This window comes from Marinomonas posidonica, assembly GCF_043643765.1.
Lineage (GTDB): Bacteria > Pseudomonadota > Gammaproteobacteria > Pseudomonadales > Marinomonadaceae > Marinomonas > Marinomonas posidonica_A.
This window is the reverse complement of record NZ_JBHZSP010000005.1, coordinates 115343-171085: the sequence shown is the minus strand read 5'-3', so window position 1 is coordinate 171085 and position 55743 is coordinate 115343. Positions and strand designations below refer to the sequence as shown.

The 55743-nt window shown below is 43.2% G+C and carries 46 protein-coding genes and 9 tRNA genes; 25 read left to right on the top strand and 30 right to left on the bottom strand.

Features of this window, described 5'->3' with window-relative positions:
• Positions 1-174 precede the first annotated feature (174 nt).
• The 9 genes from ACHUFM_RS07605 to ACHUFM_RS07565 form a co-directional block, all read right to left on the bottom strand.
• Positions 175-250 (bottom strand) — tRNA-Lys (locus ACHUFM_RS07605).
• Positions 251-276: 26 nt separating this feature from the next.
• Positions 277-353: transfer RNA gene (locus tag ACHUFM_RS07600), tRNA-Pro, on the bottom strand.
• A 1-nt stretch (position 354) separates the two neighbouring features.
• Positions 355-430: transfer RNA gene (locus tag ACHUFM_RS07595), tRNA-Asn, on the bottom strand.
• 39 nt (positions 431-469) lie between these two features.
• A tRNA-Lys gene (locus tag ACHUFM_RS07590) sits at positions 470-545 on the bottom strand.
• A gap of 14 nt (positions 546-559) precedes the next feature.
• Positions 560-635: transfer RNA gene (locus ACHUFM_RS07585), tRNA-His, on the bottom strand.
• A gap of 22 nt (positions 636-657) precedes the next feature.
• A tRNA-Pro gene (locus tag ACHUFM_RS07580) sits at positions 658-734 on the bottom strand.
• A 1-nt stretch (position 735) separates the two neighbouring features.
• Positions 736-811: transfer RNA gene (locus ACHUFM_RS07575), tRNA-Asn, on the bottom strand.
• A gap of 41 nt (positions 812-852) precedes the next feature.
• Positions 853-943: transfer RNA gene (locus ACHUFM_RS07570), tRNA-Ser, on the bottom strand.
• A 62-nt stretch (positions 944-1005) separates the two neighbouring features.
• Complete coding sequence (locus tag ACHUFM_RS07565; protein WP_394181092.1) at positions 1006-2085, bottom strand: polysaccharide deacetylase family protein; 1080 nt, start codon at positions 2083-2085, stop codon at positions 1006-1008.
• Positions 2086-2141: 56 nt separating this feature from the next.
• Here ACHUFM_RS07565 and ACHUFM_RS07560 point away from each other — a divergent pair, with 56 nt between their 5' ends.
• From ACHUFM_RS07560 to glsB, 5 genes are all read left to right on the top strand, one after another.
• Positions 2142-2306, top strand: coding sequence for a hypothetical protein (locus ACHUFM_RS07560; protein ID WP_394181090.1), 165 nt, complete (start codon positions 2142-2144; stop codon positions 2304-2306).
• A complete protein-coding gene (locus tag ACHUFM_RS07555) occupies positions 2293-3504 on the top strand; it encodes a glycine C-acetyltransferase (RefSeq protein ID WP_394181088.1) in 1212 nt (403 codons plus the stop codon). The genes ACHUFM_RS07560 and ACHUFM_RS07555 overlap by 14 nt, the downstream gene beginning before the upstream one ends.
• Positions 3501-4526 carry an L-threonine 3-dehydrogenase gene (gene tdh / locus ACHUFM_RS07550; RefSeq protein WP_394181086.1) on the top strand — a complete coding sequence of 342 codons (1026 nt, stop codon included), beginning with the start codon at positions 3501-3503 and terminating at the stop codon, positions 4524-4526. The genes ACHUFM_RS07555 and tdh overlap by 4 nt, the downstream gene beginning before the upstream one ends.
• Before the next feature lie 71 nt (positions 4527-4597).
• Positions 4598-5404 carry an NAD(+) diphosphatase gene (nudC, locus tag ACHUFM_RS07545; RefSeq protein WP_394181084.1) on the top strand — a complete coding sequence of 269 codons (807 nt, stop codon included), beginning with the start codon at positions 4598-4600 and terminating at the stop codon, positions 5402-5404.
• Positions 5405-5503: 99 nt separating this feature from the next.
• The gene (gene glsB / locus ACHUFM_RS07540) at positions 5504-6415 is read left to right on the top strand and encodes a glutaminase B (protein ID WP_113875420.1); all 912 of its coding nucleotides are present in this window, start codon (positions 5504-5506) and stop codon (positions 6413-6415) included.
• 91 nt (positions 6416-6506) lie between these two features.
• On the opposite strand, the gene ppnN is transcribed toward glsB, so the two are convergent.
• From ppnN to ACHUFM_RS07490, 10 genes are all read right to left on the bottom strand, one after another.
• Positions 6507-7880 (bottom strand): nucleotide 5'-monophosphate nucleosidase PpnN, encoded by a 1374-nt coding sequence (ppnN, locus tag ACHUFM_RS07535; protein ID WP_394181082.1) that lies wholly within the window; start codon positions 7878-7880, stop codon positions 6507-6509.
• Positions 7881-8004: 124 nt separating this feature from the next.
• Positions 8005-9231, bottom strand: coding sequence for an MFS transporter (locus tag ACHUFM_RS07530; protein WP_394181079.1), 1227 nt, complete (start codon positions 9229-9231; stop codon positions 8005-8007).
• A gap of 142 nt (positions 9232-9373) precedes the next feature.
• The gene (locus ACHUFM_RS07525; RefSeq protein ID WP_394181078.1) at positions 9374-12208 is read right to left on the bottom strand and encodes a M16 family metallopeptidase; all 2835 of its coding nucleotides are present in this window, start codon (positions 12206-12208) and stop codon (positions 9374-9376) included.
• 82 nt (positions 12209-12290) lie between these two features.
• Positions 12291-15053: a TonB-dependent receptor gene (locus tag ACHUFM_RS07520; protein ID WP_394181076.1), complete on the bottom strand. Its 2763-nt coding sequence runs from the start codon at positions 15051-15053 to the stop codon at positions 12291-12293.
• 102 nt (positions 15054-15155) lie between these two features.
• Positions 15156-16148 (bottom strand): DUF4880 domain-containing protein, encoded by a 993-nt coding sequence (locus tag ACHUFM_RS07515; protein ID WP_394181074.1) that lies wholly within the window; start codon positions 16146-16148, stop codon positions 15156-15158.
• Positions 16145-16663 (bottom strand): sigma-70 family RNA polymerase sigma factor, encoded by a 519-nt coding sequence (locus ACHUFM_RS07510; protein WP_394181072.1) that lies wholly within the window; start codon positions 16661-16663, stop codon positions 16145-16147. The genes ACHUFM_RS07515 and ACHUFM_RS07510 overlap by 4 nt, the downstream gene beginning before the upstream one ends.
• 78 nt (positions 16664-16741) lie before the next feature.
• Positions 16742-17407, bottom strand: coding sequence for a glutathione S-transferase (locus ACHUFM_RS07505; protein ID WP_394181070.1), 666 nt, complete (start codon positions 17405-17407; stop codon positions 16742-16744).
• 121 nt (positions 17408-17528) lie between these two features.
• Positions 17529-19244, bottom strand: coding sequence for a putative bifunctional diguanylate cyclase/phosphodiesterase (locus ACHUFM_RS07500; protein WP_394181068.1), 1716 nt, complete (start codon positions 19242-19244; stop codon positions 17529-17531).
• An 18-nt stretch (positions 19245-19262) separates the two neighbouring features.
• Complete coding sequence (locus ACHUFM_RS07495) at positions 19263-19679, bottom strand: response regulator (protein WP_394181066.1); 417 nt, start codon at positions 19677-19679, stop codon at positions 19263-19265.
• Entirely contained in the window at positions 19680-21470 is a 1791-nt protein-coding gene (locus ACHUFM_RS07490; RefSeq protein ID WP_394181064.1) for a CHASE domain-containing protein, read from the bottom strand.
• Between the two features lie 936 nt (positions 21471-22406).
• Between ACHUFM_RS07490 and ACHUFM_RS07485 the strand changes: the two genes are divergently transcribed.
• From ACHUFM_RS07485 to ACHUFM_RS07435, 11 genes are all read left to right on the top strand, one after another.
• Entirely contained in the window at positions 22407-23150 is a 744-nt protein-coding gene (locus tag ACHUFM_RS07485) for a DUF6597 domain-containing transcriptional factor (protein ID WP_394181062.1), read from the top strand.
• Between the two features lie 209 nt (positions 23151-23359).
• Positions 23360-25426 (top strand): TonB-dependent siderophore receptor, encoded by a 2067-nt coding sequence (locus ACHUFM_RS07480; RefSeq protein ID WP_394181060.1) that lies wholly within the window; start codon positions 23360-23362, stop codon positions 25424-25426.
• A 612-nt stretch (positions 25427-26038) separates the two neighbouring features.
• Positions 26039-28291: a TonB-dependent receptor gene (locus tag ACHUFM_RS07475; RefSeq protein ID WP_394181058.1), complete on the top strand. Its 2253-nt coding sequence runs from the start codon at positions 26039-26041 to the stop codon at positions 28289-28291.
• 105 nt (positions 28292-28396) lie between these two features.
• On the top strand, positions 28397-29095 hold the full coding sequence (locus ACHUFM_RS07470) for a TetR/AcrR family transcriptional regulator (RefSeq protein ID WP_394181056.1): 699 nt from the start codon (positions 28397-28399) through the stop codon (positions 29093-29095).
• A 3-nt stretch (positions 29096-29098) separates the two neighbouring features.
• Complete coding sequence (locus ACHUFM_RS07465) at positions 29099-30082, top strand: ABC transporter permease (protein WP_394181054.1); 984 nt, start codon at positions 29099-29101, stop codon at positions 30080-30082.
• Positions 30079-31026, top strand: a complete 948-nt coding sequence (locus ACHUFM_RS07460; protein ID WP_394181052.1) for an iron chelate uptake ABC transporter family permease subunit — start codon at positions 30079-30081, stop codon at positions 31024-31026. The genes ACHUFM_RS07465 and ACHUFM_RS07460 overlap by 4 nt, the downstream gene beginning before the upstream one ends.
• Positions 31023-31796, top strand: coding sequence for an iron ABC transporter ATP-binding protein (locus ACHUFM_RS07455; protein WP_063331560.1), 774 nt, complete (start codon positions 31023-31025; stop codon positions 31794-31796). The genes ACHUFM_RS07460 and ACHUFM_RS07455 overlap by 4 nt, the downstream gene beginning before the upstream one ends.
• Entirely contained in the window at positions 31796-32809 is a 1014-nt protein-coding gene (locus tag ACHUFM_RS07450; RefSeq protein ID WP_394181050.1) for a siderophore ABC transporter substrate-binding protein, read from the top strand. The genes ACHUFM_RS07455 and ACHUFM_RS07450 overlap by 1 nt, the downstream gene beginning before the upstream one ends.
• Positions 32799-34571: an ABC transporter ATP-binding protein gene (locus tag ACHUFM_RS07445; RefSeq protein WP_394181048.1), complete on the top strand. Its 1773-nt coding sequence runs from the start codon at positions 32799-32801 to the stop codon at positions 34569-34571. Before ACHUFM_RS07450 ends, ACHUFM_RS07445 begins: the two co-directional genes overlap by 11 nt.
• 2 nt (positions 34572-34573) lie before the next feature.
• Positions 34574-36325, top strand: coding sequence for an ABC transporter ATP-binding protein (locus tag ACHUFM_RS07440; protein ID WP_394181046.1), 1752 nt, complete (start codon positions 34574-34576; stop codon positions 36323-36325).
• A 362-nt stretch (positions 36326-36687) separates the two neighbouring features.
• Complete coding sequence (locus tag ACHUFM_RS07435; protein ID WP_394181044.1) at positions 36688-37194, top strand: tyrosine-type recombinase/integrase; 507 nt, start codon at positions 36688-36690, stop codon at positions 37192-37194.
• Positions 37195-37464: 270 nt separating this feature from the next.
• On the opposite strand, the gene ACHUFM_RS07430 is transcribed toward ACHUFM_RS07435, so the two are convergent.
• Together ACHUFM_RS07430 and ACHUFM_RS07425 are read right to left on the bottom strand one after the other, a co-directional pair.
• Positions 37465-38919: a reverse transcriptase domain-containing protein gene (locus ACHUFM_RS07430; protein ID WP_394181042.1), complete on the bottom strand. Its 1455-nt coding sequence runs from the start codon at positions 38917-38919 to the stop codon at positions 37465-37467.
• Positions 38920-39209: 290 nt separating this feature from the next.
• Positions 39210-39286: transfer RNA gene (locus ACHUFM_RS07425), tRNA-Arg, on the bottom strand.
• 200 nt (positions 39287-39486) lie between these two features.
• On the opposite strand from ACHUFM_RS07425, the gene ACHUFM_RS07420 reads away from it, so the two are divergent.
• Positions 39487-39840: a c-type cytochrome gene (locus ACHUFM_RS07420; RefSeq protein WP_394181040.1), complete on the top strand. Its 354-nt coding sequence runs from the start codon at positions 39487-39489 to the stop codon at positions 39838-39840.
• Here the strand turns inward: ACHUFM_RS07420 and rep are convergent.
• The 4 genes from rep to ACHUFM_RS07400 form a co-directional block, all read right to left on the bottom strand.
• On the bottom strand, positions 39837-41885 hold the full coding sequence (gene rep / locus ACHUFM_RS07415; RefSeq protein WP_394181038.1) for a DNA helicase Rep: 2049 nt from the start codon (positions 41883-41885) through the stop codon (positions 39837-39839). The two genes, ACHUFM_RS07420 and rep, sit on opposite strands and share 4 nt — an antisense overlap.
• Before the next feature lie 266 nt (positions 41886-42151).
• The gene (locus ACHUFM_RS07410; RefSeq protein WP_394181036.1) at positions 42152-43066 is read right to left on the bottom strand and encodes a bile acid:sodium symporter family protein; all 915 of its coding nucleotides are present in this window, start codon (positions 43064-43066) and stop codon (positions 42152-42154) included.
• A 216-nt stretch (positions 43067-43282) separates the two neighbouring features.
• Entirely contained in the window at positions 43283-44053 is a 771-nt protein-coding gene (locus ACHUFM_RS07405; RefSeq protein WP_394181034.1) for a hypothetical protein, read from the bottom strand.
• A 71-nt stretch (positions 44054-44124) separates the two neighbouring features.
• Positions 44125-44256: a hypothetical protein gene (locus ACHUFM_RS07400; RefSeq protein ID WP_394181033.1), complete on the bottom strand. Its 132-nt coding sequence runs from the start codon at positions 44254-44256 to the stop codon at positions 44125-44127.
• A 363-nt stretch (positions 44257-44619) separates the two neighbouring features.
• On the opposite strand from ACHUFM_RS07400, the gene ACHUFM_RS07395 reads away from it, so the two are divergent.
• Genes ACHUFM_RS07395 through ACHUFM_RS07385 form a run of 3 tightly spaced genes read left to right on the top strand, consistent with a single transcriptional unit; the run spans position 44620 to position 45529 of the window.
• On the top strand, positions 44620-44757 hold the full coding sequence (locus tag ACHUFM_RS07395) for a tripartite tricarboxylate transporter permease (RefSeq protein ID WP_394181031.1): 138 nt from the start codon (positions 44620-44622) through the stop codon (positions 44755-44757).
• Complete coding sequence (locus ACHUFM_RS07390) at positions 44720-45061, top strand: tripartite tricarboxylate transporter permease (protein WP_394181029.1); 342 nt, start codon at positions 44720-44722, stop codon at positions 45059-45061. Before ACHUFM_RS07395 ends, ACHUFM_RS07390 begins: the two co-directional genes overlap by 38 nt.
• A gap of 15 nt (positions 45062-45076) precedes the next feature.
• Positions 45077-45529 carry a hypothetical protein gene (locus ACHUFM_RS07385; RefSeq protein WP_394181027.1) on the top strand — a complete coding sequence of 151 codons (453 nt, stop codon included), beginning with the start codon at positions 45077-45079 and terminating at the stop codon, positions 45527-45529.
• A gap of 50 nt (positions 45530-45579) precedes the next feature.
• On the opposite strand, the gene ACHUFM_RS07380 is transcribed toward ACHUFM_RS07385, so the two are convergent.
• Positions 45580-47100, bottom strand: a complete 1521-nt coding sequence (locus tag ACHUFM_RS07380; RefSeq protein ID WP_394181025.1) for a YifB family Mg chelatase-like AAA ATPase — start codon at positions 47098-47100, stop codon at positions 45580-45582.
• 127 nt (positions 47101-47227) lie between these two features.
• Between ACHUFM_RS07380 and ACHUFM_RS07375 the strand changes: the two genes are divergently transcribed.
• Positions 47228-47449 (top strand): TIGR02450 family Trp-rich protein, encoded by a 222-nt coding sequence (locus ACHUFM_RS07375; protein ID WP_113875454.1) that lies wholly within the window; start codon positions 47228-47230, stop codon positions 47447-47449.
• A 2-nt stretch (positions 47450-47451) separates the two neighbouring features.
• Here the strand turns inward: ACHUFM_RS07375 and ACHUFM_RS07370 are convergent, their stop codons facing one another.
• On the bottom strand, positions 47452-47691 hold the full coding sequence (locus ACHUFM_RS07370) for an accessory factor UbiK family protein (protein ID WP_394181023.1): 240 nt from the start codon (positions 47689-47691) through the stop codon (positions 47452-47454).
• Between the two features lie 476 nt (positions 47692-48167).
• Between ACHUFM_RS07370 and glnK the strand changes: the two genes are divergently transcribed.
• The 4 genes from glnK (at position 48168) to radA (ending at position 52979) form a co-directional block, all read left to right on the top strand.
• The gene (gene glnK / locus ACHUFM_RS07365) at positions 48168-48506 is read left to right on the top strand and encodes a P-II family nitrogen regulator (protein ID WP_013795072.1); all 339 of its coding nucleotides are present in this window, start codon (positions 48168-48170) and stop codon (positions 48504-48506) included.
• 37 nt (positions 48507-48543) lie between these two features.
• Complete coding sequence (locus tag ACHUFM_RS07360) at positions 48544-49806, top strand: ammonium transporter (RefSeq protein ID WP_394181021.1); 1263 nt, start codon at positions 48544-48546, stop codon at positions 49804-49806.
• A gap of 176 nt (positions 49807-49982) precedes the next feature.
• Positions 49983-51512, top strand: a complete 1530-nt coding sequence (locus ACHUFM_RS07355) for a GNAT family N-acetyltransferase (RefSeq protein WP_394181019.1) — start codon at positions 49983-49985, stop codon at positions 51510-51512.
• A gap of 81 nt (positions 51513-51593) precedes the next feature.
• Positions 51594-52979, top strand: coding sequence for a DNA repair protein RadA (gene radA, locus ACHUFM_RS07350; protein ID WP_113875458.1), 1386 nt, complete (start codon positions 51594-51596; stop codon positions 52977-52979).
• Positions 52980-53064: 85 nt separating this feature from the next.
• On the opposite strand, the gene ACHUFM_RS07345 is transcribed toward radA, so the two are convergent.
• From ACHUFM_RS07345 to ACHUFM_RS07335, 3 genes are all read right to left on the bottom strand, one after another.
• Positions 53065-53346 carry a DUF1289 domain-containing protein gene (locus ACHUFM_RS07345; protein WP_394181017.1) on the bottom strand — a complete coding sequence of 94 codons (282 nt, stop codon included), beginning with the start codon at positions 53344-53346 and terminating at the stop codon, positions 53065-53067.
• A gap of 24 nt (positions 53347-53370) precedes the next feature.
• Positions 53371-53976, bottom strand: coding sequence for a COG3904 family protein (locus ACHUFM_RS07340; RefSeq protein WP_394181015.1), 606 nt, complete (start codon positions 53974-53976; stop codon positions 53371-53373).
• A 182-nt stretch (positions 53977-54158) separates the two neighbouring features.
• Positions 54159-55649 (bottom strand): CoA-acylating methylmalonate-semialdehyde dehydrogenase, encoded by a 1491-nt coding sequence (locus ACHUFM_RS07335; protein ID WP_394181013.1) that lies wholly within the window; start codon positions 55647-55649, stop codon positions 54159-54161.
• Between the last annotated feature and the right edge of the window lie 94 nt (positions 55650-55743).

Below are 55743 nucleotides of genomic sequence, written 5' to 3'. Positions count from 1 at the left end.
GGAAAGCTGGAAAGCTGGAAAGCTGGAAAGCTGGAAAGCTGGAAAGCTGGAAAGCTGGAAAGCTGGAAAGCTGGAAAGCTGGAAAATAAACCACACCCAACAACTTATCAAGAAAAATATAGATAATGCGAAATTAAGATGAGATAGGATTTAAAATAAAGAGAAGAAAAAGAATGGTGGGTCGTACTGGATTCGAACCAGTGACCAATTGATTAAAAGTCAACTGCTCTACCAACTGAGCTAACGACCCATTCTTAATGATATTCTGTATTCTGATGGTCGGAGTAGAGGGATTCGAACCCCCGACATCCTGCTCCCAAAGCAGGCGCGCTACCAGACTGCGCTATACTCCGATGGCTCCTCGAACTGGACTCGAACCAGTGACCCAATGATTAACAGTCATTTGCTCTACCAACTGAGCTATCGAGGAATTAATCAGATTAGTGCAGAATTTTGCATCAGAGATAGTTGGTGGGTCGTACTGGATTCGAACCAGTGACCAATTGATTAAAAGTCAACTGCTCTACCAACTGAGCTAACGACCCAACTATCATAGCAATGGGGTGGACGATGGGGCTCGAACCCACGACCGATGGAATCACAATCCATAGCTCTACCAACTGAGCTACGCCCACCATTACTAAATGGATGATAAAATGGTCGGAGTAGAGGGATTCGAACCCCCGACATCCTGCTCCCAAAGCAGGCGCGCTACCAGACTGCGCTATACTCCGATGGCTCCTCGAACTGGACTCGAACCAGTGACCCAATGATTAACAGTCATTTGCTCTACCAACTGAGCTATCGAGGAACTAATTTTATCTTTGCTACAACACACACCATCTTTAAAGATGGCGGAGGAGGAGAGATTCGAACTCTCGGTAGGCTACTAACCTACGCCGGTTTTCAAGACCGGTGCATTAAACCACTCTGCCACCCCTCCGTTGCGAGCGAGGTGTATATTACTGATTTGAAATTTCAGTGCAACATTTTTTTGAAAAAAATTTAACTTTTTTCGCTCACATAGTTTTGATCCGCCGCCGCACGAATCCAAACATTGGAATACCAATAGTAACTGCGCCCTGTTCTATCCGGCATAGTACAGTTAATACGACCTCGTCCTGTGCCAAATGCTTTCGGTGCTGTCGCCACTACTTCATGGTCTGAAGCCCATTCTAAAGCAGCTTTGCCCTGGCCAGAAACATAACAAGCCAAATCTTTGAAACGATATTTGCCTTCTTTAAAGGTCAAACGAATCGAAACAGGGTCCGCACCAGCAAAATCCCCTCCAGCTTCTACGTTCAATAGTGGCATAGGCTGTGAATTTAGCTTGGTCTTCAAGGTCGACAACTTAGCATAGGCACCAGACGCAGGAAAACGCGGTAAATTCTCAAAATCGGAATCCGCACTGACCACGCCTGATTGCTGACCAAATGCCATAATGCCCTTTTCAGCCATCATGTCACGAATTGTATGGTCAGACTCACCATATGGGTAAGCCAACATTTTAGGTGAATGACCTAGGTGCTCATTCAACAAGGCTTCGACAGTATCGACTTCGTTTTCCATGCGCTTTAGCCAAGCGACATCCGTTTCACCTTCCAGCTTACGCAACATGTAAGGATGGCTGATAGTATGATTGGCAAACACACCACCAAATTCTTCCATCTCTTTCATTTGTTGCCATGTCAAGAAGCTACGACTGTTACGCTCAACTGGTTCAGTATTAATGAAAACCGTGAAGGGAAAATGGCGCTCTTTTAAAATAGGAAAGCCCGCTTTGTAGATATTACGGTAGGCATCATCAAACGTAATGGCAACGGCTTTCTCTGGTAAAGGTTTATTGGCCTTTAAATCCTCTAATGCTGTTTTAAGGTCAATCACCTTAAATCCTGCCGTTTGAAGATAGTCCATATGCTCAGTGAATTGCTCAGGAGTCACTGAAGTGGATTTCGGTGACGTACTGCTCACATGGTGATACTGCAAAACAGGAATAAAATCCTGCGCTTGCGCCATCACACTCACTCCTAACGCACCAACCAGCAAACCACAACGCATCACTCCGTAGCGAAACTTTGACAACATGTCACTTCTTCCTCTTTGTTTAAAATTTGCCCCATTCTACGCGACCCATGGGCAACATGACCAGCACAGCAGAACGTCTAATGCGAGTAAACTGTTATGGTCGTTTTGCTATGCCACTGCATCTACTTTTATCGTCATTAGAACTCTACACTCAAATGATCTTCCCCTTATTACTTGCCCCTATTGGACGACACTCTGGAGTGCATTATGAAAAAAGCTGATTTTTACCAAAACCTCGCCATCCAACTAGAGCAATTAAAAGATCAAGGTTTATACAAACAAGAGCGCCCCATGATTACGCCACAGGCCAGCCAAATTACCACGGCAGACCAACAACCTATGATCAATCTATGCGCTAACAACTATTTAGGGCTAGCTAATGATTCTGACGTGACACAAGCGGCTCATCAGGCATTAGATGAGTTTGGCTATGGCATGGCTTCAGTACGCTTTATTTGCGGCACTCAAAGCATACATACAGAACTTGAACAAAGTATTAGCCAATTTTTAGGTATGGAAGACACCATCCTTTATTCTTCTTGTTTTGATGCCAATGGCGGTCTATTCGAAACCCTATTAAATCAAGACGACGCCATTATCAGTGATGCACTTAATCATGCCAGCATTATCGATGGAATTCGCCTCTGTAAAGCTCAGCGCTATCGCTATGCTAATAATGATATGGCAGAACTCGAAGCGGCTTTACAAGAGGCGAATAACAATGAGGCTAAAACCAAACTCATTGTCACCGATGGTGTATTCTCGATGGATGGCACCATTGCAGACCTAAAAAGTATCTGTGACCTCGCGGATACATATGATGCGCTGGTAATGGTAGACGACTCCCATGCCGTGGGCTTTCTTGGTGAGCATGGCCGTGGCAGTCACGAATACTGCGATGTGATGGGGCGTATTGATATCATTACAGGCACACTTGGAAAAGCCTTAGGTGGCGCGTCAGGAGGCTATACCAGTGCCTCTAAAGGTATTGTCGAATGGTTGCGCCAACGTTCTCGCCCTTACCTTTTTTCCAACGCTTTGGCGCCTGTGATTACCGCTACTAGCCTAAGCATTCTGACAAAACTAAAAGACAATAGCCAAGCACGACAACAATTAGAGGCCAACAGCCAATATTTCAGAACGGAAATGACGGCACTGGGCTTCGAACTAGTTGCAGGCGACCACCCCATCATTCCTGTCATGTTAGGTGACGCAAAGCTGGCACAAACCATGGCAAATGCGCTATACAAAGAAGGCATTTTCGTTACTGGCTTTGCGTTTCCTGTCGTGCCAATGGGCAAAGCCAGAATTCGAACGCAAATGTCAGCAGCACATACCAAGGAGCAACTCGATCAAGCCATTCATGCCTTCGCAAAAGTGGGTCGAGAAATGGGCATTATTAAAGGAGAAGTGCGATGAAAACATTAGCCAAACTGCATCCAGAGCAAGGCATCTGGTTAACCCATACGGACACACCCGAATGCGGTCACAATGATGTGATTATTAAAATTCGTAAGACGGCGATTTGCGGTACTGACATGCATATTTACCATTGGGATGAATGGTCACAAAAGACCATTCCCGTTCCCATGACAATAGGCCATGAATTTGTTGGTGAAATTGTTGAGGTTGGCCCTGAAGTGAGTGGTTTCAATATAGGGGATCGCGTGTCAGGAGAAGGCCACATCACCTGTGGTCATTGTCGTAACTGTCGCGCAGGTCGTCGTCATCTATGCCGTAAAACCCTCGGTGTCGGGGTTAATCGCACTGGGGCGTTTGCAGAATATCTGGCCATTCCAGCCAGTAACGCGTTTAAAATTCCAGATAACATCAGTGATGATTTGGCGGCCATTTTTGATCCTTTTGGTAATGCCGTTCACACGACTTTATCTTTTGACTTAATTGGTGAAGACGTCCTTATTACCGGTGCAGGCCCCATTGGTGCAATGGCTGCTGCTATTGCTAAGCATGTGGGTGCACGCAATGTAGTGATTACAGACGTCAACGACTTCCGTTTAGACTTAGCCAAAAAACTGGGGGCCACTCGCGCGGTCAATGTGACAAACGAATCACTTACCGGCGTCATGGCAGACTTGGGCATGAGTGAAGGCTTTGATGTGGGTCTGGAAATGTCTGGTAACGATCAAGCGTTTCGCTCTATGCTAGAAAACATGAATCATGGCGGCAAAGTGGCCATGCTCGGCATTCCGGGCAACAACACCTTGATTGACTGGAACCAAGTCATTTTTAAAGGCCTAGTCATCAAAGGCATTTATGGTCGTGAAATGTTTGAAACCTGGTACAAAATGGTAGCCATGCTGCAATCTGGTTTAGACATCAGCCCTATTATCACCCATCAATTTTCAGTCGATGAGTTTCAAAAGGGCTTTGATACCATGGGATCTGGTCAGTCAGGCAAAGTCATCCTAGATTGGCGCTAGGTGATTAAAACTTGCGTCAATAACTTGATCGCGTTAGCGTAATTCTTTTCGACGCAAAACTGAGCGGTAACATGTTAGAAATTGGCACTCAAGCGCATCCGCGTCCACACCAAGATGCGCTCTATATTCTGTTACATCGTCAACAAGTACTGGTCGAAGCTGACCAGCAGTTTTTAATTCCCTTTGACCATTTTCAACCTGACGCGAATATGGGGGCTGTCTACTGTGGTCAATGGCACGGTCAAGACGTGTTTGTTTGCCGTTTTGATACTGTACCAAAAGGCTTTACGGAAATAGGTTTGCGCGAACTCTTGTTCCAGCAGGATCAAGAACACTACATCTTACTCAGTCGCGCTCATCAATTGTCCACCTGGGACAGAGATCATCAGTTTTGTGGTCGCTGTGGTACGAACTTGCAAGAAAAGCACCACAAAGAACATACGAAAATTTGCCCAAAATGCCATCTAAGACATTATCCACGCATTTCGCCTTGCATCATCGTCTCCATTCGATATGACAACCGCATTCTACTCGCTCGTGGTCCACAGGCCCCGAAGGACCGCTACAGTAACATTGCCGGGTTTGTGGAAGCAGGCGAAACTTTAGAGCAGGCTGTCGCCCGAGAAGTGAAAGAAGAAGTGGGCATTGAGATCAACAACATTCGCTACATCAGCAGCCAACCTTGGTCATTTCCCCATCAATTGATGGCGGGTTTTTTCGCGGATTACCAGTCTGGCGAGTTAACACCTGCGCCAGGGGAAATCGAAGAAGCAGACTGGTGGCACATAGACGATTTACCCATGATACCAAACGCTGCCACTATCTCTGGTCAACTGATATTACAACATGTTAACTGGATCAAAACGCGACAGGATTAAAGCGCCGGTTAGCACTGGTATTCCAGTGCTAACCCTCTATACTAGCCTTCCTTTTTAGTCGTATGTTTACCCCCTATTAATAATAAGATTGAGAAAAACGTGGAAGCCTTACTTCAATCCATTGAAAAGAAAGTTCGCCCTTTAATTGGCCAAGGTAACGTGGCTGATTATATCCCTGCCCTAGCAGAAGTTGACCCTAATCAATTTGGTATCGCCATTTACAGTAACGATGGCACCTTGTATCAAGCCGGACAAGCGGACACTGAATTTTCCATACAAAGTATTTCCAAAGTGTTCAGCCTCACACTGGCCATTAAGCACTATGGTGAAAGCATGTGGCAGCGAGTCGGTCGAGAACCATCAGGAAACCCTTTTAACTCTCTAGTACAACTGGAATATGAAGCTGGCGTACCAAGAAACCCCTTCATCAATGCAGGGGCATTAGTCGTCAGTGATATGAACCAATCACGTTTCGCGTCCCCCCATTACGCCATGCGCGAATTCATCCGTCGTTTGGCTGATAACCCTCACATACAATCAGACAAAGTGGTGTCTGATTCCGAATATGAATTTCGTGCTCGCAATGCGTCCATGGCCTATTTAATGAAAGCCTTTGGCAATTTTGATAATGATGTAGAAGACGTACTGCACAGCTACTTTGATAACTGTGCTGTGCGCATGAATTGCATCGATCTCGCCAAAGCCTTCAGTTTTTTAGCGAACAAAGGGTTTTCACAACATTCCAATGAGCAAATTCTAAGTCCGAGAGAAACCACTCAGATCAATGGCTTATTGGCCACCAGTGGTTTATACGACGAAGCGGGTAACTTTGCCTATCGCGTTGGTTTACCTGGAAAAAGTGGCGTTGGCGGGGGCATCATCGCCATTGTGCCAAATCAGTTTTCTGTGTGCGTCTGGTCCCCTGAACTAAACAAGTCAGGTAACTCTCTTGCCGGCATGGCAGCCCTAGAAGCGCTATCCGAAAGCATTGGCTGGTCAGTATTCGGCTAATATTATTAGCTTAATCAAGCACCAAGCATCAAAAAAGGCACTCAACTAGGTTGAGCGCCTTTTTGTTTATTACCTGGCTAGATACAAATAACTAATCAGTGATCACTTTATAACAAGGCACATAAGCCGTACCGGGTAATTTCATGCGCTGTTGATCAACAAAGGCTTGTAACAGCACATCCAATTTGGCCAACAAGGCTTTATCGCCATGAATTTCAAACGGGCCAAACTCTTTAATGTGCGCCACACCTTGCGCTTTCACATTACCCGCCACAATAGACGAAAACGCGCGACGTAGATCGGCAGCAAGCAAATGCACTTCTTGTCCAAAGTGCAGATTTAAGCTGCGGACATTGTCATGAGTGGGTTCAAAAGGATGCTGAAACTCTTCCGGAATGTGTAATTTCCAGTTGTAGTAAAACGCATCTTGATGAGCTTTACGATAAGCACGCACCTCTTCCATTCCCTGTTTCATGATACGCGCAACAGCCACGTCATCATCAATGACAATTTGGTATTTGTTTTGCGCCTCTTCCCCTAGCACATCCCCAATAAAAGCGTGAATTTGTTCAAAATAATCCGCACTTTCTTTTGGTCCAGTGAATACCAATGGAAAAGGAATATTGGCATTATTAGGGTGCAATAAAATTCCCAAAATATAGAGAATTTCTTCCGCAGTGCCAGCGCCACCGGGGAAGACAACAATACCGTGTCCAGCTCGCACGAAGGCCTCAAGACGTTTTTCAATGTCCGGCATAATCACCAATTGATTGACGATTGGATTGGGCGATTCAGCGGCAATAATACCTGGCTCAGTTAACCCCAAATACACGCCATCTTTAATGCGTTGCTTAGCATGTGCAATCGCTGCGCCTTTCATCGGCCCTTTCATTGCGCCAGGCCCACAGCCAGTACAAATATTGAGATCCCGCAGCCCCAATTCATGACCAACACGCTTAGTGTAATCATACTCATGACGGGCAATAGAGTGGCCGCCCCAACACACAATCAAATCTGGGTTCTGAATACGACGAAACACATCAGCATTACGCAACAACTCAAACACCACATTGGTCAATTTGACGGAACTAGCGTGTTTAAGACCATCTTCTAAATCGTACTCGTGATGCGTGAAAATAATATCGCGTAACACGCTAAATAACATTTCACGCACACTGCTAATCATCTTGCCGTCAACAAAAGCGCTACCTGGTGCATTTTTCAGATGTAACTTTACACCTCGCTCTTGCTGAATAATTTGGATATCAAAGTCACGATATTCATCCATAATCGCCTGCGGATCGTCCGAATCACTACCACAGTTCAAAATGGCCAAAGCACAACGATGGAATAAATCATGAAGTGGCCCTGATTCCTCAGACAAACGCGCCATTTCATCTTGTGACAACATTTCCAAAGCGCCTTTTGGCGCCACTAACGCATCTACGCGATCTTCATACTGCATGATCGCCCTCCTCTTTTTTGTCTTACTTTTCATCTGTTTGATCATCTCTTTATATTGGTCGTGATGAACCGCTTTATCAAGCAGACTCAACAAAGTTAACAAAATATCCCTAATTAAAGATCAATTAGTTAGTCGCCATTTGAGTTCGTAAGCGCTCAACAGGGCGCTCATCAATCACAATGTGAATCAAGGCCGTAACCAGAGCAATGATGCAAGCGGCCCACCAAACAACATCATAAGATCCTGTGTGATCGTATAAGTAACCACCTAACCAAACACCACTGAATGAGCCAAGTTGATGACCAAGGAAAACAATACCGTACAACATGCCCATGTATCGCAAACCAAACATTTGCGCGACCAAACCCGAGGTCGGTGGTACGGTGGCCAACCAAAGCAACCCAGTCACAATCGAGAACAGATACACAGACCAATCCGTCATTGGAAACACCATAAAGAGCGCGATGGCGACGGCGCGTAACGCATAGATAATAGTGAGTAACTTTTTCTTCGAATAGATGCCTGCCCAACTGCCCGATAACAAACAACCAAAGATATTAAACAAGCCAATTAGTGACAAACTGGCAACCGCCACTTCGGATGAAAAGCCTTCATCGGACAAGAAAGCTGGCATATGGACGGTAATAAAGGCCAACTGAAAACCGCACACAAAAAAGCCCACCACCAGCAACCAATAATGGGAATATACACCCGCTTCTTTTAATGCTTGCGTCATAGTCTGCGTATTTTCGGAGCTCTCGGTCTGAGTCAGTTTGACTTGTTTCTCATTGCGAAACGGGCTCGACAACAACACCATCATCAAAGCGCCACCCGCTAGCAAAAGCAACGCGGTACTCCAGCCATAAGCTGAAATAAAACCCTGTGCCACAGGGATGACCAAAAGCTGTCCAGCCGATCCCGCAGCACTGCCTAATCCCAATGCAAAAGAACGTTTTTCAGGAGACACCATTCTCGCCATAGCTGGCAAAACAACCCCAAAGCCTGTGGCGGCAATGCCCATTCCCATCAAGACCCCGGCGCCAAGATTAAGGCCAAAAATAGTACTGGCTTCCGCAGTAACATAAAGGCCTAAGGCATATAAAGCCGCACCAATAAATAAGGTTTTCAAGGTACCAAAGCGATCAGAAAAAGCCCCAGCTAAAGGCTGAAATAATCCCCAACACAAGTTCTGCAATGCCAAAGCAAAAGCAAACACTTCACGACCATAACCAAACTCTTGAGAAATAGGCGCCATAAAGAAGCCCATGGACGAACGTAGACCAAAGTTTAATGCCAATAAAATACACACCAAGGCAATGGCTAAACTGAATAATCGAACGGGTTGTGACATGCTAATCCCCTGCATCGTCCATAGATAGGCTCCAAATCATAGAGCTAAGCGCAGATCAAGAGCAAGCCAAAAGAAAAAAAGGCCCAGTGACAATCACTGAGCCTTTCGCCTACAAAGAGCATTTAATATTTAACGACCATGGTCATTCTGATGACTTGGGTCGCAAGTAAGCCAAGACCTTATTATCAAACTGCAGTGAGTGCACCAACTTTTGAAAGTCATCCAGTGTCAAAGAACCAGCCAATTGAGACATGTCGTTTAAATAACGGGCATCGTCAAACTTAACAAAACTCAATTCCAGTCTATGCACTAAGGTTGAATAGAAAGAATTTTTTAAACGGTTATTTTCCACATCAGCAAAAGCGGCCTGAGTTTCCGCCACCCACTGAGGTGTAATAAGCGCTGGCAAATCCGCCAAGACTTGTTCTGTCTGCGCCGCCAAAGCATCGACTCGCTGCGGATCACTAGAAAATTGAACCGAAAGTTCTGCGCGATTTGATTCTCGATTTAGCTCCAATCCCACTCGTACACTATAAACGCCTTGTACCTTATCGCGAAGTTGTCGTTTCAACATCTCTTCCAAACGTTCACCGAGATAGATAAGCTGCAAAGCCAACTGCGGCGACCAGGTCATATCTTGATAAGCATACAGGCGGAACTCCGCTTTTGGCGTTTCACTAATGGACAAATCCAATCTTCTATCACCGGCTTTTTGCAGCACAGGCTGAGTGCGTCGTTGATGAGTAGAAACCTTTGTCGCCGCACGTGGAATGCTCGCTAAATGCTTGGCAACGGACTGGAGAAGCACCTGCTCCTCTAAACTAGAAACAATGAAATATCTCACCGGTTGCGCAATTTGTTGTTCACGAACTTGGGTCAACTTATCAAAACTAAGCTGCTCAAGACCCGCTACACTGGGCACTAATTCTTGCTCATCACCAAAACGCGTTTTGGCAACGGACCTTGCAAAAGCCTCACTCACTCTCACCACATCCACTTTGGCATTGCGCAACAACTCATCCATTATGTCCTGATACACTGGCAGGTTAATGTTTGGCAGGCTTTGTGACTGATGATAATAAGCTAATAAAGTATCGAAATTTTCATCTTCTATGTTGCCTCGGTAAAAAACACTTTGCGCTTTCTGCTTAATAGACAAGTTAACTTTATGCGCCTTTCGCCATTTTGCTAATTCTTCTTCTGTCCAGCCATAAACACCAGTCGCTTCTGAGAGCTGTAATGCAATTTGCTCCGCCCAATGATTACCCTCTAACACCTGATAACCCGCTTTAGAGTAAGCAGAGAAATAACTGATAGACTCTTCAGCAGGCTGATAAACATCTGCATAACGCTCCGCCAAAACCGTCGGATCCAATAAGGTTAATCCATCACCATTTGATAAATGCCACTCAGACAAACCTAATTTCGTATCACGAGACAACAAACGATACTCCCCACGAAAATCACTTTTCGGCAGTACTTTATCTACTACTTGTACGGCTTTTTGCAAGGAATTGTGGGTGGCTTGCAAAGCGTTTGAAAATAGTTTTTCTACTGCTTCAGCGTTGCCAAGCTCTACTTTCTTTCCGCCAACAGCTTGGCTGTAGAGAATGCGATCCGCGGAACTCAACCAGTCTCGCATTCGCTGATTAACATCATCTAAATGAATCGTTGGCAATACTTCAAGCACTTGATTATTAGACATCTCGGGGTCCGCTAAGACTTTATCAGTGGCAACCGCATCTAACATTTTCATGCCCCATAAACTGCCTCGTTGTTGCGCCGCCTGCTTATTCGTTTCAACCGTATCCATAACGTTTTGTCGTACAGCATCGAAATCAGTTTGGTAAAATCCTTGCTGTTGAATGGCCGCCAGTTCTGACGCCAACACAGACAAGCCGAGTGCATGAAAACCCGTATCCACATTCACAGAAAAGCCTAGAATATCCACATTTGGAGACACACTGCCTTTGGTACTTGAAAACGTTCTCACCTGATCGCCTAGCGTGCTGTTTTGACGACGCACTTGTTGCGTTAGTAGACGACGGGCCATGTAATCGATCAAACTATTACGTCGCCCTTGTTGTGAATTATCATAATAATTGGCATAACGCAGTAGATAGGCCACGCGATTAATTTTGCCCGCCGCATCCGTTAATTGACCGATTTTTAGCGCATCATCTAGTTGTGGATCTTTTTCATGACGCGGCGGTAATGGTTTATTTTCAACTTGACCAAACAATTGCTGTATTTGCTTAGCAAGATGTTCAGGATTACTTGGCGTATAAAGGATTAACGCCATGTTATTGGGCTGATACCAATCCTGATAGAAAGCTTGAAGTCTCCCCACTGGCGTATTTTTAATGGATTCTTGAGTACCAATAACAGGACGCTCAGGATACAAAGACCCCACCCGCAATAACGATTTTTTCTCTTCATTAATGCGCGTTCTGGGTGACAACTTTTTACGCCACTCTTCTTCTATTACCAAACGTTCTTTACTTAAAGATTCATCCTTAATCTGCGCATAAAACGCCATTTGTTGATATATTTTCAGCATAGCGGATAAGCTTTTGTCATCCGTCTTTTTTAGATTCATCATATAGCGTGTATTTTCGCTGTTGGTCATCGCATTAAAGCCCCGACCTTGCTTAAGACCAAGTTTAGTTAATGCACTTCTCACGCTCTGCGGGTAATCATCACTTTCGTGGAACACCATGTGCTCAACCATATGTGCCACGCCCAGTTGATCCTGCTCTTCATCCATGGCACCCGCTTTGACGAATAAGGTCGCCATGGTCAACTGCTCTGGGTAGTCACTCTCTTGTCGTGAGTCAAAAATATAATACTGAAAACCATTGTCCAAAGTGCCACGAACAATCCGTTTATCCCAAGACAGCTCCCCCACTTCATTAGCCAACACTGGCTGAACGAGCAAACAAAACAAGACACTCAAAACTCGCTTATAAAACATCATTCACATCCAAAAAAACGAGAAAAGTAGTGACCAAATTGCGTCACTACTGATAAAAGAGATTCAATCCAACCATTAGCATCAATTAGAAACGCATTCCCACTTCGATTGTGCTTGAGCGCCCCTGAGTGTAAGAATAAGTATTGGAGTTCGTAGAAGTATCAATGTAGTCATCAAAGACATTATTGATCTTTAATTTTAGGTAACCATCCACATCATTGAACAGCTCTGGTCGCCACTCAAACGTGGTGTCTAAGGTAACCAATTGATCAAAGTCTAGATCATCGTATATGTCATATGTGCCAGTACTGTCTGTGTAATCCTCGTTCGTGTCTTTCGCTATCGTACCGCCAGCTTTCACATTAATGCGGTTTGACCAAGTCAGGTTCCATTTAGGAATAAACGTCTCAGTAGAAAACTTAACAGTAAAAGGAATATTAAAATCCGTTTTTGGCAATTGAGTTTCGTAGATCACTTGACCGTGGTAGTAGATAGAGTCAGAAGAAATCTCCTCTTCGTATGACACATCACTCAACACGTTGGTTTCGCTTTCTTGATAACTGATGGAAAAAACACCGTAAGTTTGTGTGCCCGCGACTTCAAAAGGTTTCAGTGTTTCAAAACTTAATGAAAGGGTCTCCGTCAAACTCTCTCCTTTATTTGTGTAGTAGTCACCGTTATCGTTTTCAACACGCGTCACCAAGTCTTGAGAATCTCGACTTACCCACTTGAGGGTGGCATTAACATTGCCCAGTTTTTGCGACACTCCCAACACCAATTCATCCGAATAAGGCGTGTCTAAGTCATACTGGTAGAAAGAATCATCGGAATAATTCGTCACACGATTTAAACTACCATCGGAATTGTATCGATACACGGTACGCCATGAGCGTAACTGACTGTTCACCTCGTAACGGAAGAAATCACGGCCATAGTATCGATTGGCGCCAGTAATCAAATAGGTTTGCTGGTTACTGAAAATATCCCAAGTGGCACTAGCGCGGGGAGAAATATCCAAGTTTTCAAGCGAAGTATTGTAGTCGGCTCTCAACCCCAAGTAGTAAGTCCAATCTTTGTGTTTGATGGAGTCCTCAACAAAAGCACCGTAAGCCAAATAGCTTTTTTCTAATTTGTTTGCTGCGATTTCACTTTGAACTAACAGATATTCATCATCGTAATCCACCACACCATCAGAGTTTGCATCGGCACAAAACTTATTAACAGTGCTAATGCACTTATAAGTTTGACTAATAATGTCGTCTTCTACTTCATAAAACTGCTTAATATGTTTTAGCTCTCCACCCAGGTGAAAAGAGTGCTGAAAATCCCCAACAACAAAGGCATTTTGTAACCAGTCCAATGTCAGTGCTGCGGTATTCTGTTGCTGATTCACATCACCAAAACCACCGGAATAAGGCCAGTCACCATTGGCTGCATCCGCTGGGTGGTTGATATAAATCGAGTCATCGGATGCTAAGGTATCTTGCGCCTGGTTATAACTCAAACGGCTAGTCAACAAGCCTTTTTGCGCTTGATAAACCGTATCAAAGGCGATACCTGTCGCTTTGTGGGATTTTACAAAAGCCGACTCATATGAACTACTGGTGAGGCCATCGTGATAACGATTCGAATAAAGGACTGACGCACCAAGGTTTAAATCTGAGGTGGCTTTAAAATCAATGCGCGTTGCGAGATTATCCACAGTATCGTCGTATTCAATTCCCTGACGCCCTAAATCAAGGTTTGATGTCTTCCTCTGATAACTCTGAGCAAAACGAGAGGTTCCGCGTGAAAAGCTATAGGTCATGCCAGCTTTCTCTCCCAACCTTTGAGCACCTGAGAGGGTATAACGCTGCTTTAGATAATCTGGCGTGTACTCACCCGCTATAGAGTCCCCTTCCTCCATTTTTTCTTCCAATGACTCATCAGCGTGCATTTCATCCCATTCATCGCGTGAAATCTGATACCTCCAAGAAAAATAATCTTCACCATCATAACGTTTGATTTCCGAGCTAATCACACCGCCAAGAAAGCCCCCAAACGCCGCCGGCACGTTGGAATCATAAATGGTCACCGATTCCAAAATTGCTGGATCCACATAGAAGCTCTGTGATGAGCTGCCAGACAACATTTTGAGGCTGGCTGGATTAATTGGGTTAGTATATTTGTCCTCTGAATCCCCAGGACTCAAATCATTGTTGGCCGACATGCCATCGATAATATAAGCATTCTGGTAATGGGCTTGGCCATGAATAGAAACTTCATCAGGGCGCATGCTGGCACTACTGGCAGAGTTACTGGAAGATAAACTGAAACGTGCAGCCGCATTACCTTTCAGCAAGTCAGTTAAGTTGGTACTCTCCCCTGCCATACTCTCTATCTCAGAAGAGCGAATGGTTTTCTCACCAATCTTGGTCGTATCTTTGGTGTCGTTAATTAATATGGGAGAGAGTTCAATGCCCTCTGAGGTTTCCGTTACGCTGTTCACATCAACCAAAACAAGGCTGTTACCCGTGCCTTCTTGATAAGATAACCCAGTACCTGACAATAAAAGATCTAACGCTTGTCTGCGCGAGTATTGCCCTTCTAAACCCTTTGTTCGTTTGCCGCGGGTTAATTGAGCATTCCCACCAATAAACCAACCGGATGTTACTGCGAATTGGTTTAACGCTTTCTCTAACGAACCTTCTGCAATACGATAAAATTTATGCTCATTGATAACAGATGCCGCAAGCGCACTATCTGGCACAATAAAAGAAAAGCTTCCCGTTACCAAGCCTATGCTCAAAGCAAGTAACGTGGGGGTTGTTCGCTGCTTGACACAACGAAAAGAATGGCAGGTTAACATGTGATACTCCGATAATAGTAATACTTCTTATTTCTATTACCGAACACAGTTACGAAAAAGGGACATAAGAAAGGTTAACTTTTTAAAGCATTGCTGAAAGTCTTATGCGGCTGAAATATTAATCCACCAAGGCATGATTTTTTCGACCTTAATAGGAAATGCCGTTTCTAACATTGCCCAAACGGTATCAATATCTTGGGTTGGATAGGTTCCAACCACGCGCCAGCTTGCTAAGCTTGGATCGAGATTAATATGACCATACTGATAACGACCAATCTCATTAATAAAATCTCTTAAAGACATGTCATCAACAATTAATTGACCACGAGTCCAAGACTCATACATAGCCAATACTGGCTGAGGTTGCATCGAAGCATTTTTATGTAAATACACCTCTTCTCCAGCATTAATCAGCCTAGACTGTTTCGAGTGCAAAGAAGAAAAAGACAGTTGTCCATAATAGACAGCCAGTACAGCCTGTTGATCAGATAAATGGCGCAAACAAAAACGAGCTTTTGGGGACGTCAGTTTTATTACAGCATGAGGGCAACTCACTAAAAAAGGCCGTTCATCATGAGCTTCATTTAAATCGAAAAATGCCTCCCCTGAAATCAAAGACATGGCTCGCATTTTCTCATTTGACTGATCATTTAAGCCTGTATATGTGTTCAGCCAGACGTCAGAACCATCTGCTAGCGTGAAACGCTTCACCTCACCAATCGAGGTATGAAAATCGGCCTTCCAAACCGCCACCATACTGGACAAGCTGACTTTCTCCCAACCAATCCAACCAAGGCCTAACGCCGCCGTGATGCCGAATAAGCCTTTAGTAAATTGTCGACGTGACACTTGTCTGGCATGACTCTGGTCGAGAACCTGCTTAACGGGAGTGTTAAGCCCCTGTTGTTGAAAGGAGTCAAACATGGCGCCGACTGATTCAACTTTTGACCAAGCACGCTGATGCTCAATATCAGCCTCTAACCATTTTAGCCAAGCTTGTTTATCTTGTTCCGATGCCGCTTCATCCGACAATATGGCAAACCACTCAGATGCCGCTTCTAACTGTTTGAATTGATTCGATTTTGAATTAATCATGGGGAAAGTTCCGACTGCAACATCACACACTGAAGCATCGCTTGAGCCATATAACGTTTTACCATTCGCTCAGAAACAGACAAATGATCAGCGATTTCTCGATACGTTAAACCGTGTAATTGCGATAAAATGAGCGTGTTTGCTACCTTCATTGGCATTTTTGCAATCAAGGCATCAAGCTGGCACAAAACCTCGATCATCTCTGCGGAATGCTCAGCTGACGGTTGAAAATCTTCTTCTAAGTGTGCTAACGACTCTAGCCAAGCCTGCTCAATTTGTTTACGGCGCCAGTGATCAATAAACAAGCCTCGAGCAATGGTGGCAAGCAAGCCTTTTGCTTCCAAACCATTCCATGAGGTATTTGATTTTTTCAGCAGGCGCACAAAAGTGTCTTGAGTTAAGTCTGCCGCCAACTCATTGCAACCCAGTTTTTTACGAATCCATCCTTTTAACCATTGATGATGCTCAATATACATGTCTCCAACCCTTTGAGCATTTTCTTGTTCAGGACTCATCGCTTGGGAGCACCTCGCCTTATATCACTGTATGAAGAGCGAGCAAAATAACAAAAATGAGAATCAATATCAATTATTTTAAAGCGTCGTAAAGGCTCCGCCTTTTGCCAATGCCCGTTGGTAACCCGCTTGTTTTTCCACCTGAGACAAAAATTTGCGGATGTTAGGATAAGAAGATAAGTCCATTCGCGTACTGGAAGCCTGTAATGGGAAACTCATTTGAATGTCCGCCGCCGTTAATTCTTCTCCGGCAAACCAAGTTCGATCCGCAAGCGTCGCTTCAATAAACTCAATTTGCGGCTCTAAACGTGGCTGAATGAATTTTTGTATTACTTTACCTGTCAGCGCTTTGGCAATCGGCTTTATAAAAAATGGCATAGGATTTTTTGGCACTCGAGTCATGACCAGCTTCATAACCAACAAAGGCATTAACGAACCTTCGGCAAAGTGCAACCAATATCGATAGTCCAGTAAAGCTTGCCCTTCGGTTGGTCTAAGGCGGTTGCCTTCATCGTATTGATCCAATAAATACTCAATGATAGCGCCCGACTCAGCGATGGTATTATCACCATCAGTCAAAATCGGCGCTTTCCCTAGAGGATGTATTTTTTTAAGAGACTCAGGTGCTGAAGCGGTGTTCGGGTCACGCTTATACTCAATGAGTTCATACGCTAAATTGAGCTCTTCAAGCAACCATAAAATACGTTGTGAACGGGAATTTTCTAGATGATGAATTTGAATCATAACGGCCTCCTAACATGTCGATATTGCAAACGTAACACAGGTACAAGAAGACCAATAGCCAGAAAGCAGAAATGACAACAACGCTGTCCTTATGTTGTCATTTCAATTTGTCCAACCAGCATTATTGTAAAGCGGGTTTAGGTTGCCACATCCTTTCAATTTCGTGAGCCGGTATTGGCGGGGAAAAGAAATACCCCTGTAAACGCTTAACCCCTAACCTAGCACAAAGATCTCTTTGAAAACTGGTTTCCACACCTTCTGCAACCGTGTCAAAGCCAAGAGAATGGGCAAACGAACTAATGGCTTTTAGCAAATTGGCTTCGTCTTCATGTTCAATAAAACGAACAAAAGACTTATCAATCTTAAGAATATTAAACGGATATTCGTTCAAATGAGACAAAGAAGAATAACCAGTACCAAAATCGTCCAAAGCCAACTTCACCCCCAAGGCTGACATTTTGTTTAGCATATCAAGGGCGATTAGACTGCTCTCCAAACTGCTCTCTGTCAGTTCCAGTTCAATGCGATCTGCAGGAATATGATAGCGCACCAGACACTCTAAAAGAAATTCACTCAAACCCGAATCTTTTAATTGGCGAGCTGATAAGTTCACTGAGATGGTAAAATTCAGCTCTTTCATACTCGGTTTGTTTAACCAAATTTGGAACTGTTTACAGGCTTCATCCATGACCCAGCGCCCCAATTCATTGATAAAATGGCTTTCTTCAGCAATGGGAATAAACTCATCTGGTGGCACCAACCCCATCTCAGGGTGTTGCCACCGTATTAAGGCTTCCACACCAACTAAATCAAAGCTTTGTGAATCGACTTGAGGCTGGTAATAAAGAACAAATTCATCTCGCTCAATGGCTCGCTTCAAATCATGCTCAATTCGAATGCGACTTTCGATTTGCTGATGAAACTGTTTTGAGTAATATTGAGCTTGCTTCCCCCCCAAGCCCTTTGAGCGATACATGGCCACATCTGCACACTTCATTAGATCAATTGCGGTTACAGCGCATTCAGGATAGGTAGCCACCCCAACACTGCCCGATATATCGATAACTCGACCGTTGTAGTGGACAGGTTGAGACAACTCAAACATAACTTCATCAACCAAACAACGAACTTGATTCAAGTGTTTAAAATGGCTAAGTAAAATCGCAAATTCATCGCCACCAAGGCGACATATTTTATCTCCAATCCCCAAAACACTTCGTAATCGAGACGCCACCTTTTTCAACACGTCATCACCAACAGCATGGCCAAGAGAATCATTAATGTGTTTAAATTTATCTAAATCCAATAACAACAAGGCAATCTTGCGACCATCAAGTTGCGCTTGGGTAATCAGGTCTTTTAACGCAGCATCAAAAAAATAACGATTACTTAAACCAGTTAAACTGTCTTGCTCAGCCAAGTTTCTCAGTTGCTCGTGACTTTCTCTAACCTGTCTTTCTAAATTACTCCGTTCTGCCGCAATGAGAATGGCTCGTTTCAGCCTTGAAGCCGTAATCTCACTCTTCATAATGAAATCTTGAGCGCCGGCCTCCACACACTGTAAAGCGAGCTCTTCATCACTACTGTGACTTAACATGACGATGGCGGATGAAAAATTCTCAACGCCTCTGAGCTCTCGCAATACTTCAATACCATTTTGCGATGGTAACTGATAATCCAACAACACAATGTCGTATTGCTTATTATTAGCAAAATGAATTCCCTCATCAGCAGAATGTGCTTGATCGACGCTGCTCAACGGCAAATCTGAGCGCCTTAATGTTCTAACCGCCGCCATTCGATCGACTGCGTCATCATCAATAATCAATAAATCCATACTTCCCTCTGATTCAATTTACCTTGGCAACTCTGCCAATTGCCAATATTTCACTAATAGATCTGACAAAGACTGGAAACCTTGCCCTAAACTCGTTTTACTAAAATAGCCCGCTACATTAAGACGATAGGAAGCGGCCACTTCCTTTGGGCTGTTTGAAGTGGTTAGAACAAACACGGGGAGATCTTGTAACGATTCGTCTTGCCTTACTTTCTCTAGCATTTCCAAACCACCCATTCGAGGCATGTTCAGATCCAACAAAGTAATGAAAGGTCGCTTCGATTTGTTTTCATGGAGCCATTCCAATGCTTCAATGCCATCTTTAACACGCTGCAGTGAGTAGTCACACCCAAGCTGACAAAGCGCTCTTTCAACAACCATGGCATCCACATCATCGTCTTCAATCAATAACACATTAAACGCTGGTTTAGTCATTTATTCCTCTCTCAGCGCCGCTTCAAATGGCCACTCAAACTCAAAACAGGTACCTCGTTCGCCATTCATTGAAATCTGATAATGACATTCGTAACGATCGAGTATTTTCTTCACCATGGACAAACCTAAACCACTACTTTCTACTTCATCTCGAGGCTTCAAGGTTTTGAACAAATCAAACACTTGCTCCTGATACTGTACAGGAATACCGGGGCCATCATCGATGACACAAATTCGATAATGATTGGACTGTTTTTCCGCCTTGAACTGAATCGTTCCTTGGCCCTTGTCATGATGTTTTATTGCATTCGACAATAAGTTTCTTAACACCAACTCAAGTGGTACCGCTAAGGTGTTCATTTCGCCTACGTTATCTTCGCACTCAAAAACAAACGCCTTATTGGCGTTGATCAAAGAAAACAACTCAGTGACCCGTGCTCCCAAATGAAACCGTTCAAAGGTATTCTGTTCACGACCAATTCGAGAGTAACTTAACAAGGCATCAAGTAGCTTTTCTAAGCGCTGAATTCGACCTTGTAATAAATCCATAAACTCACGAGTTTGACTCGTGAAGTTTTCTTTTAGATCCTCCTCAATCCACTGAGCTAATTGGCTAATACCTCGTAATGGCGCTTTTAAATCGTGTGATGCCACAAACGCAAATTGATCTAAATCTTTATTGGCTTCTTCTAGCTCTTGATTGCGCGACTGCAAGTCTTCATGAGCGATTTCCAACGCCTCTTTTTGCAGTTTTAAATCCAGTGTGACTTTATCAGCATAAGACACAGCGCGATGATTTGCGCGAGAAAGCAAGATAAAAATAACCAACAAGAGTGAATCAATCACAATCCCACCAGCCAGAATAATCCAAGGCTGATTCTGGGTGTTTTGCGCTCGAAACAGGCTAGATGATTGCACCGTAAACAACCAATCTCTGCCATACATATTGACTTCTATTTGCTTAGAAAACAGTGGATTGTTATCGTAATTTTCTGAACTTTGATTCAGTTCACTGTATAACGCTTCACCACCATCATGAATGCTAAAGTTGACCTGGCGATTACTGTTCTCCAGCACGCCCCCCATCAATTTTTTCATGATAAAAGGCGAGTAAACCAAGCCGAGAAAGTCACCTTCTCGATCACCGTATAGATCAATGCCCTGGCGATCACCATACCAAGGAGCATAGAATAAAAACCCTGGGGTTTTCTTCTCATCTTGAACAAGAATAATGGGACCAGTAATACTCGCTTGCCCCGTATCTCTGGCTTTTCTAGCGGCACTGTAACGGTTTATTTCATGTGCCATGTCCAGACCGACCGCGGCCTGATTACTCATCTGTGGTTCAATATAGGTAATCGGCCAATATTCGTTTTGGGTATGTGCAGGATGCAAAGCATAATCAGGTGTGGTTTCACGTTGCCAAGCAAGATAGGAATCAAGTTTGTCGGGCTCCAAATAATGAATAACACCAATCCCATTAATACCAGGAAAGCGACTCTCTACTTTCAAACTATTTGCAAAAATTCGCCAGTCTGAACGCCTCATCTGACGAGGCATGGTATGAAGTACTGCGACGCCAGCCCACAAGGCTTCTTCATATTTTTCCATGCGCTCTTGCACCAAACTGACAATTTGCTCCGCTTGAAATTCAAATTGCGCTTTGGTTTTTTGCTCCGCTTGCTGATGACTAAAATACCAAGCGCCTAGTGTCAGCAATAATGACAGACTGATAACAGCCCAATGACTCCAGTGGAACCCGTTAAAGGACATTCCCTTCTGATCTTGCATAATAATGTTTTCATCCTAAAAATTTAATTTCTCCACACTGAGCTTAAACACATTATTGGCTACAACATCTCGACCCAACTCATAAGCTTAGAAATGATAATCTCTCTTAAATAGCATAGCGAAAAGCGATTATATTGAGTGCCTAATCGTGTTTATTTTTGTCACCATTTTCGCTTTAAAAGCGCATTCTAGATACAAATGAAAACAAAGGTTAGCTTCACTGGCCAAACGTTAATCCCAACATATTTCGTAGTTTCAGCTAACAATGGAAGATCAATTTTACCAACGCAAAAAAACATCAAAAAAGTATCACTATCAGTCAAACCAATACATAAAAATAGCTTTCTTTTTTCTTGCACTATTATAAGTATATTTTATCTCAGATCGCGACACCTTTAAAAAATAACAACTCGAGTTTGGCATTGCTTATTTTTAATAAATTTAGATATTAAAAAAGCATAAACTGAAAGTTATTATCTATTTGAATAATACTCATATCGATACTTTTATGCGGTATTGGCTAAGCTCGGTGGTTTAACGGGAAGGAAGGGGACTTGATGCTCTTCAAATTGCTTCTATCAGACTCTTTCTTTGAAACAGAATTACCTTGCCAATATCTCAAGATAGCTTCTTTTTATAGCATCACCTACACCACCATTCTGACAGAATCTGTATGATGTATTTGGCGATTTAGCGAAAGAGCCCTCTTTTACCGCTGTGTATAAACCGATGTGTGAGACCCTATATCAGATGTCTAACATCGCAATACAAATGCAAAACCTCATGACAGAGCATTAAAAAAGACTTAACCAATACCACCACTAATTAGCGCTATAAAGCAAGAGCCATAATATAACGAAAAAGTAACAGTGGCTCTTATCCTCCACAAAAAGTAGAATGAGTCTCATTAATTTATAGAACCATTCTACTCTTACCATGAAAGATAGCATTCAAGTTACCTCATCAACGCCAAATGAAGCCTTATCGCCCTTCATCGAAAGCTATTGGATGATACGCAATCCCAGTGATCAAGATGAAGAACTGGTCACCTTTCCTGATGGCGGTATTGATGTCTATTTTTTCAGTAATGAGGAGTTCCCCTTACACGTTTCTTTAGTCGGGCTGGAAACGCAGAAACAGCAAGGCATCATGCCAAAACAATCCGTATTAATGGGCGTCCGACTCAACCTGCTAGCGGTGGAATATTTATTAAAAAGATCCGTCGCAGACATCCTCAATGACCGCATCAGCTTAACACCAGGTTACGCTGACATAGAGCAAGTAGATCTTGAGGATTTTAATGGTTTTTGTAGCAAGCTGGGGCGCTACTTTACCTCTCAGCTAGACCCAAAAATAGACTCTCGAAAGCGCATCATGTCTGATTTAATCTACCAAACGAATGGCACAATTACCGTTAACGATATTGCTCAATCAGCCAATTGGAGTAGTCGCCAGATAAATCGCTATTTCAATAAATGGTTGGGATTGCCTCTGAAAAACTATTGTGACATCCTTCGCTTTCGACACAGTTTTGACTCATTAAAAGCCGGAGAACTCTTTCCTGATAGAGGCTTTAATGACCAATCTCACTACATTCGATTCACTCGAAAATACGCCAGCCTTACCCCCAAACAACTCGCTCATGATAAAAGTGACCGATTTATACAATTATCTTCTTAGCAAGCCCCCTATCATCTTTTTGCTTGTATCAAACATAACGAGATACGTTCAGATAAAAGATGAAAGCCATGGCCCTACATCCTGTACGCATCTCATAAACCTCCCTTTTTAACGTGTTATGATGTGATAAAGATACATTTTGTTATTAATAATCATTAACACTAGCATTGTGATTCATTGATCAGGGAGAAACGCTACTGGAGAAAACGATGAGAAGAAAACTAACCCCATATACCACCTCCCTATTCTGCTGTTCGGTCATTTTACCCAGTGCGGCTTTAGCCGAAGCAGATGAAGACGTATTCCGTCTTTCGCCTATACTTATCAACAGCCAAGCCGAAGAGGCCGATGATGACAGCGAATCCGTCGTTGCAACAGAACTTTGGGTTGGCGGCAAAGTCGCCACCAGCATTCAAGACACACCGGCGTCGGTCTCCGTCATCACAGAAAAAGAAATCCAGCAACGCGGAGCTTCCACGACAGAAGAAATTCTGCAATATACACCAGGTACCGTAACGGGTTACTACGGCGCCGACGATCGTACCGATTTCTATCAAATTCGAGGTTTTAACGCCTCCACTTACCGTGATGGTTTGTATCTTGGCTCTCTATTCGACATCCGTGAAGAGCCCTTTGCTTACAGACGAGTTGAAGTGATTCGCGGTGCGAATTCGACCTTATTCGGCCCAGCAGAACCTGGCGGTTCCATTAATTTCGTTAGTAAAACACCAAAATTTGATGAATTTTCCAGCGCCTATTTAACCTATGGTTCTCACGACCATAAAGAAATTGGCCTTGATGTGAACAGTACTTTGGACGAGGGTGATACCCTAGCTTATCGCTTAACGGCTAAGGTAAAAGACAGTGACCGAGAGTACGACTACTCAAAAGACGATTCACAGTTTGTTATGGGCGGCTTAACCTGGCAACCAAACAGCAAAACCAGTACAACGCTCCTAGTTGATTACCTAAATACAGATGCCAGCGCCAATAGTAGCGGCGCACCGTTTGATAAAGAATACGATAGAAGTACTTTCTTTGGTGAGCCAGACTTTAACTATCAAGATGTAGAACGCACTAACATTAGTACACAGATCAATCATAGCCTGGATAATGGCTTTAAAATATCTTCCAACCTCAGATACACAGATTCAACAAACCGATATGGCTACACATACATCTCGGATTCCAGTAATCGAGTAAGCGACACAGTCGATCGTGGTTTCATTGCAACAGACACGGCAATAAAGCAATTTAGCGGTAACTTACTAGGACAATACAACATTACCTTTGATCGTCTCGACAGCAGCACAGTATTTGGTATTGAATACCAAGATTCTAGCAAGACGGAGAACAGTGCTTGGGGGACCGCGACCAGTATCGATGTCAATAATATTGTCTATTCTGGCGCACCAAGCGTTCTAACCCCTCTCGCCGATAAAAAAACCGACTATCAAACGCAAGCCGCTCTATTACAGCAGAATTTAGCTTGGGATGATAAATACATTCTTTCCATCGGCGCTCGACACGATGACATTGAGGTTGCAGAAGACAATTATCAGAATAATACTGAAACCCAAAGTGACTTTTCTGAAAACACTTTCCGTTCGGCCTTTACCTACAAATTCAACGACCAAGTGTCGGCTTACATCAGTCAAGTGGAATCTGTTTCTCCACCTTCTGTAGGCACAGAAATTGTGCGTGGAGACCAAACTGAAATCGGCGCAAAATTTTCGCCTAGCGATCTAAATGCCATTTTCTCTGTGGCCATTTACGAGCTTGAAAAAAGCAATGTCAACATCGCTGTCGCACAGAATGATGGTTCAATTGATCGTGAGGTCATCGGCAAAAACCGCGTCAAAGGTGTTGATTTAGAAATGAGAGCAGAACTAACAGAAAGCTTGAGCCTTTCTGGAGGTTATTCTTACATGGATTCTAAAGTCACCGAAGACGACTCTTATGAAGGCAAAGATTTCGCGACCACACCACAACATTCCGCTTCCCTATGGGGACATTACCTCTTACCACGTCAAGATATGTCTGTCGGATTAGGCGCGCGTTATGTAGGCTCATACTACTTTGACGCGGCTAACAGCAAAAAAAGTGAAGCGGCAGTGACTCTTGATGCCTCGTTTAACTACGACATCACTTCAGCAACGCAACTCGCTATAAACGTCAGTAACCTATTAGATGAGCAACACGTTGTTGGATCAGGTACTGCAGATTTTTACAATCGAGGCCGCGACATCACCATGACTTTAAACCACGCTTGGTAAACACAAGCCTTAATAGAAAACTCCCCCCTTTAAGCCAGAACATAGTCTTGTTCTGGCTTTTTCAAGCAAAGCCATCCATATTGAAGATAATATCCATTCATGGTTCATCCATTACAGAAATAATGTTAAATCCGGTTATCTGACGTTTCGACTGACAGTGAATTCATCGAGGACATTGATAACCTTGAAACAAACAGATACTTCCAATCGAAATTCAAGCTCACCGCCTACAGACGCGCTATCGATAAAGCGCATACTGCTTTTTATGTCATTCGCACGACTAATATCTCATGAAAATACTGCGGCCTAATAATATGGCAAAGCGATGCCATCAAAGTTAATCAACATTGGGGGTAAAGCACCATAGCAAGACCAGATCCCCATTAAACCCTTTCTTTTTCACTTACACATTTTGTCCGTAGCCTTTAGACACCGCTTAATTTTATTTAAACATCACACCATTTCAATTTACTTCGCACCTAAAAAAACAATTTATAAACACCATGTTTATAAATCTATTGATAATGATAATAACTTGCATTAGTATCCTTTTAAAAATTTCCACATAATGTTGGAAAATAGATTTTAACCAATAAATGGAAGGCACTTACGATGTACGAGGTTCAGCATTTAGATCACAACCATAAGGTTACAAAAAATACCATTCAGGCAACGCAATACTCTGCACGAAACACTCTGAGCACAAGGAAAAATACCGTTTTATTCAGTATTGTCGTTGGCGCCATGCTGACATGTGGTTCATCGGTTTATGCTGAAGCAACAACCAATATAGAAACGGCTAATACAGCGTCAGAGGTAATGCTATCTACTGTAAAGGTGGAAGGTGATCGTGAGGAAAACCCAGTTTATTCCGGCTCGGGAGGTCAGGTAACCGAGACCAATCATGCTGGTTTTTTGGGAAATAAAGACGCATTAGAGACGCCATTCAGCGCTATCAGCTATACAGATAAGTTTATAAATGATCAACAAGCAACAGATGTCATTGATGTCATTGCGGCGACTGACCCTGCGATTCATACCAGTAATGTCGTTGGTGAAAACCTTGAAAGTTATTCTATCCGAGGCTTTTCCTCAAACAGCAACGATGTCACTTTCAATGGTTTATCCGGTATGGCTCCCTATTACCGTAGTGCCACTGAAATGTTTGAACGCATTGAAGTATTAAAAGGGCCATCAGCGATGCTAAATGGTATGGCTCCAAATGGCTCTATTGGTGGCTCTGTTAATTTAGTAACTAAACGAGCAGATAATGAGTCTCTCACTCGTTTAACAACGAAATACATTTCTGACTCACAAATCGGTACAAGCATAGATATTGGCCGCCGCTTTGGTGAAGACAAAGCGTTTGGTGTGCGAATCAATGGTGCCTATTCAGAGGGTGACACCACGATTAACCGTCAGGAAAAAGAATCCGAGCTGGGGTCGGTCGCTCTGGATTGGCGAGGAGACCGAATTCGTTTATCCGCTGACTTATATCGCACTTCTGAGCATGCTGATGCGCCAATTAGAGGAATCACCATTGCTTCGGGCGTAGATATTCCAAGCGCGCCAGACTCCGACACCATACTTAATCCAAGTTGGGCTTTTTTTGATACAGAAACCGAAGGCGTTATCACTCGTGGGGAATTTGATGTGAATACGCAACTAACGATTTATGCAGCTCTGGGGGCGAATGAAATGTCCTATGAAGGGCTAAGTGCATCAAAAGCAGAAGTCACTAACTCAGATGGTGATATTGATACGACCCTTGGTTACGTAGACGATACGAACGAAAGAATGTCTATGGAAATCGGATTAAATGGTGACTTTAAAACTGGACAAGTAAATCATCAAGTTGCATCTAACATCACGCATTACAATGAAACATACAACCTAAATGGCCTCAGGTTTACAGATGTATATTCTACTAATATTTATAATCCAGTATGGGGCGATCAACCTGATTTAGATTTAAATGCCCCTCTTTTATTGACAACAGAAACGAATTTAACGAGCGTTGGCGTGGCTGACACCTTATCTTTTTCTGAAGATAAATATCAACTCACTTTGGGTGCACGCTACCAAGAAGTCAAAACAGAACAAACAGGTGGATTACTTTCAACTGGCGCTAAATATGATGAAAGCGCAGTGACACCATCCCTTGCCTTTGTTATAAAAATGACAGATCAAGTATCTCTGTATGCCAATTACATTGAGGGTCTAAGTGAAGGCGACACAGTCACTGATACTAGTGCTAGTAATTATGGTGAGATTTTCGCTCCCTACAAAACAAAACAAAAAGAAATAGGAGTGAAATTTGACGGAGGGGAATTCTCTCATACCGTTAGTCTTTATGAAATTAAAAAACCGAACGCATATAAAGACAATGATACTGACGTATATGACTATTATGGTGAGCAACGCAACAGAGGTATAGAGTGGAGTTTCTTCGGTACACCAGTTAATCATCTCCGTTTAATGGGTGGTGTTTCCCACATTGATGCTAAAATAACTTCCGCAAGCGATGAATCTACTGTAGGCAATCAAGCTTCGAAGACACCTAAATGGCAGGCAAAACTTGGTTTAGAATGGGATACACCTCAAATTCAGAACCTAACACTGACGGCCAACACTACCGCAGTCTCTAAACAATACCTTAAGAGCGATAATAAGCAATCTTTACCAAGCTATACTGTTTATGCTTTAGGCGCTCGCTATGTCACTGCGATTAAACAAGCCCCACTGACCATCCGTGCGAATATCGAAAACCTGCTGGATAAAAATTATTGGTCAACCAGTCATTACAATGTTTTAGCGTTAGGCCAAGGTCGCACATTCACACTTTCTGCAAGCATGGATTTCTAATTTAGGCATGGTTTAAACCAATATGAAAAGGGAGAGGCTTGCGCTCATCCCTTTTCATGAGTTTTACTTCACGCCTTTATTACTAATAAACATAGGGACAAATGCATGACAGATTCTTCAACCCCAGTAAAACGTAAGCGTGGACGCCCAAGTAAAATAACTCGTCAAAGTATTGCTCGAGCCGCTTTGGAGATTGGCGTCAATAAAGCCACTATTCCGACACTGGCGTTGCATCTTGGGGTGGATCACTCCTCGCTGTATCACCACGTAAAAAGCCGTGATGAAATCATTGCAATGGCCGCCGAAATTGCCATTGAAGAGCTCGAGTGGCGAGCGCCAGAAACCGTAAACTGGAGAGAAGAACTTATTGTTTTAACTGACTCTATTTGGGCTTTATATGATAAACATCCAGGCCTTGCAGAGGCATTAAATCACGCTGAAATCGCCCCTCAAAATGGCATTTTATCTTTTGCAGAATCCGTCAAATTATTACAAGAAAAAGGCTTTCCATTAGATGAAGCCGTTGTCGCAGTGGATATGTTAGTGGATATGGTAAAGGAATGTTTCATCGGCTGGTGGTCTATTGTAAAAACCGAGCAAGATGGCCGTCTTCGTAAAGAACGCATGATTGAAATATGGGAAACAGAAGCACATAACTCACCAGAACAAGCGGAACAAATAAACGCTATGGTGAATATTATGAAAACAGGCCCTAGAACATGGTGGGAACGTAAACGAGACATTGCCTTAGATGGTATCGCCATAGCTCGTGAACGTCGCTCCCTCCCTATGAAAGAAAGTTGAATAATGTATAAAAACACCATCCATGAGGAAATCTACACACCGATAAATATGCTTTTCATAGGATTACTTTTTTTTATCTTATGTGTGATCTCTCTTTTAGTAGGTGCTAAGCAGCTGTATTTATCACAGATCATGTCCTTCTCCAGCGAGGCTTGGTTAACCTTAACAGCGAGCCGTTTCCCAAGACTTATTTCACTTATTTTAGCCGGTGTTGGGCTGTCGGTTTGTGGCGTTATTCTGCAACAAATTGTCCGTAATAAATTTGTTGAACCCGCAACGTCAGGAGGGTTAGATGCCGCAAAACTTGGCATTCTGATTTCGCTTATTCATTTCCCCACGTTGGGAATCGTAGGAAAAATGCTTTCTACATTGGTTTTCTGCCTCATTTCCAGCGTATTTTTTATCACCATTATTCGCCTTATCCGATTTAAAAATGCCGTGTTAGTTCCCGTTATTGGTTTAATGTATGGCGCTATTTTAAGTGCTATCGCTGAGTTTTACGCTTATCAAAATAACATGTTGCAAAGTATGCAAGGCTGGCTATTAGGCGACTTTTCAAGGGTGGTTCAAGGACATTATGAAATTATCTATTTCATTTTTCCAATTGTAGCTCTTACTTATTTATTTGCTCATCGCTTTACTATTGTCGGCATGGGAGAGACGTTAGCAACTAGCCTTGGTTTAAATTACGTAGGGGTCACTGCTTTAGGTCTTATTTTAGTGGCCATTACGATTTCTTCAGTCGTCATTACAGTAGGCGCCATTCCTTTTGTTGGGCTAATTATCCCCAATTTAGCCGCCATGTTTTATGGCGATAATCTAAAACGAACGTTACCGATTATTGCCTTAGGAGGTGCATCGGTATTACTCATATGTGACATTTTTGGTCGTCTTTTATTGTACCCCTTTGAAATCCCTATTGGCTTGACCGCTAGTTGTGTTGGCGGATTCATGTTTCTTATTGTGATCTGGAAAACAAAAAAATGAGGAATTTTGCACGGTATTTTCTGTGGATACTGGTATGCATACTAGCGGTAACTTTTGTTTTTATGGGTGCCGAATTCGATTATAACTACATCATTCCAAACCGGATAACCCGATTGGCGGCTATCATCATTGGAGGCGTTTGCATTGCGTTTTCTTCGATCACTTTTCAAACGATTACAGAGAATAAAATACTCACTCCAGCGATCATGGGTTATGAAGCCATCTACCTTTTATTCCAATCACTATTGGTCTTGTATATGGGTATGGAAAGTCAAATCGTCATTGATAAAAACAGTAATTTTTTCCTTTCCATTGGCATTATGCTGCTGTATTCATGGGTAATTCACCGCTGGTTACTTGCTGGTGAAAATAACAATATTTACTTGCTTCTGCTTGTTGGGCTTGTATTGACGCTTCTATTAAGTGCTTTTACCCAATTAATTCAATTTAGTATCAGTCCCGGAGAATTCTCTCTATTACTTAGTTATAGCCAAGCGTCTTTTAACCGAGCACAGCTAAGTCAACTGACAATAGCAGCCGTTTTAGTCGGGGCTGTCTGCATCATAATATGGAAGGCACTGCCTACGTTTGATGTACTTTCATTAGGTCGATATCAAGCGACATCGCTTGGTATTGATTACCAAGTGTTTATCAAACGGCATTTTGCTTTGATCGCGTTACTTGTGGCGACATCTACCAGCCTACTTGGTCCAACGGCTTTTATGGGAATTTTTGTAGCCAATACTGCTTATATGATCGCCCGTTCCCCCAAGCATCGCCTGACTTTGCCATCGGGATGCGCAATAGCGATCGCGACCTTCCTGATAGCTCAAATCATGGTGGAACACCTATTTAACTATAAGACAACAGTGGGAATTCTCGTCAATTTAATGTGTGGGACGTATTTTCTCATGTTGATTTTACGCCTAAGGAAAGCCTCATGATTCATGTCAATAACATTCATAAATCCTATGGAACAAAATCCGTGCTAAACAATGTGAGCGCGAGCTTTCCAGCGGGTCAACTTACATCGCTCATTGGCCCTAACGGCGCTGGGAAAACCACACTATTAATGATGATTGGTCGCTTATTAAAAGTGGATTCTGGCGAGATATTTATCAATGAACAGAACATAACCGACATTCGCATTAGTATGTTTGCAAAACAAGTCGCGACATTGCGCCAATCTCAAGATTTTACCATGCGTTTGACTGTCGAAGAGCTCGTCGCCTTTGGCCGTTTCCCTTATAGCCGAGGTTCACTGACCAAGGAAGATCATCAAGCCATTGATAATGCGATTTCGTTCCTATCACTGGAACCATTACGCCAGTCTTATATTGATGAACTGAGTGGAGGCCAGCGACAGATGGCCTTTTTGGCAATGACCATCGCGCAGGAAACTGACTATCTGCTACTAGATGAACCATTGAATAATCTAGACATGAAGCACGCGGTTGAAATAATGCGGGCCCTTCGTCGTCTATGTGATGAGCAGAACCGAACGGTCATTTTGGTTATTCACGACATCAATTTTGCAGCCAATTATTCCAATCACATTGTTGCAATGAAGTCAGGCAATGTCTATGACTCAGGTTCTGTAAAAAACATCGTTACGGAAGAAAACTTAAAAGCATTGTATGAAATAGAATTTGAAATTTTACAAAGTAAACATGGGATCGTATGCAATTACTTTCATCCACAGGAGGAGTTTTAATGGACATTTTCACAAATAGACGACGAGTCAGAAAAAATAGTTTGGTAATGACCTTTCTGTTCATATCAACCGCATTAATTTATGGTTGTGACCAGCAAAAAAATAACATGCATGACACAAACATAACTCAATCATCGAAAAATGACTTTGCGCCAATGACCATTGAGCATAGATTGGGGACAATTACTCTACAACATCGTCCTCATCGAGTCGCTGCGCTTGGTATGAATGATGTTGATTTACTCAATGTCTTGGACATCTCCGTTGCAGGTATGCCTAAAGATTTTGCGCCTGAATACTTATCAGATTACGTAAATGACCCTGAGATAGTGGATCTTGGCGCGATAGTGCAACCAAATATGGATCGAATCTACTCTCTTAAACCAGACCTCATACTTATTTCTCCACTGCATGCTAGTCACTATGAACAGCTATCAAAGTTAGCCCCCACCTTATATTTTGATGTGAATTATAAAGACAGTGGTAGCAACCACTTTGATATCGTAAAAGATCATCTACTAACACTTGGTAAAATTTTTGGCAAAGAAGCCCTTGCAAAACGTAAAGCGTCTGAGCTTGAAGCTAAAGTGGCGAACGCCAAATCCATTATTCAAAACCACTCAGATAAAGCAATGATAGTGATCCATAATAATGGTGCCTATCGCTTCTTAGGTGAAAAGTCGCGTTATGGTTTTGTCTTCGAAGCCTTGGGCGTCCAGCCCGTCTATTCACCCATGGAAGCTGGCTTGCATGGACAGCCTATTTCCAGTGAATTTATCTATGAGAATAATCCCGACATTATTTATGTTCTAGATCGAACCGCCGTGATGGAAAAACACTCAGGGCTCAACCTAGAAAACATGGATAATCCACTACTTCGTCAAACGAATGCCTGGAAAAACAATCGAGTCATTTTTGTAGATTCCGAAGCTTGGTACATCACTGGTGCTGGCGTGACATCTCTGGAAATTATCATTGATGATGTGCTAAAGGGATATCTCAATGACAAATAAGTCCCCTGTTGATCGGTTATTACTGCCCATAAAAGGACCATTACTTTTCGTAATGGTTCTAGCTGGCCTTGGCGCCATGCTAACACTTGTGCCATTAGCCGGAATTGCTTATATCACCAAGCTTTTAATAGGTAACCCCAATACAACGACCACTTTATTTCAAGCAAATATAGAGTCTGAAATATGGTGGGTCATGGGAATCAGTTTGCTAAGCCTAGTTATTGGCACTCTTTTAATCACGACAAGTGAGCTGCTTGCCCACCTTGCGGACCACAAGATTACGCATAGTCTACGACTGTCAGTATTGCAACGCCTCACAAAAGTGCCACTAGGATGGTTTACAAATCAAGCATCAGGCGATGTTAAACAAGCGATGCAGGATGACATCAGTTCATTACATGAATTAACGGCTCACTTTTATAGCACTAGAGGCAGATGTTATGGCGTTATTTCACTCTCAGTGATTTACCTGTTCCTAATGGACTGGCGCATGGCAATTGTATCTCTCATCCCCTTCCCTTGTTTTTATTTGATCTTCGGTGCTGCCAAAAAAGCCATTAGTGAAGAACGTATGAAAGGGTTTATATCAGGGCAAGCTCTCATCAACAACGCCATTACTGAGTTTATTGGCGGGATTTCAGTGATTAAATCCTTCGCGGTAAGTGGCCAAGCCCACAAGGGATACCATGAAGCAGTGGACAGTTTCCTACAAGGATTTTTGAATTTTACTCGCCCATTAGTAGCCCCCTTAGCAAATGCTAATGCAGTCATCGCCCCAATAACCGTTTTGGGTACGGTACTCACTTTCGGCACCTTATTTGTGAGTTTTAATTGGATGGATCCTATTGATCTACTTCCTTTCATTCTTGTGGCACCAGGAATTTCATCTCCCTTAATGCTATTAAGCTTTAGCACCCATAATTTAGCTCACGCCACAGCGGCAGCAGATAGATTGCAAGCTCTATTAGAAACGCCTGTTCTTACACAACCGACAGTAGAAAAAAGCAACCATATGCTTAATAACCAGATTTGTATTAATAACCTGAGTTATGCTTATGATGATCAAAATGCAGTATTGAAAAATATTAATCTAACTCTTACTCCGAATACCGTTACCGCTATTGTTGGTGCTTCAGGTTCAGGAAAGTCCACATTAGCACGGTTAATCTTACGCTTCTTTGATCCTTCAGAAGGTTCTATTACGCTTGGAGGCGTTGATTTAAGAGACATAAACACGACTGAGTTATATAGACGTATAGGTTTCGTGTTACAAGAAGTTCGCCTCATTCACGCTAGTTTGCACGACAACATTGCGTTAGGGCGTCCATCAGCGACACGACTTGATGTTGAAGAAGCCGCACGTGCAGCGAATATTCACCAACGTATCATGGATTTACCAAAAGGCTACGATTCCATTATTGGCGAAGACATAACCCTTTCAGGGGGAGAACAACAGCGAGTAAGTATTGCACGCGCTATTCTTTTAGATCCCCCCATCTTGGTGCTTGATGAAGCAACCGCCTCGACCGACGCTGAAAATGAAGTCGTTATTCAAGAATCTCTTTCTCAATTTTCTCAAGGACGAACCGTCCTTGTTATTGCTCATAAACTGGACACCATTATGGCCGCAAACCAGATTGTTGTTCTCGAAAATGGTGAAATAAGAGAACAAGGAACACACGAAAGCCTACTATCAATATATGGCCGTTATGCTCAATTGTGGTCGTTAGGAAATTATCAAGCCCCCTTAGAGGCACTTTAATTATGTTAAATACCTTGCTCCAATTATTAGGAGAAGACGCATCAAAATTCCGACGTTACGCGTCTATGGCCATTATTTATGGACTGCTTAATGGACTTACCATTATTTCATTAGTGCCTCTGCTTCGTTACCTTTTACTCGGCGAGACAACCAATACTGTCATTTGGTTGGTGGTTTTGTTAATAGGTGCCTTAGTGTGTTGGCGTTGGCGGCTAAGAGTCGAAAAAGCTGGTATAGAAGTCGGTATTGCCCTTTTGCAAGGTGGTCGCCATCGATTAGGCGATCATATATCACGGTTACCCGTTGGTTGGTTTAACTCTCATAATACCGCTCGTCTCAGCCAGGTTATTTCCCAAGGTATAATGGAAATAGCACAACTTCCGGCTCACGTTTTTACGCCAGTGTTGAGTGGCGCCATGACTCCGTTGATTATTGTGTTGAGTCTGTTTTCGATCAACTGGAAAATGGGAATAATTGCCCTATTCTCACTGCCTTTACTGGCCGTTGTGTTAATCATAACAGCACGCCTAGGTCAGCGCATAGATCAAGAGTTTCATCATAATACCGCTGAAGTAAGTCATCGCATTATAGAATTTTCACAAGCACAGTCTGTACTACGAGCATTTAACGGTGAAGGAAGCAGTGCAGATTTTCTAAAAAAAGCATTCGAGTCACAAAAAAAATCCAGCAAGAAAATCATCTACCTTTCAGTTATGTCAGTGATACTTAACGCTTGGGTAGTACAAGCAATTCTTGCCGTTTTAATGATTACAGCCTTGTTATCATTTAACAGCTCTGCCGTCATAAGCGTAGCTAATACCAATGAAATACTCATTAGTATTATTACGTCTTTATTACTTGTTAACCGCTTTGTTGAGCCACTACTAGATGTGACAGGCTACAGTGAAGCCATTCGAGGCGCTCGCAATCAACTCAAAGATGTACAGGGAATTCTTGATATTGAACCATTGCCAGAGCCCAAAAAACCTCAATTTTCTCAAGACCATACCTTAACTCTAAATGGCGTTTGTTTTACTTATCCAGAAAACAAACAGAGCGCCATCCATGACATCAACTTAAGTATTAAACCTGGAAGTATGACTGCACTGATTGGCCCATCTGGTTCAGGTAAAACTACTTTACTGTCATTAATATCACGCTTTTTTGATGTCACCGAAGGAAGTATCAGCATTGGTGGCATTGATTTACGACAAATGTCTAATGAACAATTGAATGGAAAAATTAGTCAGATTTTCCAAACACCTTATTTATTTCAAAGTAGCATAGCTGACAATATTCGTATCGGTAAGCCAGACGCTAGCGATGCTGAAATAAAGGAAGTTGCTCAACTATCCGGTGTCACTGAAATCATCGCACGCCTCCCAGAAGGCTTGAACACCTTGGTTGGGGAAGGTGGAGCACGGTTATCAGGCGGAGAACGCCAACGTATATCCATTGCTCGCGCATTATTGAAAGATACACCGATCTTATTAATTGATGAAGCAACCGCCGCTTTAGACACGGAAAATAAAGCCATTATCACCCAAACATTTGCTCGGTTACGCGGCCAAAAAACCCTAATCATTATTTCACATCAACTGTCGACCATTGAAATGGCCGATCAAATCATTTTTCTAGAAAACGGACATATACAAGAGCAAGGGTCTCCGGATCTGTTATCCGACTCAAATGGCCTTTACAGTCACTTTCTAAAACAACAACATAAAATTAAGAAATGGAAAGTAATAAAGTAAACAGAGAAGATCAAGCCATCCCTGCCAGTGGATTAAAGAAATGGCGCGCCCGAGAGGATTTGAACCTTTTTATTAGTGCTGACAATGAGTAGTAATGAGCTGCAATGAGCGAAACTAAAGACCTGAAGCTGTTCAAATCATTCATTACTGCTCATAACAGCTCTATTTTGTAGTCATGATGTAGACAGTTTATTTTCTTGAAATTTCTAACATCGACTCCATCACTTAACGATAACTAATTGATCTTTTGGTGATTACTATGTTGTGCACAGATATTTTTTTCCTTTAGCTAAAAATGGTAAAGGTAACCAAGTAAAAAGGGAGTTGTTGGATAGTAAAGAAAAGTGGGTTGTGAAAAGGAATTGAGCTGGTTAACATCAGAACAAATTGAAGAGCTATTATCCACTCTAGATAAGATTGGTAATGAGCACGTTTCACTTATAACAAGGGTGTGTTTATCTACTGGGGCAAGGTGGGGAGAAGCAGAAGGGCTAACAGCGAAAAATATCAGAAATGGCCAAGTGGATTTCACTGATACAAAAAGTGGTAAAAATCGCTCTATTCCAATTAATGACTCTCTATTTAAGCAACTTGAAGATCACATGAAAACGCATGGTCGATTCTTCGATTGCATAAAATCTTTCAGAAAATACTTAAAGACCACCAGTATAAAATTACCTCAAGGACAGTCTTCACATGTTCTAAGGCATAGCTTCGCAAGCCATTTCATGATGAATGGTGGAAACATTCTAACGCTTCAAAAAATTCTTGGTCACTCAACAATCATAATGACTATGAGATATGCTCATTTAGCACCTGAGCACTTAAAAGATGCCAAGGAGCTTAATCCACTAAAATCCAGTTACTAGACTTTATTTGCAAGTATGTTTTCCAAAGAGCTTAGGAACGGAGCGAAGCAACTGTAATCAGAAGGTGACATTTTTCTTTGTGAAATTATTTTTTCAAAAAATAGTGCCTTACCAAATTCGTCCACCCTTCTCAATTCATCATCTTTATTAAACCTTTTACCTTCAAACTCTTCATCTAAAATATGTTGAGGGTATAAATCTTCAATCTCATAACCTTTAGTACTCGTAATTAAAAGGGCATATATATTCTTATTCTTAAAAATAAGATTGTTAGGAGTTTCCTTTAATCCATGCTGTTTTTTTTAAGTTTTCTAAGGCTTTTTCACCTGTTTCATCATAATCCATAACGTATATTATTTTCTTTTTTGTAGTTTTCCCCTTAAAAATTTTAGAGAACTTTTCAGGATTTTCAATTCTTTTAGATATAGAAGTGAAACTAGGTGTACCTCCTGTTGCACTAAGAAACCTATTCGCATTACTATCCCATTTTAGAAACTCATAAGTTTGAACCACCTTTTCTTTTTCTTTTCGAAAAAACGCTTCTTCATTTTTTTTAAGAAAATTAATCATCATACCTATATGGCTAATATCAGTAGATCCTTCACAAATAATTAAAGCTTTCTCATCAAAAAAAAATCTAGTGTATATATAAAAATCTCTAAGTGTTCTTTCTCTTTTATTTAGATCCCTATGAGCTTTAACTATATCTTTTTCATTCTTGATTGACTTTATCTTTTTTTGTTTCTCTTGACTATCAATCCAGTCTATATGGCTTAACCTTCCTTGAAGAACATTCAATTTAGATTGAATATTATATTCATTCTTTTTCCCCTCTAACTTAAAGTCATCATCCTTAATCAAGCAGAAAACCAAAGATCGGACTTTTTTATAATACTCTTTACTAACATTAAGCTTCTTATTTGTCGTAATCCCTGTGACTGACTGCCTTTCGTGAAAACTTTGAAATCGAGTTTTTTTAGAGTTTATTTTAAAGTCATATCTTGCAATACATTCTTCAATATCTTGAAGTAGTTTATCTTTATCAAATGGTCGGTCAGATGAAAATGTTAAATCATCTGCATATCGAGTATACGTAATGGAGTTTTTCTTAGCGTAATTCAAAAGAGCAATATCGCAAGGCTGGAATATTAAGTTAGATAGCACTGGGGATAAAGGTGAACCCTGTGGAAGTACTCCTTTATAACAAGAAAGTGCTGATATAATTTTTGCTACATCACTTTTAAACTGAAAATTTCTATTTTTTGTCAAATATCCAAAAACTCTACCAAAATGAATAGATGAAAAAAAATCTTCAATATCAATGTTTAACAAATACCTCTTATTTAAATGCAATGAAGCATTAGTAGATATTGACTTCTCCTTAATAAACCCATGAATTATTTTATTATTCACATTATTTAAATATAATATTTCTTCAAAGCAGCACTGAAAAAAATCGGACAGCTTTTTTTGTAAAATTTTAATGGGAATATGGGGAGCTGATATTTTTCTAAAGCCTCCGGATTTTTTGGGTATTTCAAATTCACTATATTTATATATTTCATCCAAATGGTAGGCTATATAAGTAAGGTGCTTTGGTGTCACTTTTAAAAAAAAAGCCAAATCTGATATAGAAGCTAAAGCCCCTACCATGAGCAAATTAGGTGTATTCAAAAGAGGAACTTGAAGAGAGCTAGAAACATTATTAGCGACAGAGTTTTCCACTGAATATATCCTTTATTATTCAATTAGCCCGTGGGCACTCTTTTGCCTCGCGCAAGTTGTGTATCACGCTTCAAGAAGCAACCACCAGTAGAGAATGAAGCTTTAAAACCTCACATTTTTACTTAATAAGGCAAATCCACCTTACGATAATCTGCCCACGGGCACATCAATACTAACCCAGAAAGATTTTTTATGGAATTTATACGTAGACAAAGTGTAGTCAACATCAAGAAAAACAAAGAGAGGAAAATAAAATATATATAAATATCAAAAGCTTAAAGCAATATAAATGGCACGCCCGAAAGGATTTGAACCTTCGACCTTCGCCTCCGGAGGGCGACGCTCTATCCAGCTGAGCTACGGGCGCATTAGACACTTTTGATCGACTGATCAGAAGTAAATTGGAGTGCGTATTCTAAAGGAAATCACGCAGGATGCCAGTGCTTAATCGCAGAAAAATGAGTGTTTTATCCCTGCGGTTTGATCCATTGCATTTACCTCATCGTAAAAGTGGCAGATAATTCATCCCAATTCCCTTACGCTGGATTTTATAGGAAGCCGATCCACATGCTTTATCAAAGCGTTAAGCACCATTCCATCTTTTCTCAGGCCACCCACCTCTTCCTTTTATTGACTGGCATGATGATGAGTTCCGCAGCATTGAGCGCAAGTGCTTCCACTGAACGGTCTGGCGGTAAAATATTTAACTCGTTTTGCGTAGCATGTCATATGCATGGTGTGGCAGGAGCGCCAAAACTGGGAAGCTCATCGGATTGGCTACCGAGAAAAGAACAAGGCATGCCAATCTTGTTGAAGCATGCCATTGAAGGTTTGAACGCCATGCCACCAAAAGGCATGTGCTCCAATTGCAGTGAGAACGAAATTCAAGCGGCGATTCAATTTATGTTAGACAATAGCTAATCGTTTAACATGGCTTTCAATGCGGATAACGAGGCTTGTCCACGCTCTTTTTTCGCACTTTCGCCTTCATCGCCACGACCTTCCCATACTAGGTCCTCTTCTGGTAGTTCATCCAGAAAACGACTAGGGAGACAGTCAATTTCTTCACCGTATTGGCGGCGCTTTGCGGCTAAGGTAATACATAAGGTTCGCTTTGCTCGGGTAATCCCTACGTAAGCCAGACGACGCTCTTCTTCTATATCATCGTTTTCAATGCTATTACGGTGCGGCAGTAGCTCTTCTTCACAGCCAATCAGAAACACATGAGGATATTCCAAGCCTTTCGACGCATGAAGTGTTAGCAATTGCACCTTGTCTTCGTCTTCCTCTTCTTCTTGTCGTTCAAGCATATCGATTAACAAAAGCTTGCTAATAGCCTGATCGAGTTCCGCACTCTCATCTTCTTCCCAGGCAGATTCCATCATGCGCTGAATGGAATCCAGTAAGAAGCGTACGTTTTCAATGCGTCGTTCAGCGGCTTTGGTTGACGAGCTTTGTTCTTGAATCCAACCATAATAATCCATGTCGTGAATCATTTGCTCTATCACAGGCACTGGCGAAGCCCCTTGCAGGCGTTGTCGCAAGGTTGACATCCAGCGCTCAAAATCTTGTAGACTTTTTAAAGAGCGACCCGTCACGCTTTCTTCCAGCTCTTTATACCCAGACGCTTCAAATAAACTGACTTGACGCTCAGTGGCAAGATTGCCCACTTTTTCCAAGGTCGCCGGGCCAATTTCTCGACGCGGTAAATTCACCACACGCAGAAACGCATTATCATCCGAAGGGTTCACTAAAAGACGCAAATATCCCATCAAATCCTTGATTTCAGCGCGAGAAAAGAAGGATGTGCCACCATTCATCTTGTATGGAATACGATAGGCTTGCAGCTTAATTTCCAGTAAGCGTGCTTGGTGGTTACCTCGATAAAGGATGGCAAAATCCCGATAGGGAATGTCATGACGCAAGTGACGAGATTGGATTTCGGCAGCGACACGTTCGGATTCAGCGTCTTCATTGCGCGTCACCATCACCCGAATCGGATCCCCTAACCCCAAATCACTCCATAAGGATTTATCGTAAACGTGTGGGTTATTGGCGATTAAGGTGTTGGCGGCTTTCAGAATGGTTTTAGTGGAACGATAATTTTGCTCCAGTTTGACCAATTTCAAATTCGGATAGTCTACCGATAAGCGCTCTAGGTTTTCGGGTCGCGCCCCACGCCAGGCGTAAATGGATTGGTCATCGTCACCCACTAGGGTGAAACAACGACGGAAGCCTGCCAAGAGGCGAATCAATTCGTACTGACTGGCATTGGTATCCTGACACTCATCCACCAAGAGATAACGAACTTTCTTCTGCCACTTATCTCTTAACTCTTCATCCGACATCAAGAGACTAACAGGCAACAGAATCAAATCATCAAAATCCACCGCATTGTAAGCCCGAAGGTAGCGCTGATATTGCACATAAACTTGTGCCGCAAGCAGGTATTCTTCTGTGTCTGCATTGGTCATGGCCTCTTGCGGCGTGGTCAGATCATTCTTCCAATTGGAAATGGTGTGCTGACAATGGGCAGCGGAATCCGTTTGACCATTAAATTCCTTGTCTAAGATTTCTTTAATCAACGACAAGGAGTCTTGTGAATCGAATAGAGTAAAACCTTCTTTTAAACCCACTCGACGGTATTCACGACGTAAAATGCGCAACCCCAAATTGTGAAAAGTCGAAATACTCAGACCTCGACTTTCTTCTTTGCTCAGCATGCCCACTACACGCTCTTTCATTTCTCGCGCTGCTTTATTGGTAAAGGTGACCGCAATAATGCTGTTGGCCTTAAAACCGCAGGTTTGAATCAGATAGGCAATTTTCGTGGTAATTACACTGGTTTTACCCGACCCTGCGCCCGCTAACACAAGCAGAGGCCCATCAATCTGCTTTACCGCTTCGAGTTGGCGATCATTTAGATTACGCATGCGTTGTGATATGGAAGGTAAGGATTCACTCATATGGGCTCACAGCTGAACGGATAAAAAACACATTCTACACCAGAGAAGAGCCAAGGTTCGATACAAAGACAACTCTGCTGTAAAAATGGCTCTATTGAATGGTTCAGTACACTCGCGTCTACCTTTTCAATATGACATTATTTTGTCACTTATTAAACTCACTAAATACACTAAGTCTATCCGCTTCATTAGCCGCTAGCACAGACTTAATACCAACAAAAACGGGTAGCCAAGCTACCCGTTTTTGTTAACTGAAACAGCCCCGATTAAGCGTCAGTTTTATCCACAGAGCGACGACTCCAATAACTGGCCAATAACGAACCAGAAATATTATGCCAAACACTGAAGATGGTACCTGGCAATGCCGCCATTGGGGTAAAGAATTTCACCGCCAACGCTGCGGCCAAACCTGAGTTTTGTAGGCCAACCTCAAACGCAATGGTACGACACACGCGAGCATCGAATCCCAAAGCTTTGGTGACCCAATAACCTAATAATAAACCAATGCTGTTATGAATAATCACGGCGGCGGCGACAATTAATCCGACCTGAACAATTTTCGATGCACTCAATGCCACCACAATTGCAATGATTAATACAATGGCGAACATGGAAATATAAGGAAACACCACTTCAGTTTTACGCACATATTGAGCGAAGAAAGTGTTAATCAAAACCCCAGCGGCAACCGGCAACAAAACAATCTTAAACAAGCTCCACAACATAGAAGCAACGGGAACATCCACACTCTGGCCTATCATCAAAGAGACCAGTAAAGGCGTTAAAACGACGCCGAACAAAGTCGAAATAGCGGTCATAGAAATTGACAGTGCTGTATCGCCTTTTGCTAAGTAACACATCACATTGGACGAGGTACCGCCAGCCACACTCCCCACCAGCAACATACCAACGGTCAGCTCGCTATCGAAACCAAACGCAAACGCCACACCGAAAGCCGCAATGGGCATGACTAAAAACTGCAGCAATACGCCCACGCCCACTGCCTTACCGTTTTTTAGCACCTGTTTAAAATCACTTGGGCTCAGGGTTAAACCCATTGCCAACATGATCACAGTCAATAGAGGGACAATTTGAGACTTCAAACCAACAAACATATCAGGTTGAAAAAAAGCCAATACTGAAAGCAAAATAGCCCAAAGAGGGAATAACTGAATTACCATATTTTTATACTCCATTTTGACAACATCATGTCCACCGCATGGCTGTCATTCATTATTATTGATGCCCAATTCACACCTTCCAATCCACTATTTTTATCGGAAAAAAGTGCTTTCCAAAGACGAAAATCATTGTTCTGCAAAGGAGAAAACAAAACTGGGAGCGGAATTGTAACCAAATGAAGTGTTGAAGAATAGGGAACTAAAAAATAGCGCAGATTAAAAAGACAATAAAAGGGAGACGCCCCACTCATTGGAAGAATGATTGGCCGTATTCGCCGCTAAACCAGATTTCTCGGCGTCATTTGCTTGCCAGTATTTGTAAAAGGGCTCAATCACAATCCCACCACCATCTGGATTCAATAAACGCTGTAACTGCAAATAAAAGTGGTAACCACGGGCTTTGGTTAAATCGGTTTCTATGGCTCGATACCCTTCAGCTGCGGAGAGCCGTGTTTCATTTCTTGCCAACAGCACAGTATCGTATTCAATGCGAGCTCCTAACGCCCAACCGGCTTCGTTCACCTGTTCTTGAAATTCAATACCAATAGGGTTGTAAAGATAGGTTTGTTGACTCTTGTAACCTTCAATAGAAGTACTGGATCGCTTGCCTCGAGAATCCAAAAGAGAACGTCGGTAGCCCAACCCTAAATAGGGCGTGATTCGATAACGGTTATTCACATACAAAGCTCGGCCAATCATACTTCTTAAGTCATAGACTTCATTCTTCACTGACTTAATTTTGCCGGCGCCTTTTTGACTAATGTCATCACTGGCGTAAGACACATCAACGAATAAAACAGAAAAATTATAATAAGAAGAATAGCGGGCCAACACGCCCGTCAACACCCCGTATTGGCTGACATCACCATGCTCACTATAGTCCATGTAGGACAGATATGGCCCCATCTCAAGATCGAAGCCTCGATCATTCGCCATAACAATGGAGGTAAAAAGTGCCAATAAAGCGGTCAAAAAGAAAGTCTTCATGATGCCTCTAGTTTGCGTTCCCTGTTCAGTACACTATATACACTCACTAGAAATCATTAAAGTACTCCGCTCTACTCGCTTCCTATGTACCCCATCGCCGCTGATATTTTACGACCCGTAGTACGCAATTGCTCCAACACTTCGCCTTCTAGCTGCTCAGTGGAAATGGTTGCGAGAGGACAAGATACACTGATTGACACCATAGCGTTCTTGTATGCCGTTATGCTCTATCTAGGACAGTGCAAACAAGCTGTATTAACAATAACCGCTTTCAGTTTTTCTGGTGTCATTTATGACATTTTCTCTGTTTTCCTCAAAATCCCCTTACCTGAGAGCATCTTATGAAGACCGCCACCACTTGTTTTGTAAAGGTAAGTTGAGATGAGCTTTTTCTATTTATTAGATGCATTCCAAACAATCTTCTGTGACTTATCCAGTCTGCTATTCATTCTTATGGGCGTAACTGCAGGCATCATGATAGGTTGCTAACCAGGACTTACAGCCACTATGGGGTGTGCCTTGCTAATTCCTTTTTCCTTCTCTCTGCCTCCCTGCAGGGACTCCTTATGCTGATGAGTATTTTTACAGGAGGTATTTATGGTGGTTCCATTTCCGCTATTTTGATTCGCACACCAGGCACACCTGCAGCAGCAGCAACGCCATTGGATGCGTCACTCCCTGTCCATGCGCGGCGAAGCCGGTAAAGCCATCGGTATTGGTACCATTGCTTCATTTGTCGGAGGCACGATAGGCGTATTAATTATGGCGTTTATGGCACCACAAATAACCAACGCGGTAGACGGTGATGCCAATAAGCTGGGGTTTTCAATCGCCAATGCTCGTAAAGATCTGGGGTACTACTCAAACATGGTCGATGGTCTCGATGTGCCTAGTTTTATTAGCCCAGCAACCCGTCATGCTCTTACTCTTGCTGTGGCACAAGGCTATGGTGATAAAGATGTCCCTGTTATGGTGGACTTTTTTGAATACGCTTTTAAACCAGCCTAATGCGGGAACATTATCATGACCAAGAATCACAAACATTCACATCAAGAGATTGCCCAACAAGCCATCGATTTGGTGCGTCCAGCCATCGATGAATTGTTTAAGCGCAGCATTCGATCAGAATTACACATTGTCATTTTAGACCCTAGATTGAAGCCTTGGGAATGTGACTTTGATGAGGCGATCTTATACCAAGAATCCATCAAAAGCGGTACGCCATGGGAAAAGCCATTTGATGATTTTGCCCGAAACAAAGCCAAACAAGCATGGCGAGCTCAGAGACACAACTTGCATTTGCAGGTACAGCATCCTTCCTCTCTAAAAGATGACGATCTGCCATTCTATGGTGCTTTCGTCTATGGCGATTTGGTGGTTGCTTGCAGTGGCGTTGAGCAATGGTTCGATATGCTAGTCAGTAGCTGGGTCGCCATGAGTTTTGAGCAATTAATGATTCATCAGCAACAAACTTAGAGAAACTACCTGGTGGCAAATCCGCCATCAGGTAATAAGTCATCAGCGTCTCAAGCATTGGATTGGAGATTGGCCAATGTCTTCTCCATTTTTCGATAACTGAGAGACTCCATTAAATGTGCTCTCGTTACAGAGGTGCCATTTAAGTCCGCCAGAGTTAAAGCGACTTTTAACACCCTATGATAGGCTCGTGCAGACAGCTTTAGTGTGTCTAAAGCTTGTTGCATGAAGCGTTTATCCTCTTCACTAAGGGCACAAATGGCTTCGAGTTGACGACCACTTAACAGGGCATTTTGAACACCTTGCCGAGCCCTTTGTCGCGCTACCGCCTGCTCCACCCTCAAGCGAATACTGTCGCTTGACTCACCCTCTTCCTGTGCATTCACCAACACATCAGACGGTAATGGCGGCACTTCCACGTGCAAATCAATACGGTCCAAAAAAGGCGCTGAGAGTTTCTTTAAATACTTTTGACTGGCACTGGATTGATAATAATCTTGCTCTCCACGATACGCCTCGTTACTGGCATTCATCGCGGCGACCAATTGGAATCTAGCAGGAAAAGTCACCTGCCCACGAGCCCGAGAAATATGCACTTCGCCATTCTCTAAAGGCTCACGTAACACTTCCAACACTTTGCGATCAAACTCAGGTAGTTCATCTAAAAATAATACGCCACAATGTGCAAGCGACGCTTCGCCAGGTTTGGGTATTGAGCCACCGCCCACTAGAGCCGCCGCCGAGCAGGAATGGTGAGGCGAACGAAACGGTCGCTCTGACCAATGCCAATCTTGCCCCATCTTACGACCTGCTACAGATTGCACCGACGCCACAGACAAGGCCTCTGCTTCGGTCATTTGTGGCATGATACTCGGCAACCGAGAGGCCAACATGGTCTTACCGGTGCCTGCAGGACCGATAAACAACAGATTATGGCCACCAGCAGCCGCCACTTCTAACGCTCGTCTTGCTTGGTATTGCCCTTTCACATCGCGCATATCTTTAAACGCTTGGCGTACAGAAAGGTCTGTTTCAGGACGCCCCTGACAAAGAGGCAGTGCAGCTTGCTTAAGTAAATGCGCCGTCACTTGCGTTAAATGCTTGGCAAACACAGAGTGACCTTCTACCAGTGCGGCTTCCGCTTGATTATCCGCCGGAAGAATCAATTGTCGATTCGCTTGGTGACAAGCAATCGCTGATGGTAATAAACCGGAAACTCCCCGAATATCACCAGATAACGCCAACTCACCAATGAACTCCGTATCACCTAGATTCAACTCTCCGAGCTGTCCAGATGCCACCAACACACTGATGGCAATGGCTAAATCATAGCGTCCGCCTTCCTTAGGCAAGTCGGCTGGCGCGAGGTTAATCGTGACTCGGCGAGTAGGGAACTCAAAATGACTGTTGATAATGGCACTACGTACTCTATCTTTGGATTCTCGAACGGCCGCTTCAGGTAAACCAACAATATTAAGAGAAGGCAGACCATTGGAAATGTGAGTTTCGACAGTAACAAGAGGGGATGCCACACCAACACGGGCACGACTGTAGATAGTAGCTAAACTCATGATCACTCCTTGATCGTTTGGTAATATTCTCGCTAGGTCATCTAACTTAGCGTTTGTCACGTATTCATAACGATTTACGTCTTACTTTGGAACAACAAGTTAACAACGCCGGATAACAGGATGAACCATGTCAAAACATCAAATTAACCCGAATAAATTATTACTCTCTAAATGGACATCCCATTCACCACAGCAAAAAGAAAAACACTTTATTGTGACTGAGCTCATCCGTGATGAGGACGACAAGGTAATCGAATGTGTATTGGAGGCCGTCATCAATCACCAACAATATAGATTACCTTGGCAATCCCTCAGTTCAAAGGCCCTGTGGCAGCAAGGCTGGAAATGAGCTTATTGATCGGTTTCCAACTCTGCCAGACGCGCTTCCAAAGCGGTCAGTTTCTCTCGGTATTTAGCCAACATTGCCGCCTGCACTTCAAACTCTTCGCGAGTCACTAGGTCCATTTTGCTTAACGTGGTTTGCGCCACTTGATGCAACTGAGCTTGAATTTCCTCTTTCGGCAGCTTTCCTAAGGTTTCCGCTGCCTGCTCCAAACCAGTGCCTAACTGTTTAATAAATTGATCAATCATTTTACTCTCAATGCTTCCTGATAGGGCTTATTTAAATAATACGAATCCTTTGTCTAGTATAGTGGTCGAGCAAAGGTACAAACAAGCTCAGTAACAAACTCATTTACGCCTTCTTTTTGTGCAGTAAAAAATGCAACTTGACCATTTAGTTATCATTAAATGGCATTTCCTGTCATTTTTAGATCGTCCACCGTCATGCCTATTTTTGTATTAGGAGCAAGCAGATAGAGCCAAAAGGTGAGATAACGCTATTTTATAGATGCGTTTTTGCACCAACTTAAAGCACCGCTTGTTTAACGCACCCCAATATGCTGCACTAAGTGCAATCATTTCCTGCCCTTTTTAATTTCAATAAGCCGACAAAAACCTTACAAAGCCCTTATCCCTTGGGCTGTTAAAGAGATGGCACGCATATTGAATAAAGACATCTACCTGCGATACGACAATAAAACTGACTTTTAAAGGAGACAGTGGGTATGAAGCTTATTACTGCCATCATCAAGCCATTTAAACTCGATGATGTTCGAGAAGCGCTTTCTGAAATCGGTGTTCAAGGCATCACGGTAACAGAAGTGAAAGGGTTCGGACGTCAAAAAGGCCACACAGAACTATACCGCGGTGCGGAATACGTTGTGGACTTTTTACCTAAAGTAAAAATCGAGCTAGCCATTGCAGACGACATGACAGACCAAGTGGTTGAAGCCATTAGTGGTGCTGCAAATACTGGCAAAATCGGCGACGGTAAGATCTTTATCGTTAACCTTGAGCAAGCGGTTCGTATTCGTACCGGCGAAACTGGCGTAGAAGCCGTTTAACACAGTTCGAATATTTTAGCCTTTAGGGGGGCGAAACATGCAAGATCAAATTTTTCACTTACAATATGCCATGGACACCTTCTACTTCTTGGTGTGTGGTGCACTGGTTATGTGGATGGCAGCCGGATTTGCCATGTTGGAAGCAGGTTTAGTACGTGCTAAAAACACCACTGAAATCCTAACAAAGAACGTCGCGCTATTTGCGATCTCTTGTATCATGTATCTAGTTTGTGGTTACTCAATCATGTACGGCGGCACTTGGTTCCTAACTGGTATTCAAGATGTAGACGTTGCTTCTACTCTAACAGACTTTGCTGGCCGTGATGGCGGTTTTGAAGGCGGCTCTATTTACTCTGGCGCTTCTGACTTCTTCTTCCAAGTGGTATTCGTAGCAACCGCTATGTCTATCGTTTCTGGTGCCGTTGCTGAGCGCATGAAACTGTGGTCTTTCCTAATCTTCGCAGTAGTGATGACAGCGTTCATCTACCCAATGGAAGGTTCTTGGACTTGGGGTGGCAACGATGTATTCGGTATGTTCAACCTAGGCGACTTAGGTTTCTCTGACTTTGCTGGTTCTGGTATCGTTCACATGGCCGGTGCGGCAGCCGCTCTTGCTGGTGTGCTTGTACTAGGTGCTCGTAAAGGAAAATACGGTCCTAACGGTGAAGTACGTGCCATTCCTGGTGCTAACCTACCACTAGCAACACTAGGTACCTTCATCCTTTGGATGGGTTGGTTCGGTTTCAACGGTGGTTCTGTATTAAAACTAGGCGACATCGCTAACGCTAACTCTGTTGCCATGGTCTTCCTAAACACAAACGCAGCTGCGGCTGGTGGCGCGATTGGTGCGCTTCTTCTCGCTCGCATCCTATTCGGTAAAGCAGACCTTACAATGCTACTTAACGGTGCGCTAGCAGGTTTGGTTGCGATCACAGCAGAACCTTCTACGCCTTCGGCTCTAGGTGCGACGCTAATCGGTGTGGTTGGTGGTCTGATCGTTGTGATGTCTATCCTAACACTTGATAAGCTAAAAATTGATGATCCAGTTGGTGCCATCTCTGTCCACGGTGTTGTGGGTATTTGGGGTCTGCTAGCTGTGCCACTAACCAACGACGGTGCAAGCTTCAGCGGTCAAATCGCAGGTGCATTAACTATCTTCGTCTGGGTATTCGTAACAAGCTTGGTAGTTTGGTTAATCATCAAAGCTATCATGGGTGTTCGTGTCAGCGAAGAAGAAGAATACGAAGGTGTTGATCTATCTGAATGTGGTATGGAAGCGTACCCAGAATTCAAGAAATAAGACCTTTAAACTGTCTCTTACTAATTGAGTAAGATCAAAACCCTCGCTTCGGCGGGGGTTTTCTATTTTAGAGAAATGAAAACCAAGGAATTGAAAAGAAATTTTAACGCCTTATCACTTAATACGCGTTATTATCAGATTTTATCGAGGACAAAGCTCAAAGGGGCTTAGCTATCATGCGTGAAGATTTACATTTAAAAATTCGCAACATTACTAACCAAGATTACACCCAAGTCAAAACCCTGATGGATAAGGTCTACCATGACATTGGTGGCGCTTGGCCTGAGCACACGATTCACAAACTCATTAAAGACTTTCCTGAAGGTCAGATCTGTCTAGAAGATCATGGTGAAATTGTCGGCATTGCCCTATCAGTCCAAGTAAATTATCAGCGTTTCAGTAACCCGCATACTTACGATGATTTAGTGGATCAAAAAGAAAACATTCTCAACGATCGTCTTGGTGATGCCATGTACGGCCTCGATGTTTTAATCGCACCAGAATACCGAGGTTATCGTCTCGGTCGTCGTTTATATGAAGCACGTAAAGAACTATGCCGCCAGCACAACTTACGTGCCATTCTAGCGGGCGGTCGAATTCCAAATTACCACGAGCATGCTCATGAAATGACACCGGCTGAATACCTAGAAGCAGTGCGTGAGCGTAAGATTTATGACCCCATTCTCACCTTCCAACTATCAAACGATTTCCAAGTAACTCGCTTAATGAAGCGTTACTTGCCAGAAGATGAAAAGTCCCAAGGTTACGCCACTCTTCTGGAATGGAAAAACATCTTTTTTGCACCGGAAACCACCGTCATAAAATCCAGAAAGACACAGGTTCGAATCGGTGCGATTCAATGGCAAATGCGTGAAGTAGAAAGTGTCGATGAACTGCTCACACAAGTAGAGTATTTTGTCGATGCGGTATCCGATTACAAAAGTGACTTTGTCCTGTTTCCGGAGTTTTTCAACGCCCCTTTAATTGGCCTGAGCCCAGATCAGAGCAACCAAACGGAAGCGATCCGCTTTCTTGCTAGTTACACTGAGCGTTTTAAGAATGAAATGTCACAACTGGCGGTGAGTTATAACATTAACGTGATTACAGGCTCCATGCCCTTGATGGAAGACGACACTCTCTACAACGTCAGTTATCTCTGTCGTCGTGATGGCACCGTCGAAGAGCAAAAGAAAATCCACATCACACCACATGAACGTCGTGACTGGATTATCGAAGGCGGCAATGACCTAAAGGTATTTGATACCGACGCTGGTCGAGTTGGTATTTTGATTTGTTACGATGTGGAATTCCCAGAACTTGGCCGTTTGTTGGCATCACAAGACATGGACATCTTATTCGTCCCTTTCTGGACGGACACCAAAAATGGTTACCTTCGTGTTCGTCGCTGTGCGCAAGCTCGCGCCATTGAAAACGAATGTTATGTGGTCATTTGTGGTAGCTGTGGCAACCTGCCTCAGGTGGAAAACTTGGACATCCAATATGCCCAAAGCTCGGTTTTTTCACCGTCTGACTTCTCCTATCCACACGATGCTGTGATGGCAGAAACTACCCCCAATACAGAGATGATCATGTTCTCAGATTTGGACCTAGATAAACTCAAACTGACACGCAGTGAAGGCTCTGTGAACAATTTAAAAGACCGTCGAACTGACCTGTATTCACTGAATTGGAAGCATACTAAGTAAGGTTTCAGCTGTGATAACATGGACGTTATTTCCAATAAGTTGGGAACATAAACCCAGCTAATTTATGACAAAGAGACTCTAATGGCTAAAGCAAAAACCGCCTTTGTATGTAATGAATGCGGCGCAGATTACGCAAAATGGCAAGGACAATGCCAAGCGTGTGGCGCGTGGAACTCACTCTCTGAAATCCGTTTAACCTCTGGTAAAACCTCTGCTCGAGTAGCCGCCAGCCAAGACGCGCGAACATTGGGTTATGCTGGTGCCACGACGGGCATTCAAAATTTATCGGATGTGGATCTCGGTGACGTACCTCGCTTTAGTTCCGGTGCCAGTGAATTTGATCGCGTTTTAGGTGGCGGATTAGTCCCTGGCGGAGTGGTATTAATTGGTGGCCATCCTGGCGCGGGGAAAAGTACCCTGTTGCTGCAAACCATGTGTTGGCTAGCGCAACAACAAACGGCGCTGTATGTTACTGGTGAAGAGTCCTTACAACAGGTTGCCATGCGAGCCAATCGTCTTGGCTTGCCGACACAAAATCTAAAGATGCTATCGGAAACCAATGTGGAAGCCATTATGACCGTGGCACAGCAGGTTAACCCTAAAGTGATTGTCATTGATTCCATCCAAGTCATGCACCTTGATGGTATTGAGTCTGCACCTGGCAGCGTGTCACAGGTTCGCGAAAGTGCTGCGGTATTAACGCGTTTTGCCAAACAAACCCAAACCGCTGTCCTGTTAGTGGGTCACGTTACCAAAGACGGTACTCTGGCGGGTCCCAAAGTCTTAGAACACATGGTCGATTGCTCTGTGCTACTTGAAGGCTCAGAGGATTCACGTTTTCGTACTTTACGCGGTATGAAGAACCGTTTTGGCGCGATCAATGAACTAGGCGTGTTTGCGATGATGGAAAACGGTTTAAAGGAAGTCAAAAACCCCAGCTCCATCTTTTTAAACCGCAGCAATCAACCCGCTGCAGGCAGCTTAGTCATGGTAGTATGGGAAGGCACACGTCCTTTGCTAGTGGAGTTGCAAGCCTTAGTCGATGATTCTGCCCTTGGCAATCCGCGTCGTGTCACTGTTGGCTTTGATCATAATCGCTTAGCCATGCTACTGGCCGTACTTCACAAACATGGTGGCCTGCTAACCTCCGACCAAGATGTGTACCTAAATGTCGTGGGCGGTGTAAAAGTGTTAGAAACCAGTGCTGATTTAGCGGCCATTGCCGCCGTTGTGTCCAGTTTCCGTGATCAAATACTGCCTCACGATCTCGTTGTATTAGGAGAAGTGGGGCTTTCTGGTGAGATTCGCCCAGTGCCCTCTGGCCAAGAGCGTATCAGTGAAGCGGCCAAACATGGCTTTACGAAAGCCGTGGTGCCAAAAGCGAATTGCCCTAAGAAACCCATCGCGGGGATGGAAGTCATTGGTGTGGAACGTCTTTCTCAGGCCTTAGAAGCGATTTTTGGCTAATCAGAAGCGAATCGATTAATACACTTATTGCCTGAACCGAGCGTTGCATTTTGTTCAGGCAAGTCATCCAGCCGCTGAAATACGGTCAATTTAGCCCAGACAACAAATCCTCGGCAGGCTCATCTTCCATCCCATAAGGAAGGGCTTTGTCGGATTGAGCATCTAATCTTTCTTGACGGGCTTTTAACAAACGAATTCGGCGTTGTTTGCAAAGCTCTAAGATATGAAACCTTGCCTCGTTGGACAAAGAGAACCAGTGAAAGCGTTCATCACGACTTCGCAAACAACCTTTACAAAACCCCTTAGCACTGTTTTCGCAAACGCCCTTGCAGGGGCTTTCAATGGCAAATAACTCGATTTGTTCCATATCGCCCCCACCCAACATGATGATTTATTGCGTTGCTAACTGAAGGTCATATACTTCTTCTGGAGACAGAAAATACACCCTATCAGCTGGTGCGGCGGTTAAAGAAAACCAATAAAACCGCTCAGGCACGCCCATCTCCAAATAGAAGTTGACATAAGTCGCGTGGATTGGGTCCGCCACATTAGCACTAGAAGCATTAACACGAGTACCGTCAGACCATGCATGAATTCCAACACCGGCCCCAGCGCCTATGGTTCGCTCAACGCCACCTAGGAATAAATCCACACCACCGGACAACACATAACCGGTTGGCGCAATGTGGGTGTTTAACCCCAAACGTCGAATCAAACGAGCACTGTCCATCGTCGCTTGCTGATCCGTTGACCCCGGCACATCAACCAGCACTAAATCCGTAACATTAGGGTGTTCTGCTAAAAAGTCGGTTAAGTCCGACACCAAATCACTGTCTAATACACCAGACAAATAAGCGGTATTCTCTTCCACTTCAAAGGATAAAGAGTCCGCTTCCAATAGACTTTGATCGTCGATCGTCGCGCAGGCGGATAGAAAGAAAAAAACGATAAGGGATAGCCACTTCAGCACATTCGGTAAAGGCATTTCGATTTTCATAGCGTACTCAATGAACTCAACATCTAAACTAGCTACCATCATACTAGTTTAAAAAAACAGCACTTCCTAGTAAATCGCCGCCATATTGCTGAAAATCGAACGTTTTTCATAAAAAAACCGCTTACTCAAGTAAGCGGTCAAACAAATACATTTCTATTAAATCACTTAGAAATGTCCTGGGACTAGGAAGGAAACGAAAAACTCTTACCTTCACGAACACCGGCAGAAGGCCAACGCTGTGTAATGGTTTTACGCTTGGTATAAAAACGCACCGCATCTGGCCCATACGCATGAAGATCGCCAAACAGAGAACGCTTCCAACCACCAAAACTGTGATACGCCACAGGTACTGGTAAAGGGACATTAATCCCCACCATGCCAACTTCAATATGGTCAGAGAAATAACGCGCGGCCTCACCATCACGGGTAAAGATACAAGAACCATTACCGTATTCGTGATCGTTAATCAAAGTCATCGCGTCTTCCATAGTCTCGACACGAACAATCTGCAAAACTGGCCCGAAAATCTCCTGCTGATAAGAATCCATCTCTTTGGTCACACCATCAATTAAAGTTGCACCAACGAAAAACCCCTTCTCATAACCAGCCACTTGCGGCTGACGGCCATCGACGACAACGGTCGCACCTTGTTGTTCGGCACTGTTGATAAAACCAACCACCTTATCTTTGTGTTCCTGAGTAATGACGGGGCCAAAATCGTTACTTTTATCCGAACATTCACCCACTTTTAAAGGGATCATAGCGTCTTTCATTTTCGCTACTAACTGATCACCGGCCGCTTGACCAACCGCCACCGCCACCGACAACGCCATGCAACGCTCACCGGAGGAACCAAATGCCGCGCCCAAAAGTTGGCTAACCACGTTGTCCATATCCGCATCGGGCATCACAATGGCGTGGTTCTTCGCGCCGCCCAAGGCCTGACAACGTTTACCATTAGCACTGGCCTTGCTGTAAATGTATTCTGCTATCGGCGTGGAACCAACAAAACTCACCGCTTTCACTCGATTGTCTTCCAATAGTGTATCCACGGCCACTTTGTCGCCATTTACCACATTAAACACGCCCGCAGGCAAACCCGCTTCATGCAATAATTCAGCAATAAACAAAGCCGTACTTGGGTCTCGTTCAGAGGGCTTTAATACGAATGTGTTCCCACATACGATGGCCATCGGGAACATCCACAAAGGTACCATGGCAGGGAAGTTAAAAGGCGTTATGCCCGCCACTACACCCAGCGGTTGGAATTCACTCCAAGAGTCAATGTTCGGTCCAACGTTTTTACTGAATTCACCCTTTAGTAATTCTGGGGCACCACAAGCGTATTCCACATTCTCAATACCACGCTGCAATTCTCCAGCCGCATCATGACAAATCTTGCCATGCTCTGCGCCAATCAACTCACAGATTTTATCGGCATGCTTTTCCAACAAAGCTTTGTAATTAAACATGATACGTGCACGCTTCAGAGCGGGTGTATTGCGCCACTCTGGATACGCAGCTTGTGCAACGGTAATGGCTTCTTCCACCGTCTCGCGAGGCGCAATGGCCACTTGCTTTGCCACCTCTCCTGTCGCTGGGTTAAACACGTCTTGCTTTCGTTCAGCCGCTGATGAGGCTTTTCCGCCAATAAGGTGTCCAATCAATTGCATAACAGCTCCATAACCTTGGGTAAAATTCAATTGCGAATTTGATGTTTCAAAAAACGCTCTATTGACGTTACTATGCCAATGGCAATAGATTATA

Coding starts and splice junctions, on each gene's coding strand:
- ppnN (WP_394181082.1), bottom strand. CDS start 7,880: ATGCAGTATGAAGATCGCGTAGATGCGTTAGTGGCGCCAAAAGGCGCT.
- ACHUFM_RS07340 (WP_394181015.1), bottom strand. CDS start 53,976: ATGAAAATCGAAATGCCTTTACCGAATGTGCTGAAGTGGCTATCCCTT.
- rep (WP_394181038.1), bottom strand. CDS start 41,885: ATGAGTGAATCCTTACCTTCCATATCACAACGCATGCGTAATCTAAAT.
- ACHUFM_RS07475 (WP_394181058.1), top strand. CDS start 26,039: ATGTACGAGGTTCAGCATTTAGATCACAACCATAAGGTTACAAAAAAT.
- ACHUFM_RS07530 (WP_394181079.1), bottom strand. CDS start 9,231: ATGTCACAACCCGTTCGATTATTCAGTTTAGCCATTGCCTTGGTGTGT.
- ACHUFM_RS07380 (WP_394181025.1), bottom strand. CDS start 47,100: ATGAGTTTAGCTACTATCTACAGTCGTGCCCGTGTTGGTGTGGCATCC.
- ACHUFM_RS07555 (WP_394181088.1), top strand. CDS start 2,293: ATGAAAAAAGCTGATTTTTACCAAAACCTCGCCATCCAACTAGAGCAA.
- ACHUFM_RS07460 (WP_394181052.1), top strand. CDS start 30,079: ATGAGGAATTTTGCACGGTATTTTCTGTGGATACTGGTATGCATACTA.
- radA (WP_113875458.1), top strand. CDS start 51,594: ATGGCTAAAGCAAAAACCGCCTTTGTATGTAATGAATGCGGCGCAGAT.
- ACHUFM_RS07505 (WP_394181070.1), bottom strand. CDS start 17,407: ATGATTCAAATTCATCATCTAGAAAATTCCCGTTCACAACGTATTTTA.
- ACHUFM_RS07510 (WP_394181072.1), bottom strand. CDS start 16,663: ATGAGTCCTGAACAAGAAAATGCTCAAAGGGTTGGAGACATGTATATT.
- ACHUFM_RS07525 (WP_394181078.1), bottom strand. CDS start 12,208: ATGATGTTTTATAAGCGAGTTTTGAGTGTCTTGTTTTGTTTGCTCGTT.
- ACHUFM_RS07375 (WP_113875454.1), top strand. CDS start 47,228: ATGTCAAAACATCAAATTAACCCGAATAAATTATTACTCTCTAAATGG.
- ACHUFM_RS07395 (WP_394181031.1), top strand. CDS start 44,620: ATGCTGATGAGTATTTTTACAGGAGGTATTTATGGTGGTTCCATTTCC.
- ACHUFM_RS07385 (WP_394181027.1), top strand. CDS start 45,077: ATGACCAAGAATCACAAACATTCACATCAAGAGATTGCCCAACAAGCC.
- ACHUFM_RS07500 (WP_394181068.1), bottom strand. CDS start 19,244: ATGGATTTATTGATTATTGATGATGACGCAGTCGATCGAATGGCGGCG.
- ACHUFM_RS07400 (WP_394181033.1), bottom strand. CDS start 44,256: ATGGTGTCAATCAGTGTATCTTGTCCTCTCGCAACCATTTCCACTGAG.
- ACHUFM_RS07490 (WP_394181064.1), bottom strand. CDS start 21,470: ATGCAAGATCAGAAGGGAATGTCCTTTAACGGGTTCCACTGGAGTCAT.
- ACHUFM_RS07520 (WP_394181076.1), bottom strand. CDS start 15,053: ATGTTAACCTGCCATTCTTTTCGTTGTGTCAAGCAGCGAACAACCCCC.
- ACHUFM_RS07410 (WP_394181036.1), bottom strand. CDS start 43,066: ATGGTAATTCAGTTATTCCCTCTTTGGGCTATTTTGCTTTCAGTATTG.
- ACHUFM_RS07480 (WP_394181060.1), top strand. CDS start 23,360: ATGAGAAGAAAACTAACCCCATATACCACCTCCCTATTCTGCTGTTCG.
- ACHUFM_RS07560 (WP_394181090.1), top strand. CDS start 2,142: ATGACCAGCACAGCAGAACGTCTAATGCGAGTAAACTGTTATGGTCGT.
- ACHUFM_RS07405 (WP_394181034.1), bottom strand. CDS start 44,053: ATGAAGACTTTCTTTTTGACCGCTTTATTGGCACTTTTTACCTCCATT.
- ACHUFM_RS07455 (WP_063331560.1), top strand. CDS start 31,023: ATGATTCATGTCAATAACATTCATAAATCCTATGGAACAAAATCCGTG.
- ACHUFM_RS07440 (WP_394181046.1), top strand. CDS start 34,574: ATGTTAAATACCTTGCTCCAATTATTAGGAGAAGACGCATCAAAATTC.
- tdh (WP_394181086.1), top strand. CDS start 3,501: ATGAAAACATTAGCCAAACTGCATCCAGAGCAAGGCATCTGGTTAACC.
- ACHUFM_RS07445 (WP_394181048.1), top strand. CDS start 32,799: ATGACAAATAAGTCCCCTGTTGATCGGTTATTACTGCCCATAAAAGGA.
- ACHUFM_RS07450 (WP_394181050.1), top strand. CDS start 31,796: ATGGACATTTTCACAAATAGACGACGAGTCAGAAAAAATAGTTTGGTA.
- ACHUFM_RS07465 (WP_394181054.1), top strand. CDS start 29,099: ATGTATAAAAACACCATCCATGAGGAAATCTACACACCGATAAATATG.
- glnK (WP_013795072.1), top strand. CDS start 48,168: ATGAAGCTTATTACTGCCATCATCAAGCCATTTAAACTCGATGATGTT.
- ACHUFM_RS07470 (WP_394181056.1), top strand. CDS start 28,397: ATGACAGATTCTTCAACCCCAGTAAAACGTAAGCGTGGACGCCCAAGT.
- ACHUFM_RS07515 (WP_394181074.1), bottom strand. CDS start 16,148: ATGATTAATTCAAAATCGAATCAATTCAAACAGTTAGAAGCGGCATCT.
- ACHUFM_RS07370 (WP_394181023.1), bottom strand. CDS start 47,691: ATGATTGATCAATTTATTAAACAGTTAGGCACTGGTTTGGAGCAGGCA.
- ACHUFM_RS07355 (WP_394181019.1), top strand. CDS start 49,983: ATGCGTGAAGATTTACATTTAAAAATTCGCAACATTACTAACCAAGAT.
- ACHUFM_RS07345 (WP_394181017.1), bottom strand. CDS start 53,346: ATGGAACAAATCGAGTTATTTGCCATTGAAAGCCCCTGCAAGGGCGTT.
- ACHUFM_RS07495 (WP_394181066.1), bottom strand. CDS start 19,679: ATGACTAAACCAGCGTTTAATGTGTTATTGATTGAAGACGATGATGTG.
- ACHUFM_RS07335 (WP_394181013.1), bottom strand. CDS start 55,649: ATGCAATTGATTGGACACCTTATTGGCGGAAAAGCCTCATCAGCGGCT.
- ACHUFM_RS07360 (WP_394181021.1), top strand. CDS start 48,544: ATGCAAGATCAAATTTTTCACTTACAATATGCCATGGACACCTTCTAC.
- ACHUFM_RS07390 (WP_394181029.1), top strand. CDS start 44,720: ATGCGTCACTCCCTGTCCATGCGCGGCGAAGCCGGTAAAGCCATCGGT.
- ACHUFM_RS07485 (WP_394181062.1), top strand. CDS start 22,407: ATGAAAGATAGCATTCAAGTTACCTCATCAACGCCAAATGAAGCCTTA.
- ACHUFM_RS07420 (WP_394181040.1), top strand. CDS start 39,487: ATGCTTTATCAAAGCGTTAAGCACCATTCCATCTTTTCTCAGGCCACC.
- ACHUFM_RS07565 (WP_394181092.1), bottom strand. CDS start 2,085: ATGTTGTCAAAGTTTCGCTACGGAGTGATGCGTTGTGGTTTGCTGGTT.
- nudC (WP_394181084.1), top strand. CDS start 4,598: ATGTTAGAAATTGGCACTCAAGCGCATCCGCGTCCACACCAAGATGCG.